71 protein-coding genes (1 of these 71 running past the window's edge) are annotated in these 57,671 nt (G+C 34.6%); 63 read left to right on the top strand and 8 right to left on the bottom strand.

Translation table 11 applies throughout. The features are described from left to right. The 47 genes from KQI38_RS06215 to KQI38_RS05985 all read left to right on the top strand — a co-directional run. Window positions 1-562 carry the 3' portion of an ABC transporter ATP-binding protein gene (locus KQI38_RS06215; RefSeq protein ID WP_216557024.1) on the top strand. 293 nt of this gene lie to the left of the window's left edge, so only the last 562 of its 855 coding nucleotides appear in the window; its start codon lies off the left edge, out of view; its stop codon occupies window positions 560-562. Then, window positions 559-1,248 carry a fluoroquinolone export ABC transporter permease subunit gene (locus tag KQI38_RS06210; protein WP_216557021.1) on the top strand — a complete coding sequence of 230 codons (690 nt, stop codon included), beginning with the start codon at window positions 559-561 and terminating at the stop codon, window positions 1,246-1,248. Before KQI38_RS06215 ends, KQI38_RS06210 begins: the two co-directional genes overlap by 4 nt. Window positions 1,249-1,256: 8 nt before the next feature. Further along, window positions 1,257-1,964, top strand: a complete 708-nt coding sequence (locus KQI38_RS06205) for an ABC transporter permease (RefSeq protein ID WP_216557018.1) — start codon at window positions 1,257-1,259, stop codon at window positions 1,962-1,964. A gap of 158 nt (window positions 1,965-2,122) precedes the next feature. After that, window positions 2,123-3,778, top strand: coding sequence for a phosphoenolpyruvate carboxykinase (ATP) (locus KQI38_RS06200; protein ID WP_216557015.1), 1,656 nt, complete (start codon window positions 2,123-2,125; stop codon window positions 3,776-3,778). A gap of 114 nt (window positions 3,779-3,892) precedes the next feature. Beyond that, window positions 3,893-4,726 (top strand): CvfB family protein, encoded by an 834-nt coding sequence (locus tag KQI38_RS06195; protein ID WP_094900990.1) that lies wholly within the window; start codon window positions 3,893-3,895, stop codon window positions 4,724-4,726. A gap of 23 nt (window positions 4,727-4,749) precedes the next feature. Continuing rightward, entirely contained in the window at window positions 4,750-5,280 is a 531-nt protein-coding gene (locus tag KQI38_RS06190) for a TDE2712 family protein (protein ID WP_235601295.1), read from the top strand. A 21-nt stretch (window positions 5,281-5,301) separates the two neighbouring features. Then, window positions 5,302-5,622, top strand: coding sequence for a putative heavy metal-binding protein (locus KQI38_RS06185; protein ID WP_216557012.1), 321 nt, complete (start codon window positions 5,302-5,304; stop codon window positions 5,620-5,622). 83 nt (window positions 5,623-5,705) lie between these two features. Next, entirely contained in the window at window positions 5,706-7,070 is a 1,365-nt protein-coding gene (gene rlmD / locus KQI38_RS06180) for a 23S rRNA (uracil(1939)-C(5))-methyltransferase RlmD (protein ID WP_216557009.1), read from the top strand. Between the two features lie 771 nt (window positions 7,071-7,841). Beyond that, on the top strand, window positions 7,842-8,861 hold the full coding sequence (locus tag KQI38_RS06175) for a hypothetical protein (protein ID WP_216557006.1): 1,020 nt from the start codon (window positions 7,842-7,844) through the stop codon (window positions 8,859-8,861). Window positions 8,862-8,907: 46 nt separating this feature from the next. Further along, window positions 8,908-9,888 (top strand): hypothetical protein, encoded by a 981-nt coding sequence (locus KQI38_RS06170; RefSeq protein ID WP_216557003.1) that lies wholly within the window; start codon window positions 8,908-8,910, stop codon window positions 9,886-9,888. A 39-nt stretch (window positions 9,889-9,927) separates the two neighbouring features. Further along, the gene (locus KQI38_RS06165) at window positions 9,928-10,173 is read left to right on the top strand and encodes a hypothetical protein (RefSeq protein ID WP_216557000.1); all 246 of its coding nucleotides are present in this window, start codon (window positions 9,928-9,930) and stop codon (window positions 10,171-10,173) included. Window positions 10,174-10,296: 123 nt separating this feature from the next. After that, window positions 10,297-11,349 carry a serine hydrolase domain-containing protein gene (locus tag KQI38_RS06160; protein WP_216556997.1) on the top strand — a complete coding sequence of 351 codons (1,053 nt, stop codon included), beginning with the start codon at window positions 10,297-10,299 and terminating at the stop codon, window positions 11,347-11,349. A 579-nt stretch (window positions 11,350-11,928) separates the two neighbouring features. Continuing rightward, window positions 11,929-12,291, top strand: a complete 363-nt coding sequence (locus KQI38_RS06155; RefSeq protein WP_216556994.1) for a hypothetical protein — start codon at window positions 11,929-11,931, stop codon at window positions 12,289-12,291. 423 nt (window positions 12,292-12,714) lie between these two features. Then, on the top strand, window positions 12,715-13,065 hold the full coding sequence (locus tag KQI38_RS06150; protein WP_216556990.1) for a DUF3796 domain-containing protein: 351 nt from the start codon (window positions 12,715-12,717) through the stop codon (window positions 13,063-13,065). A gap of 1 nt (window position 13,066) precedes the next feature. Further along, window positions 13,067-13,267, top strand: a complete 201-nt coding sequence (locus KQI38_RS06145) for a helix-turn-helix transcriptional regulator (protein ID WP_216556987.1) — start codon at window positions 13,067-13,069, stop codon at window positions 13,265-13,267. A gap of 101 nt (window positions 13,268-13,368) precedes the next feature. Next, window positions 13,369-13,725 carry a GNAT family N-acetyltransferase gene (locus tag KQI38_RS06140; RefSeq protein WP_338114450.1) on the top strand — a complete coding sequence of 119 codons (357 nt, stop codon included), beginning with the start codon at window positions 13,369-13,371 and terminating at the stop codon, window positions 13,723-13,725. A 170-nt stretch (window positions 13,726-13,895) separates the two neighbouring features. Continuing rightward, window positions 13,896-14,093: a hypothetical protein gene (locus tag KQI38_RS06135; protein WP_216556979.1), complete on the top strand. Its 198-nt coding sequence runs from the start codon at window positions 13,896-13,898 to the stop codon at window positions 14,091-14,093. Between the two features lie 59 nt (window positions 14,094-14,152). Continuing rightward, entirely contained in the window at window positions 14,153-14,416 is a 264-nt protein-coding gene (locus KQI38_RS22590; protein WP_216556975.1) for a DUF6429 family protein, read from the top strand. A 321-nt stretch (window positions 14,417-14,737) separates the two neighbouring features. Continuing rightward, window positions 14,738-15,067, top strand: a complete 330-nt coding sequence (locus KQI38_RS06125) for a hypothetical protein (protein ID WP_216556972.1) — start codon at window positions 14,738-14,740, stop codon at window positions 15,065-15,067. Between the two features lie 248 nt (window positions 15,068-15,315). After that, the gene (locus KQI38_RS06120) at window positions 15,316-16,302 is read left to right on the top strand and encodes a DUF4180 domain-containing protein (protein ID WP_216556969.1); all 987 of its coding nucleotides are present in this window, start codon (window positions 15,316-15,318) and stop codon (window positions 16,300-16,302) included. After that, window positions 16,303-17,142 carry an alpha/beta fold hydrolase gene (locus KQI38_RS06115; protein WP_216556966.1) on the top strand — a complete coding sequence of 280 codons (840 nt, stop codon included), beginning with the start codon at window positions 16,303-16,305 and terminating at the stop codon, window positions 17,140-17,142. 18 nt (window positions 17,143-17,160) lie between these two features. After that, a complete protein-coding gene (locus tag KQI38_RS06110; RefSeq protein WP_216556963.1) occupies window positions 17,161-17,298 on the top strand; it encodes a hypothetical protein in 138 nt (45 codons plus the stop codon). Beyond that, window positions 17,289-17,525: a DUF4180 domain-containing protein gene (locus tag KQI38_RS22790; RefSeq protein ID WP_216557241.1), complete on the top strand. Its 237-nt coding sequence runs from the start codon at window positions 17,289-17,291 to the stop codon at window positions 17,523-17,525. The genes KQI38_RS06110 and KQI38_RS22790 overlap by 10 nt, the downstream gene beginning before the upstream one ends. A gap of 471 nt (window positions 17,526-17,996) precedes the next feature. Beyond that, complete coding sequence (locus tag KQI38_RS06100; RefSeq protein WP_216556960.1) at window positions 17,997-18,230, top strand: hypothetical protein; 234 nt, start codon at window positions 17,997-17,999, stop codon at window positions 18,228-18,230. 203 nt (window positions 18,231-18,433) lie between these two features. Then, entirely contained in the window at window positions 18,434-19,123 is a 690-nt protein-coding gene (locus tag KQI38_RS06095) for a hypothetical protein (protein ID WP_216556957.1), read from the top strand. Window positions 19,124-19,135: 12 nt separating this feature from the next. After that, on the top strand, window positions 19,136-20,803 hold the full coding sequence (locus tag KQI38_RS06090; protein WP_216556954.1) for an antirestriction protein ArdA: 1,668 nt from the start codon (window positions 19,136-19,138) through the stop codon (window positions 20,801-20,803). Further along, complete coding sequence (locus tag KQI38_RS06085) at window positions 20,796-21,089, top strand: DUF4314 domain-containing protein (RefSeq protein WP_246565638.1); 294 nt, start codon at window positions 20,796-20,798, stop codon at window positions 21,087-21,089. Before KQI38_RS06090 ends, KQI38_RS06085 begins: the two co-directional genes overlap by 8 nt. Next, entirely contained in the window at window positions 21,086-22,105 is a 1,020-nt protein-coding gene (locus KQI38_RS06080; protein WP_216556951.1) for a hypothetical protein, read from the top strand. Before KQI38_RS06085 ends, KQI38_RS06080 begins: the two co-directional genes overlap by 4 nt. A gap of 66 nt (window positions 22,106-22,171) precedes the next feature. Continuing rightward, complete coding sequence (locus KQI38_RS06075; protein ID WP_216556948.1) at window positions 22,172-22,459, top strand: hypothetical protein; 288 nt, start codon at window positions 22,172-22,174, stop codon at window positions 22,457-22,459. A 124-nt stretch (window positions 22,460-22,583) separates the two neighbouring features. Then, window positions 22,584-22,916: an HTH domain-containing protein gene (locus KQI38_RS06070; protein ID WP_216556944.1), complete on the top strand. Its 333-nt coding sequence runs from the start codon at window positions 22,584-22,586 to the stop codon at window positions 22,914-22,916. A gap of 24 nt (window positions 22,917-22,940) precedes the next feature. After that, entirely contained in the window at window positions 22,941-23,768 is an 828-nt protein-coding gene (locus tag KQI38_RS06065; protein WP_216556941.1) for a DNA adenine methylase, read from the top strand. Window positions 23,769-23,787: 19 nt separating this feature from the next. After that, a complete protein-coding gene (locus tag KQI38_RS06060; RefSeq protein ID WP_216556938.1) occupies window positions 23,788-24,285 on the top strand; it encodes a hypothetical protein in 498 nt (165 codons plus the stop codon). Window positions 24,286-24,386: 101 nt separating this feature from the next. Beyond that, on the top strand, window positions 24,387-24,944 hold the full coding sequence (locus KQI38_RS06055) for a YodL domain-containing protein (RefSeq protein ID WP_216556935.1): 558 nt from the start codon (window positions 24,387-24,389) through the stop codon (window positions 24,942-24,944). A gap of 25 nt (window positions 24,945-24,969) precedes the next feature. Then, the gene (locus KQI38_RS06050) at window positions 24,970-25,191 is read left to right on the top strand and encodes a DUF6133 family protein (RefSeq protein WP_216556932.1); all 222 of its coding nucleotides are present in this window, start codon (window positions 24,970-24,972) and stop codon (window positions 25,189-25,191) included. 17 nt (window positions 25,192-25,208) lie between these two features. Then, entirely contained in the window at window positions 25,209-28,976 is a 3,768-nt protein-coding gene (locus tag KQI38_RS06045) for an S-layer homology domain-containing protein (protein WP_216556929.1), read from the top strand. A 17-nt stretch (window positions 28,977-28,993) separates the two neighbouring features. Then, a complete protein-coding gene (locus tag KQI38_RS06040; protein ID WP_216556926.1) occupies window positions 28,994-29,224 on the top strand; it encodes a DUF6133 family protein in 231 nt (76 codons plus the stop codon). Continuing rightward, window positions 29,214-29,642, top strand: coding sequence for a prepilin peptidase (locus KQI38_RS06035; protein ID WP_276515553.1), 429 nt, complete (start codon window positions 29,214-29,216; stop codon window positions 29,640-29,642). The genes KQI38_RS06040 and KQI38_RS06035 overlap by 11 nt, the downstream gene beginning before the upstream one ends. Before the next feature lie 12 nt (window positions 29,643-29,654). Continuing rightward, the gene (cpaB, locus tag KQI38_RS06030) at window positions 29,655-30,482 is read left to right on the top strand and encodes a Flp pilus assembly protein CpaB (RefSeq protein ID WP_216556921.1); all 828 of its coding nucleotides are present in this window, start codon (window positions 29,655-29,657) and stop codon (window positions 30,480-30,482) included. A 1-nt stretch (window position 30,483) separates the two neighbouring features. Then, the gene (locus KQI38_RS06025; protein ID WP_216556919.1) at window positions 30,484-31,293 is read left to right on the top strand and encodes an AAA family ATPase; all 810 of its coding nucleotides are present in this window, start codon (window positions 30,484-30,486) and stop codon (window positions 31,291-31,293) included. Continuing rightward, window positions 31,287-32,807: an ATPase, T2SS/T4P/T4SS family gene (locus KQI38_RS06020; protein ID WP_216556917.1), complete on the top strand. Its 1,521-nt coding sequence runs from the start codon at window positions 31,287-31,289 to the stop codon at window positions 32,805-32,807. The genes KQI38_RS06025 and KQI38_RS06020 overlap by 7 nt, the downstream gene beginning before the upstream one ends. A 5-nt stretch (window positions 32,808-32,812) precedes the next feature. Next, entirely contained in the window at window positions 32,813-33,742 is a 930-nt protein-coding gene (locus KQI38_RS06015) for a type II secretion system F family protein (protein WP_216556915.1), read from the top strand. 5 nt (window positions 33,743-33,747) lie between these two features. Continuing rightward, window positions 33,748-34,620, top strand: coding sequence for a hypothetical protein (locus KQI38_RS06010; protein ID WP_216556913.1), 873 nt, complete (start codon window positions 33,748-33,750; stop codon window positions 34,618-34,620). 11 nt (window positions 34,621-34,631) lie between these two features. Further along, window positions 34,632-35,027, top strand: a complete 396-nt coding sequence (locus tag KQI38_RS06005; protein ID WP_216556911.1) for a DUF4320 family protein — start codon at window positions 34,632-34,634, stop codon at window positions 35,025-35,027. Between the two features lie 85 nt (window positions 35,028-35,112). Next, window positions 35,113-35,658: a hypothetical protein gene (locus tag KQI38_RS06000; protein WP_216556910.1), complete on the top strand. Its 546-nt coding sequence runs from the start codon at window positions 35,113-35,115 to the stop codon at window positions 35,656-35,658. Window positions 35,659-35,742: 84 nt separating this feature from the next. Continuing rightward, the gene (locus KQI38_RS05995; protein WP_216556908.1) at window positions 35,743-36,357 is read left to right on the top strand and encodes a DUF6550 family protein; all 615 of its coding nucleotides are present in this window, start codon (window positions 35,743-35,745) and stop codon (window positions 36,355-36,357) included. Window positions 36,358-36,421: 64 nt separating this feature from the next. Continuing rightward, the gene (locus KQI38_RS05990) at window positions 36,422-38,113 is read left to right on the top strand and encodes a DUF8193 domain-containing protein (RefSeq protein WP_216556906.1); all 1,692 of its coding nucleotides are present in this window, start codon (window positions 36,422-36,424) and stop codon (window positions 38,111-38,113) included. A gap of 25 nt (window positions 38,114-38,138) precedes the next feature. Next, complete coding sequence (locus KQI38_RS05985) at window positions 38,139-38,480, top strand: DUF3852 domain-containing protein (RefSeq protein WP_216556904.1); 342 nt, start codon at window positions 38,139-38,141, stop codon at window positions 38,478-38,480. 80 nt (window positions 38,481-38,560) lie between these two features. Here the strand turns inward: KQI38_RS05985 and KQI38_RS05980 are convergent, their stop codons facing one another. Next, window positions 38,561-39,898: an MATE family efflux transporter gene (locus KQI38_RS05980; RefSeq protein WP_072974341.1), complete on the bottom strand. Its 1,338-nt coding sequence runs from the start codon at window positions 39,896-39,898 to the stop codon at window positions 38,561-38,563. A 79-nt stretch (window positions 39,899-39,977) separates the two neighbouring features. Continuing rightward, window positions 39,978-40,811 (bottom strand): AraC family transcriptional regulator, encoded by an 834-nt coding sequence (locus KQI38_RS05975; protein WP_072974338.1) that lies wholly within the window; start codon window positions 40,809-40,811, stop codon window positions 39,978-39,980. 285 nt (window positions 40,812-41,096) lie between these two features. Here KQI38_RS05975 and KQI38_RS05970 point away from each other — a divergent pair, with 285 nt between their 5' ends. The 6 genes from KQI38_RS05970 to KQI38_RS05945 are packed head-to-tail and all read left to right on the top strand — an operon-like array spanning window position 41,097 to window position 44,952. Beyond that, complete coding sequence (locus tag KQI38_RS05970) at window positions 41,097-42,005, top strand: conjugal transfer protein TrbL family protein (protein WP_338114449.1); 909 nt, start codon at window positions 41,097-41,099, stop codon at window positions 42,003-42,005. 20 nt (window positions 42,006-42,025) lie between these two features. Then, window positions 42,026-42,376, top strand: a complete 351-nt coding sequence (locus tag KQI38_RS05965; protein WP_216556900.1) for a DUF7768 domain-containing protein — start codon at window positions 42,026-42,028, stop codon at window positions 42,374-42,376. 2 nt (window positions 42,377-42,378) lie between these two features. Then, the gene (locus tag KQI38_RS05960; protein ID WP_216556898.1) at window positions 42,379-43,041 is read left to right on the top strand and encodes a DNA cytosine methyltransferase; all 663 of its coding nucleotides are present in this window, start codon (window positions 42,379-42,381) and stop codon (window positions 43,039-43,041) included. After that, a complete protein-coding gene (locus tag KQI38_RS05955; RefSeq protein WP_216556896.1) occupies window positions 43,010-44,050 on the top strand; it encodes a DNA cytosine methyltransferase in 1,041 nt (346 codons plus the stop codon). The genes KQI38_RS05960 and KQI38_RS05955 overlap by 32 nt, the downstream gene beginning before the upstream one ends. Window positions 44,051-44,053: 3 nt before the next feature. After that, window positions 44,054-44,311, top strand: a complete 258-nt coding sequence (locus KQI38_RS05950; RefSeq protein ID WP_216556894.1) for a hypothetical protein — start codon at window positions 44,054-44,056, stop codon at window positions 44,309-44,311. Window positions 44,312-44,313: 2 nt separating this feature from the next. After that, window positions 44,314-44,952: a hypothetical protein gene (locus tag KQI38_RS05945; RefSeq protein WP_216556892.1), complete on the top strand. Its 639-nt coding sequence runs from the start codon at window positions 44,314-44,316 to the stop codon at window positions 44,950-44,952. A 101-nt stretch (window positions 44,953-45,053) separates the two neighbouring features. Here the strand turns inward: KQI38_RS05945 and KQI38_RS05940 are convergent, their stop codons facing one another. The 6 genes from KQI38_RS05940 to KQI38_RS05915 form a co-directional block, all read right to left on the bottom strand. Then, window positions 45,054-45,401 (bottom strand): hypothetical protein, encoded by a 348-nt coding sequence (locus KQI38_RS05940; RefSeq protein WP_018213991.1) that lies wholly within the window; start codon window positions 45,399-45,401, stop codon window positions 45,054-45,056. 199 nt (window positions 45,402-45,600) lie between these two features. After that, the gene (locus tag KQI38_RS05935) at window positions 45,601-46,323 is read right to left on the bottom strand and encodes a DUF5131 family protein (RefSeq protein WP_216556890.1); all 723 of its coding nucleotides are present in this window, start codon (window positions 46,321-46,323) and stop codon (window positions 45,601-45,603) included. Window positions 46,324-46,378: 55 nt separating this feature from the next. Then, window positions 46,379-46,585, bottom strand: a complete 207-nt coding sequence (locus tag KQI38_RS05930; protein WP_216556888.1) for a hypothetical protein — start codon at window positions 46,583-46,585, stop codon at window positions 46,379-46,381. Between the two features lie 65 nt (window positions 46,586-46,650). Next, window positions 46,651-47,121, bottom strand: coding sequence for a VOC family protein (locus KQI38_RS05925; protein ID WP_216556886.1), 471 nt, complete (start codon window positions 47,119-47,121; stop codon window positions 46,651-46,653). 3 nt (window positions 47,122-47,124) lie between these two features. Beyond that, the gene (locus KQI38_RS05920; RefSeq protein ID WP_216556884.1) at window positions 47,125-47,946 is read right to left on the bottom strand and encodes a helix-turn-helix domain-containing protein; all 822 of its coding nucleotides are present in this window, start codon (window positions 47,944-47,946) and stop codon (window positions 47,125-47,127) included. Window positions 47,947-48,208: 262 nt separating this feature from the next. Continuing rightward, window positions 48,209-48,820 carry an L-2-amino-thiazoline-4-carboxylic acid hydrolase gene (locus KQI38_RS05915; RefSeq protein ID WP_216556882.1) on the bottom strand — a complete coding sequence of 204 codons (612 nt, stop codon included), beginning with the start codon at window positions 48,818-48,820 and terminating at the stop codon, window positions 48,209-48,211. Between the two features lie 212 nt (window positions 48,821-49,032). On the opposite strand from KQI38_RS05915, the gene KQI38_RS05910 reads away from it, so the two are divergent. The 10 genes from KQI38_RS05910 to KQI38_RS05865 all read left to right on the top strand — a co-directional run bounded on the left by KQI38_RS05910 (window position 49,033) and on the right by KQI38_RS05865 (window position 57,276). Further along, window positions 49,033-49,335 (top strand): DUF6809 family protein, encoded by a 303-nt coding sequence (locus tag KQI38_RS05910; protein ID WP_216556881.1) that lies wholly within the window; start codon window positions 49,033-49,035, stop codon window positions 49,333-49,335. Between the two features lie 111 nt (window positions 49,336-49,446). Further along, window positions 49,447-50,385 carry a tyrosine recombinase XerC gene (locus KQI38_RS05905; RefSeq protein WP_216556879.1) on the top strand — a complete coding sequence of 313 codons (939 nt, stop codon included), beginning with the start codon at window positions 49,447-49,449 and terminating at the stop codon, window positions 50,383-50,385. Window positions 50,386-50,462: 77 nt separating this feature from the next. Continuing rightward, window positions 50,463-51,425, top strand: a complete 963-nt coding sequence (locus tag KQI38_RS05900; RefSeq protein WP_246565634.1) for an AAA family ATPase — start codon at window positions 50,463-50,465, stop codon at window positions 51,423-51,425. A gap of 456 nt (window positions 51,426-51,881) precedes the next feature. Continuing rightward, window positions 51,882-52,217 carry a plasmid mobilization protein gene (locus KQI38_RS05895; RefSeq protein WP_216556875.1) on the top strand — a complete coding sequence of 112 codons (336 nt, stop codon included), beginning with the start codon at window positions 51,882-51,884 and terminating at the stop codon, window positions 52,215-52,217. Window positions 52,218-52,264: 47 nt separating this feature from the next. Beyond that, on the top strand, window positions 52,265-53,518 hold the full coding sequence (locus KQI38_RS05890) for a relaxase/mobilization nuclease domain-containing protein (protein WP_216556873.1): 1,254 nt from the start codon (window positions 52,265-52,267) through the stop codon (window positions 53,516-53,518). A 32-nt stretch (window positions 53,519-53,550) separates the two neighbouring features. After that, window positions 53,551-53,763 carry a hypothetical protein gene (locus KQI38_RS05885; RefSeq protein WP_216556871.1) on the top strand — a complete coding sequence of 71 codons (213 nt, stop codon included), beginning with the start codon at window positions 53,551-53,553 and terminating at the stop codon, window positions 53,761-53,763. Between the two features lie 119 nt (window positions 53,764-53,882). Beyond that, on the top strand, window positions 53,883-55,526 hold the full coding sequence (locus KQI38_RS05880; protein WP_216556869.1) for a recombinase family protein: 1,644 nt from the start codon (window positions 53,883-53,885) through the stop codon (window positions 55,524-55,526). A gap of 243 nt (window positions 55,527-55,769) precedes the next feature. Further along, window positions 55,770-56,546: a Fic family protein gene (locus KQI38_RS05875; protein ID WP_216556866.1), complete on the top strand. Its 777-nt coding sequence runs from the start codon at window positions 55,770-55,772 to the stop codon at window positions 56,544-56,546. Window positions 56,547-56,557: 11 nt separating this feature from the next. After that, complete coding sequence (locus KQI38_RS05870; protein WP_338114447.1) at window positions 56,558-56,848, top strand: hypothetical protein; 291 nt, start codon at window positions 56,558-56,560, stop codon at window positions 56,846-56,848. 251 nt (window positions 56,849-57,099) lie between these two features. Further along, window positions 57,100-57,276, top strand: a complete 177-nt coding sequence (locus KQI38_RS05865) for a hypothetical protein (RefSeq protein WP_216556864.1) — start codon at window positions 57,100-57,102, stop codon at window positions 57,274-57,276. Window positions 57,277-57,671 lie beyond the last annotated feature (395 nt).

The raw sequence follows: 57,671 nt of genomic DNA, 5'->3' as shown, positions 1-57,671 counted from the left end.
TTACTTTTCCTCTCTCTACAAAAAACAATCATTAGACCCTATCCCTCTATTGGAAAGAATGGGTTTGCTTTCAGATGCAAATAAAAAAGTTGGGGGTTACTCAAAGGGAATGAAAATGCGATTAGGATTCATAAGGTGCTTGCTGCATAATCCGAAACTATTGTTTCTGGATGAGCCGACCAGTGGACTTGATCCAGCTAATGCAAGAATTTTAAAAGACATTGTGCTGGAACAAAAACAACAGGGGAAAACCATTATCCTTACAACACATAATATGCATGATGCAGAAGAGCTTTGCGATCGAGTTGCTTTTATAGTCGATGGAGCTATAAAGGCATTAGATTCGCCCCAAACACTTCGCAAGTCAAAAGAAAATACCTCTGTTGAGTTTTCATACATTAAGAATGGTATTGATAAAAATAAAAATGTATTACTCTCAGAGCTTTATAATGATATGGACTTTATGTATGCTCTGAAATCCTCCAATATTACAAAAATCCATTCTAAAGAGCAGTCATTGGAGGATGTATTTATTGAATTAACAGGTAGGTGCTTACTGTGAGAGTTTTAAAAGCTTTGAAGAATGATATCTGTTACCAAGCTAAGTATGGATTTTACTTTTTATATGCATTTATCACATTTATATATATTATTTTACTTAAAGCAATTCCCACAACATATAAGCATACAGTATCGTCTATTATTATACTTTCAGATCCCGCTATGCTAGGATTCTTTTTTATCGGCGGTATTTGGCTTTTAGAAAAAGAAGAAGGATTGCATAGTTTCTGGAGCATTTCACCATTACAGCCTATAGAATATATTAGTTCAAAAATAATCTCATTAGGAGTAATATCTACTTTAGCAGCATTATCAATTATATTCTTTGGGGTTAATAGTGCAGCAAATATATTATTGATGACATTCAGTGTATTTATAGGTTCTTGTATTTTTACACTTGTAGGCTTATATTTTGCTTCTTTTGCAAAAACGGTGAATCATTATATGGTAATATGTGTTCCAGCACAAGTTATATTGATGCTGCCTGCTTTTATGACAGCATTTAGATTGGGGAATCCACTATTTAATCTTATTCCAAGTACATCTTTATGGAATCTGATATATTACTGTATTAGTGGAACAGGAAAAGTGTTTTATAATTTAACAGTGCTTATTATTTGGTTATGTTTTTTTCTGCTTATAACACTGTCAAGAATAAATTTAATCTTTAAAGGGTGCAGGAGGTGAGATAAGGCATGAGACAGCTTTATAGAGTTTTTAAAATGGGACTGATACAAGCTGGACGTGATGGAATACTTTTGGCATTATTGCCGTCTCCATTTTTAATAGGTTTAGTTTTTAAATTCGGATTGCCAATTTTAAATCAGATTTTAGAAAAACACTTATATTTTTCCATAGAAGAATGGTATTCCTTAGCAGATGCAATGCTTGCTGCTTTAACACCTATGATGTTAGCAATAGCGTGTGCGTTTATCATGTTAGATGAAAAAGACGAAGGAACGGGAACATATTATGGAATTACACCTGCACAACATAAAACCTACCTTTTGGCAAGAATCGTGTTACCAATGCTTTGGTCACTGTGCTGTACTATTATTGTAATGGTTATTTTTCGTTTAACGAATTTAACATGGACCCAGATACTTATTTCAAGTTTTATAGGAATGGGGATGGGGGCTGTTATTTCTATATTGATTGTTGCATTTTCAAATAACAAAGTAGAAGGTCTGGCCATAAGCAAGCTTTCAGCAATCACTCTTTTGGGACTGTTTGCAAAGCCATTTATTCCAGCACCTTATCGTTATGGTACTGTTATTTTGCCTAGTTTTTGGATTGGAGAAGCAATCTATAATCAAGCAAATATACTTTCCCTTATTATAGGTATATCTATTTGTTTACTATGGATTTTGTTATTTACAAAAAGGTTTTCAAGAAAAGTTTAGACTTTAACATAATAACACACTAATCAAACAAAAAGACCAAAGTAGAATAACATAATTAATTATAAAACATGTCATATTGTTCTTCCAAAATATAATTATATCTGTTATAATTAGGGTTGAAAAATACTAACAGTGAATATATTATGAGGGGGACAAAAATGGCGACAATAGCAAACTATAGAAGAGAAGATATAACTAAGAACAATCCTATCTTTTCTCCTATACGTACTACAATTGAATCTACTTTTTATGGCAACAATGTAGTTAAGGTTTCTTCATTATCAGAGGCGTATAAATTAGCTAAGAATTCACCAGGTACCATAGTTACAGATATGCCAGTACATAGGCCGACAGAATTAGGATTAGACGAAGAATCCAAAATACTTTTATTTAATGATGGTGAAATAACAGGACGATTTGCAGGTGCAAGGGTCATTATTGGAGAGAATAATGTAGACGAAGGACAATTTGCTGGCATTGCAAGAGAGGCAGCTTTTCATACAAGATATAAGAAATTATATCATGCCCAAGTAGTTATAGGACTGGACAAAGACTTTATGGTAAAAGCACATTTATTAATACCAGAAGGATATGAAAATACAATGTATAGCTGGATGTTAAACTTCCAATATATAACAGAGGAGTACATTAAAATGTACAAAGACTCAGTTAAATTACCAGAGGGAGATATCTATATATTATCCGATCCGGAATACTATCCGCCAACTCATCCAAATGGATTAGCATTATTTGATCCAATGCATAATTGTGCTTTATTGTGTGGAATGAGATATTTTGGAGAACATAAAAAAGGAACATTGACATTAGCTTGGGGTATAGCAAATAGAAATGGATTTGCATCATGCCATGGCGGTATGAAGAGATATAATTTCCCAGGGAATGAAAAATATACAATAGGTGTTTTTGGTTTATCAGGTTCAGGAAAATCCACCATTACTCATGAAAAACATGATGGAAAATACGATATAACAATTCTTCATGATGATGCTTATGTAATATCAACTGAAGACGGATCATCTGTTGCATTAGAACCTTCCTACTTTGATAAGACTCAAGATTATCCAACAGACCATCCATCAAATAAATATTTGATTACAGTACAGAACTGTGGTATAACTTTGGATGACGAAGGAAACAAGGTAATAGTAACGGAAGATTTAAGAAATGGTAATGGTAGAGCTGTTAAATCTAAATTATGGGCTGAAAATAGAGTAAATAAAATTGATGAGCCAGTAGATGCAATATCATGGTTGATGAAAGATGCTGTTATTCCTCCAGTAATTAAAATAAATAACCCTATACTTGCTTCAACAATGGGAGCTACACTTGCAACTAAAAGATCTACAGCCGAAAGACTTGCTAGCGGTGTAGATATGAATGCTTTAGTTATTGAGCCATATGCGAATCCATTTAGGACTTATCCTCTTGAAAACGACTATGAAAAATTTAAGGAATTATTTGCAAATAGAAATGTTGAATGTTATATATTTAATACAGGACATTTCTTAGATAAAAAGATTCCAAAGGAAGTTACCTTAAAAATTCTTGAAGATATTGCAACTAAAAAAGCTGAATTTAAACAATTAGGTAATTTTTCAGATATTGAATTTATGGAAATAGAAGGTTTTATACCAGATATGAATAGTGTTGAATATCAAAAAATGTGGCTTAGCAGTATTGATTATAGAAAAGAATTCTTATTAAATATGGAAACCTTTAAGGGCGGAAGAGATAAATTGCCTAAAGAAGCATTAGAACAATTAGAGAAATTAGAAAAAGAAATTTACGAGTAATAATTAAAGTAGGGGCGAACTTTGTTCGCCCTTTAAAATTTTCCAAAATTATTGAGATAAAATATTGTTATTGTGATAAAATAAGAGTAGAATGAATTACGAAGGAAGTGAATTATGATTAAGCTTGGGGAAGTACAAAAACTAATAATTAAAAGATTTACCTCTGTTGGAGCTTATTTAAACATAAGTGATGATGCAGATGATGATATACTACTCCCTAAATCTCAAATACCTAAGGGTTTAAATGTAGGAGATGAGATAGAGGTAATGGTGTACAATGATTCAAAGGATAGAATTATAGCTACAACTAATAGAGCAAAGTTGCAAGTTGGAGAACTGGGACATTTAATGGTAGTTAGCCAAACTAAAATAGGTTCATTCTTAGACTGGGGATTAGAAAAAGACCTATTTTTACCTTTTAGCGAGACTGTTGGCTCAATAGATAAAGGTAAGGAATATTTAGTTGGTGTCTATGTAGATAAATCTAATAGAATATGTGCTACTATGAAAATTAAGGATATGCTGAGTACAGATTCACCTTATAAAGAAAATGATAAAGCAGCTGGAACAATCTATAGTATCAATAGAGATATTGGAGCTTTTGTGGCGGTGGATGACAAATATGACGGATTAATTCCCAAAAAAGAATTATTTGGAGCCTATGAAGTAGGCGATATTATAGAAGTGAGAATCGCTAAGGTAAAAGAAGATGGGAAATTAGATCTAAGCCTAAGAGATAGAGTTCACGTTCAAATGGATCAAGATGCAAAAGTAATTCTATCAAAATTAAAGGAAAAGGATGGGTTTTTACCTCTAGGTGATAATAGCCCGCCAGAAGTTATAAAGAAAGAATTAAATATGAGCAAATCAGGATTTAAAAGAGCAGTAGGTAGATTATACAAAGAAGGTATTATTACGATACAAGATAATGGAATCAAACTAAAATAGCAAAAGAACAGGAGACGATCTAGGTGGTAAAGACAATAAAAATTAATTTTGATACAGTAGAAATGATGCTTTATTTTTGGCAATCAATTGCAGAAAGAGATAAGGTAGCAGAATCTTTTATGAGAGAAGTAGCAAGTAAGGAAGAAATGAAATATTTATATGGCCCTGATTTCAATGAAGAATCTGTAAGGAAAGTATTATCAGCAATATCAAATAGAGAGCTTCTAAACAATTCAACTAAACAAGAGAGAAAGTTTTGGAACAATAACATGTGGATGTTAGAAGACTTAGGTAATATGAATAATATGGTTAAGCCTGTGAAGACATTAAATTTAGATGATGTAAAAGAGAAATTAAGCGGAGAAACAAAATTTGAAGAATTAGAAGTAATCTTCATACCAGGTCATGAAGCAGAATATTATATAGATGATAATAAGTTAGTAATTAACTTCTTTAGATTAATGGTAGATTTCATGGATGAGACTAAGGTAAATATAGCTGGGAAACCATTTAAGGAATATGTAGAAGAAAAGCTATTTGAGATTGTAAAATAATATTTTGAGGAGGCATATAAGATGATAACCACTACAACGCCAACTATTGAAGGAAGAAGAATAGCAGAGTATAAGGGTATAGTTTTTGGGGAAGTAATAGCGGGAGTAGACTTTATCAAGGATTTTGCAGCCAGTCTGACTAATTTCTTTGGTGGAAGATCTGGAAGCTATGAAGGAGAACTTATACAAGCTCGTGAGGAAGCTCTTAGAGAAATGGAATCCAGAGCAAGGCAAATGGGTGCAAATGCAGTAGTGGGAGTAGATATTGACTATGAAGTATTAGGTCAAGGCGGAAATATGCTAATGGTCACTGCCTCAGGTACAGCAGTAATTGTAGAATAGTTTTCTAATAAATACCCTTTTTTGAAGGGTATTTAATTTTATAAGGGTATAACTAAGTAAGTAATTACAAGGTGGAGGAAAATATGGAAATCAACATAGGAGATAGATTTGAAGGAGAAATAATTGATTTTACTCATGAAGGTAATGGAGTACTAAAGATTGATAACTTTACTGTCTTTGTCGCTGGAGGTTTGATAGGTGATAAAGTAGTAGTAAAAATAGATGAAATTAAAAAGAATTTTGCCATAGGCTCAGTAGTTAATATTACTGAGCCTTCAAAGGATAGAGTAGTATTAGATTTTGATATAGCAGAGGCAAGGGGAGGCATACCTCTTGTTGAATATAAATATTCTAAGCAATTAGAGTGGAAAAGAAATAAGGTGAAGATGGATCTTGCCAAAATAGCTGGATTATTGGATGTAGAGGTAAAAGACACTATCGGTATGGATAACCCCTTTAGATATAGAAATCATGTACAAATACCAGTTGGAGAGAAGGATGGAAAAATTGTTATTGGATTCTATGAAACTAATAGCAATGACATAGTGGATATGGAAGGTAGTATTCTACAACCTGAAATAGGAGATAGGATACTAAAGATAATCAGAACCTGGATGAACCAATATAATATTAGGCCCTATGATAAAAAAACTAAAAAAGGAATACTTCGTCATATTGGTATAAGAATTAATAGAAACAACAAAGCCATGGTAATTTTAGTTACTGGTAGTGATAGATTACCTAATGAAAAAGAATTAATAGATATGTTAATTAAGGAAAATGTAATCAGTATCTATCAAAACATTAATAAACTAAATTCGTCCATTACATATGGAAAAGAGTATATAAAGCTCTATGGAGAAGATAGACTTTTAGATTATATTGGAGAGTATAGATTTTACTTATCGCCTAACTCCTTCTTTCAAATAAATAGAACTCAAGCAGAAGTCTTATATAATAAGACTATGGAATATTTGAATTCAGATAAAGATGATATTATATATGATTTGTACTGTGGAATAGGAACTATTTCATTATATATAGCCTCCAATGCTAGAAAAGTATATGGCATAGAAATAGTAAAAGAAGCTATAGAAGACGCTAAAGAAAATGCAATATTAAATAATATAGACAATGCAGAATTTATAGTAGGTAAATCAGAAGAAATATTTCCTAGATTGATGAAGAAGGGAATTAAGGGAAATAAAATAGTCTTAGATCCACCAAGAAAAGGCTGCGAAAAGGAAGTCTTAGAAGCAATAGTAAATATGTGTCCAGAAAGAATAGTTTATGTATCTTGCAATTCCACTACTATGGCAAGGGATGCTAAGTATTTAGTGGAAAATGGATATAAGGTAGATGAAGTGCAGCCTGTGGATATGTTTCCGTATACGAGTCACGTTGAGAGTATAATAATGATGACGTATTGTGGTTCAGAGAGAAAATAATACAGTTTGACCACAACATATAGTGGTTTTGAGATGAAAAGTGAGCAAAAAACTGGGTCAAAAAGTGCAATTTTGGCCTCTTTTTTTGGGCGATTTTATAGATGACATAGTAGATTTTCGAAGAAGACACCTTAAAAATGCAAATTGAATAGAGAAAAATTTAAAGGAATCAGGATAATGATGAAGAAATCTTTGTGCTTTTAATTTCACATGAACTAGGATGGTTACACATGAAAAAATTTAAAATTAGATAAGATTTTTAAAGTTAATTCACTATATCTTGAAAATATTGGTTTAACAGAATATAATTGTGGCATAGACAAAACAATTTGAAGTGACACAATATAATGAACTATATACTAACAAAATAAGCAGCAGAAAGGTTAAAGAATACTAGAGTGTAGTGTTCAGAAGCTTTAAAGAAAGCTGTATAAAGGCTGTAATCCATCTCGGTGGATTAAAAGACGTACTGAAAGCCAAAACTTCCTGTAGAGAGAGGCGTGAAGTAACTTGCTAACGTTATATTTATCAATGCTTGATAAAGAGCAGTATATTTGAAAGTATCGATGATATTAGTATTTTTGAAGCTCTTAATTTGCAATTTGGAATCAACAGTACAAAATTTCAGATTGAGTGGTTTATAAATCTAAAGCTTGAAATGGAGTCTAAGGAGATTTTGTATAGATTGAAATTTAATCATCTATTAGTATAACTAGCTAAGAGCAGTAACGATTATGAAGGGAAAAAGATTAAAAGTGAAAGGAGGAACATATGAATAAAGCAATAGAATTTTTATTAGATAATGCTTGTTCATCCATAAAGTATAGAATAAAAAAAGAAATTCTAAATGATATAGATTCATATGAAGAAGAAAAACTGCAAAGTCAAATTTTAGAGGATAAACTGATTCGGGAGTTTATAGCAAAACAAAATTCAGATGGTTGGATAGATGAGGATTTCCATAGTGAGAAGGGAATTGAAACTGCAATAAGAGTATTATCGGAAAAAGGCGTTTTATCAGAACAATTTCCAATTCAAAAAATGTTGAATGAATTAGAAAGAAGAGAGGATACCTTTGATAAAGGATGTTTATTTAATGTTGGTAAGATATTAGATGAAAAAGGGTTTGGAGGTTCACAGTTAATTAGATCCACTATCTTTGCTTATGCAGGTATAGAAAATAAAGATTTCATCAAAGAACAAATAGAAAATGCACTAGATAAATTTAAGTTCATACTTTCTGTAGACAAAATACAAGACATTACAGAAGAGTATAAAAGTAAATTGATTTTTAAGAATGAAGTGAAATGGCCAAGTATATATGACCTTAGACTTCTTGCCTTTACAAAGACATGGAGAAGTAAACAAAACGAAAAAATAATTACTTCGTCAATAGGTCAATTAATAAAGTTATCACCTATTTCAGATATACTTGTACTAAAAGGACACCAATTAATTGCACCAGCTTCCTTTTGCATGCATGATTTTTATCAAGACATGAATACATTTAAAGATAAAGATTGGATGATGTGGTTTCATAGAATGGAATTACTATCTAGACTTGGAGTAGTGAAGCATATAGAAGAGCTAAAGGATCAAGTGGATTTTCTTGTTCATATTTTAAGTGAAAATGATGGAATATTCAAAAAGAAATTAAATCATTATTATTTTACAAAGTGGGGTACTTATATTGGATTGGCATTGGAAAAAGACTGGAGGACAGAAGAAAGACGTATGTGTGATTTGACATTTAGAAGTTTACTAATATTGTATTATTCTGAAATATACTAAGTAACATTTCATAAATTAGAATAGCTTTTAATAAAGAAAAGGGTTGGTGATTCATATATTTTATCTAAAGGAAATATCAGAAATCCTATTATCTCATAATCCTTCTGATGTTGTAAAATATAAGATTTTAACTAATTTCAGCAGTTATGATTCAAACTCAGAAGTAATGATTGATCTTAGAAGAAAACTAAACTGTAGTAAATGGGTACAAAGTATAAAAAATGAGCAGCATTGTGATGGTAGCTGGGGAAGATTTCATAGTCAAGATTTTAGGGTAAAGCAAAAATACAAGACCACAGAATCAGTATTGCTCTATTTATATGCACTTGGTTTAAAACGTGGTGATAAGATTATTGATAAGGCATGCATTCATATGGAAAATATGCTCAGCGATTTATCACTATGGCCTGATGCCTGGGAAGGAAACAAATGGTTTAAGCCAGCAGTGCCTCTGTTTATTACATCAAGATTAGCATTGTTTAATTCTGAAAACCCTCACTATATAGAAAACTGTTTAAAATGGATATATATATTACAGAATAGTTTTCAAAGTGGTTTATATGATAGTTCTCAAATAGATAATATTTCAAAAAAGGTGCTTGGAGTAAATATCCATGGCAAGTATATAGGACTTAATAGTATCAATAATATTATTTTATTTGCTCATATTAAAGATAAAATACCAGTAGATATACAAAGACAATATCTGCATTGGCTACATTCCTATCCAGAGACTATTTTTTATACCAATACAAGGTTATATGAAAAACCTGAACTTATTAAAAATACTAAGGAGTTATCCAGTTGGATACATACTATGGGTGTTCTATCATCATTTGATGGCTTCTATGATGAATTTAATGATGAGATAGAATGGCTTATAAATAGACGAGGTGAGGATGGGCTTTGGGATTTTGGTGCAGCATTGAGTTCATATAAGCTATCTGATAATTGGAGAACTAACCTAAATAGGAAAATAGATCATACAACTTATGTACTAGAAATATTATATAATGCTTCAAAGTAGAGTAAATGTTTTAAAAATATTTTAAGGGGGCTCTACAAATTGAAGGGGATAGATAAAAGAAACAAACTTAAAGAAGAAGTTTTCTCATATAGAGTATCGAAAGATAATAGGGTATTTATTTCTTGGCATGGGAAACAAGTTATGATATTAAAAGGTAAAGAAAGTGAAAAATTTTTATCTAAAGTATCAAAGGCAGATAAAATAGAAGCACAATTGATAATGGCTAAGATTACTGGTAATTTCAAACGTGGGAATGAAAAAACAGGTAAAATAAGTAGGAAATAAGAGATTTTATTAGAGGAAAATTTTTTTAAAAGTGATTTGGAGGTCTGGTTTTAGATTATCTATATGGAGGAAGTACTGAAGAAATGCAAAGTCAATAAGGGTCAAATATAGGGGGAAGTGACTATGACAATTATTAAAACGGAGAGATTTGAAAGAGTTTTTAATAAATTTACAAGCTCAAAAAAAATCAATGAGGGAATTTTGTTGATAGAAAATACAAGTGGGGAGTTCTCACTTATGAAAAGATATGGAGAAAAAGAATTAAATTCTCCATTGCTTATGGCAAGTATTACTAAGTTATTTACTACCACTTGTATTTTGATATTGTTAGAGCAGAATAAATTATCCTTGGAAGATAAAATTGTAAATTATTTTGATATAAATATTTTAAAGGGAATTCATGTTTATAAGGGTAGAGAGTACTCTTTTGAATTAACAGTATCTGATCTATTGTTTCAAACAAGCGGGCTGCCTGATGTGTACCTAGAAGGGGAAAATAGCTTAATAAATAGAATTATACAAGAGGATTTTCATATTAATTTTTGCGACACCATAAGTAGTGTTAAGAAGTTAAAACCTCATTTTAAACCTAGAAAGAAAGGAAAAGCTTACTATGCAGATATAAACTTTGATATATTGGGTCAAATCGTGGAAAAAGAAAGTGGTTTAACATTATCCAAAGCATATGAAAAGTATATTTTTGAACCACTTCGGTTAGTGAATACGTATCTTCCTGAGGATAGACATAATGAGATACCTAAAATCTATTATATGAATCAAATTATCCACCGTCCTAAGTTTGTGAGTAGCAGCGGCGCAAGTGGAGGCTGTATAACTACTGCTCAAGAATTAATGATATTTATAAAGGCATTCTTTAGAGGAAAACTGTTTAATAAGAGTATTTTTAGTAGCCTATCAATTTATAATAAACTACAGGCTTCTATGGGACCGATTCATTATGGGGGAGGATATATGCAAATTCCCTTAAATGGACTCGTTAGTCTTTTTATGGGTAAAGGCGAATTAATTGGACATTCTGGATCAACAGGTTCATTTGCTTTTTATTATCCTGTAAAGGATTTATTTTTCGTAGGGGATCTTAATCAGATGTCTGATGCATCTCTTCCCATTAGATTATCAATTCAACTTGCTATGGCAGCAAATAGAATTTTTTAGTATGGACTCTCAAAAAGACCTTGTCATCAAGGAATGATTATCTATGGACTATATTACTTTTATCTATATTATTTTAATGTGCCTTTGTACTATTTTAAGCTAATCTCTATAGCTCTGTACTTCTAGCTTTTTACGAAGTTTGAAATCACTTTATATTTTATCTCAGGATTTAATTTTGCTTTCATAACTATATTAATATCAAAGTAGCGTTGTTGTAATGGAATTGTGAATTGTTTTTTCTGCTTTCATGTTAGAATAGACAAGCATACGTTACAAAGGGAGATAGAAAAATCAATTATGAAAAAAGGAGGTCATTGAAAAATGTCCTTCTTGATGTTATTAAAAAATATCTATAATCAGAGGGGAAAAATATTAAGAGAAGGGTTTAAACCCCTTCCCTGTGAAATTATAAAAGAAGTCATATAATACTACCAATTATAAATACCTTATCTATTTTTACGAACGTGATTATATGTTTTGTCATTTTAGAATCTCTTTATTATTTTCGACAATCGTCTATATTGCCAATTAAAAATTAATTAACTGTCAGATTACTAAAAAAGAAAGTGGGGTTGGTATATGAAGACTGTTAGCAAAGAAATCCAAGATTTGTCCATTAAATCCTTGGAGTCAACTTTTAATAAACTTTCAAATGCTTTTAAAAGTATGACAAAAAAAGGTTCAAACACAACTATTGTCAAAAAGAGGCAAAACGCAGTAAGAATTGGTATAGAAAGCCTCAAAGGTACTTGGAATGGGGAAGATTTTTGCTATGACAAAGAAATCATATTAACTTCTAAAGAAGTTCTACAAGGTATCATTCCATCTATCGAAAAACAAATAGCAAAAGCTAAAGAAGACAGTTCTCAAAAAACATTAAATGAGCGTCGTATAACTGCACTTAAACTGGCAATCAAATCCTTGGAGAATCGTCTTTTATAAAACTGTTATAATTGAGCCAAAATCGGATGCGTTTACTTGAAAAAGATTGATGGAAACCATATTTACTAAGGATTCCTTTTATTGTTTCTGAATACCACCCCTAATGGTCTAACCTCAAAAAGTTGGACATATTAAATTAAGCAATAAAGAGTTATTTGAGTGATGATAGGAGAAGATGGGAAATATAAAGTTAGAAATATGGAGTAATACATTGATAGATAGAGAGATTATATAGTGTATATAAGTAAAATCATGTGTAATAAAGATGATTTAAATTTATATAAGAGGTAGCCAAACGACTACTTATTTTATGAATATAAAAGTGATAAATATTTCTCTTTATACTATTGACAAAGCAAAACTAAAGCGATATATTTATATCATAAAGGGATAAATATATCACTAAGAAGGAGTTGCTTTATTATGATAAGAAAACAATTTTATATGGGATTCGCTGGTTTCTTGGGTTTTATGAGTTTTCGCTATTTTTATTCTAGTAATTTATTAGATTTATCATTCATTGGATTTTTCGCTTTCTTTGCAAACTTTATTATTGCAAAAATTAGTGGAAGCAAGGAGGATGAACGATATATTGAAGATAAGAAAATAGCATTAGCGTTTATTGGTCAATTCGCTATTATTGAACTATTTATTATATGGTGTGTTGCAGTAGTTATAAGGAATATTAACTTTATTTGCGTATTGCTCTCATTGTCATATGCAATTACACTAAATGCATATGCTGTAAAATTATATATACTAGAGGAAAAATAATATGGCTGAATTTATTTGTAATCTTAAAAAATATAGACAATTAAAAGAACTTACGCAAGAACAGCTTGCAGAAATTGTTGGTGTACGAAGAGAAACAATAATGAGGCTTGAAGCTGGAAAATATAATCCTTCATTAAAACTTGCTGTAGATATTTCAAGAGCGGTAAATGCTCCTATTGAAGAAATATTTATATTCGATTAGCTTCACTGTCTTTGGCAGTTCATATGTAAAATATCACGAATTAACCAAACAACTATTAACAGGATATTTAATGTTGGAGGAATAATGATAAGTTTCAAAATATTACTTCTGATAATTGGAAGGAATGTATAAACTTAAAAATTTCTGAGGATGAAAGAGACTTTATATGGCCAAATGTATACTCCATAGCGGAAGCACAATTTTACCCTAAAGCAGTATCAAAATCGATTTATGATGGCGAACAAATGGTAGGATACATTATGTTTGGGGAGGATAAAGATGATTCTAATTTGTTTCATATTGATAGGTTAATGATATCTAAAGACTTTAGAAATAAAGGTTATGCATTTGAAGCTACCCAATTAATAATAAAAGAAGTCATAAAAAATGGATTTAATGTTATAGCGACAAGTATAGATCCTAAAAATAATAAGATGCAGAGTTTACTCAAAAAATAAATTTGATAATGGAGAAGTTATTTTTTATTATAAAGTGAAATAGATAAATATCTTATTAGTAAGTTAGAGACAATTGGATAGTTAGAACAACTAAGTACAAAGATTGTCAAGATTTACTAAAGCAAAACATTATTGGCGAATATGAGTTTGAAGAAGCAGAAGATATTGTATTGAGTAAGCACAAGCCAGTCTGTATTAATAAAGCTGGCATATCTGTACTTGATGATGTTGGTGGATTAATTGGATCTGATGATTTCTTAGGGATTATTTATGAAGGGGAATATAAAGAAGAAATAGCTAGTACTCGTGCATGGACCCAGAGTCTTGGATGGAGTGCTAGAAAAATTTCTTATAAAATGATATTGTAGTTATGAATTGAGTTATAAAAAATTTTATATGAATTGCATAGAAAAGAGATGAAGTTAAAGTGGAAAAAACAACCTCAGAGAAGGTAATGAAAGAATTGACAATGATTCTAATGTATTTATCAAGATTTAATGAAGGGAGCCGTTTTGGTTCAGGAATGGATATGGCTTGGAAAGGATATGATTTCGATATTATTAATGAGTTGGATGAGGAAGATTATATAAGGCAGGGGAGTCATCGTTCCAAGTCTGTTGTAATAACTGAGGAAGGTATAAGATTAGCACAAAATCTTCTGAACAAATATAATATAAAAGACTGGGAGTAAAAAGAATGTGAGATATTTAGGGTAAGAAACATTATTAAAGGAATATTAAGAGGAAATACAAGATTAAAAATCTTTGAAGATAACTCTCCAAGGGGGTATAAACCTACGACATCATTATTGTATTCTTAAGGTACATTTTGGGAATTAAGAATTAATGAGATAATATAAGTACAAATATTTAAGGTAATATAGAAAATGTTGATTTATTATATCTATGACTTAAGTAAAATTTAAGAAATATATAAGTGTATTGTATAATTAATAAATCTAATTTATATTTCATACAGAAAAATTAAAATATTAGAAATCAGGAGAAATAAAATGAAGAAAACAAAAGGTATGATTTTAGTAGATGCATATTATATACCCATAGATAAAGCCCAGAAATATATAGAACAGAGAGAATTATGTGCACAACGAGCAACTGAAGTATTTTCAGAATTCTGCCATGCTGTTTCACGTGAATGGGCTGGTTCAGAAGACGGCGAAGCGATAACTGGATACAACATTAATAATGAATTGATTTGCTTGATTCATCTTGATCCACCTTCTATAGAAGAGATGACAAAGGCCATAGACAAAGGTAAACTCAAGGAATATATACTTCAATGTAATGGTATAAGCGATCATGATTCTTTTATAGAGAGATAAAATATTACTTTTGGGAAGTTATTATACAATTAGGTAAAATGGGTAAAGTTGGTATATAGAATACAAACGCACTGAGATGTGAAAATCTTGGTGCTTTTGTTTTTTTATAAATCAAAACTAGATATTTAATTCAAAGAAGCGAAGTCTTTATTCAGTTTCTGATACTAGGTTTTGATTTTATTCATTGATTTTGTTAATAACATATGTTAATATTAACATATGTTATTAACAAAAAGGAGGAGTAATATATGTCAATAAATTATGCTATTTTAGGGATACTAAGCTACAAGGCAATGACAGGATATGATTTGAAAAAGATTATTCAAGATTCTACTTTTATGCCTTGGTCAGGAAATAATAATCAGATATATAAGTCGCTATCGGAGTTACTAGATAAAGGTATGGTAACCAATGTAGTCAAGCATCAAGAAGGTTCTCCAACAAAAAAGGTTTACAAAATAACTAGTGAAGGACTTGCTGCTTTAAAAGAATGGGTTCTTTCTCCAGCAGAGCTCATTGAAATAAAAAATCCATTTCTTGTTCATCTTGCATGGTCTAAAGAGCTCAACACTTGTGAATTAAATATGATAATTGATCAATATGAGAATCAAGTTAAGATGCAGTTATTAATGGAGCAAAGCAATAAACATGATACAAATTTTTCACCTGATAGAAGTGTTTTGGAAACAACAATATGGAGTTTTATCAAAGATAATATTCGAAGAACATATGAAAATGAGTTGGTATGGACTCAAGAACTGCGAAGAGCTATATCAAATATTCCTAATGAAAATGATGTAACTGAAAATACAAATGTGAAGGATATAGCAAAGGAAGAAAAAAGTGGTGAAATAATGAAGTATACTGTAAGAAGAAATAATGAAATAACTTATATTTATTTTAATGATTCAGAAAATAAGCTTGAAACAGAAAAAAATATTTTAGACATAATTACTACATTAGCAGAAAATAATACCCAGTTTGTGATATTAGATGGTGAAACACTTTCTAAGAATTTCTTTGATCTTAAAAAAGGACTGCTGGTGACTTTGCTTCAAAAATTTACCATGTATAATATTAAAGCTGCAATTGTTGTCGAAGATATGAATATCTTGAAAAAAACATTTAAAGATACAGTTGCTGAAAGTGAAAAAAATGATGTTTTTAGATTATTTACAGGGGTTGTAAATGCAGAAAAATGGTTCTTAAGTTTAAAGCAAAAGGAGGGATTTTAAATGAAAAATAAAAAAGCCTTTAAAACGAAGCAAGGCAGAGATGAATTAATAAAATATTCTGATATGCTTCTTGAAGAGCTTACAATACCATATGAAAGATTAAATATAAACACTCGCCATGGCAACACATTTTGTATAACTGCTGGAGATATTTCTGCACCACCAATGATTTTGCTTCATGGGAGCAGTATGAATTCATGTATGTGGGTAAGTGATATTTTAAAATATCATCCAAAATATCGAGTTTATGCACTTGATATACCTGGTGAACCAGGTAGAAGTGATGAGAGACAACTACCCTTTACCACTTCAGATTTGGATGACTGGCTATATGATGTATTTAATGAGCTGTCATTAAACAAAGCAGTTGTGATTGGAGCTTCTTTAGGAGCTTGGTTGGCGACTAAATTTGCCATACGGTATCCAGAAAAAATAGATAAATTAGTTTTACTATGTCCTGCTGGCATAGGAACTCAAAATAAAAGTTTTATATTTACAGCATTGTTTCATATGGCTTTTGGTGAAAAGGGTATAAGAAAGTTATTCAAAATTATTAACGGTAATGTTGATATGCCCGAAATAATGTTAAAATTTCAAATATTAATAGGAAAAAACTTTAATACTAGGAAAGAACCTATACCAATTTTTAGAGATGATGAAATAAGACGTTTGACTATGCCAGTATTCTTGTTTGTTGGAGAAAAAGATATAATTCTGCACTCTATGGAAACTGCTGATCGATTGAAAAAACTTGTTCCAAATGTTAGAATCAATATTTTGCCTGAAGGCGGACATAGTTTAATAAATCTTACTGATACAATACTTGAACAAATAAAGTGAGAAGGGAATGATTAAATTATGAAATATACTTTTTTAGGAAAAAGTCATTCTATTGCATATATTGAGAGCGAAGATATTTTAATAGATGATGTACAATCTGCTCTTAACCTTATGATGACAGTAAAATATGAAAAAACTGCAACAAAATTATTCTAGACAAAAAGGTCATATGTGAAGAGTTCTTCACACTTAGTAACGGCTTCGCTGGTGAAGTTCTGCAAAAGTTTATAAATTATCATACTAAGTTGGCTATTATTAGTGATTTTTCCAAGTATACAAGCAAGTCTTTGCAAAATTTCATTTATGAGTGCAACAAAGGAAAGGATATTTTCTTTGTGGACAATTTGGAGCAAGCTGTAGAAAAGTTGACTTTGGATAACTAATTATGCCTTACACTCAAATTCTATGGGGAAGGTTTGCTAAATAATTGTATTTATAAATTTTTATTGCGAAGAGTTATAACTCACTACTCCCTTGATTAAAGTGGTACATTTTTAGGCAAAACCCCTCCTTTGCACATTTATATCATCTCTCTGACCCAACCCACGTGAGAGTATAATGATGATTACGTATTGTGGTGATAAGGAGAAAAAAAGGATTTAACCACAACATATAGTGGTTTGAGGATGAGTTTTGGGCCAGAAATCAGTGAAAAAACACCGTTTTTTGACCCCTAAAATAGGCGAAAATATAGATGACATAGGGTAATCTGGATGATGACAGAAGAAAATTGAAAAAAATAGAATTTAAATAATGGGGCTATTAGTTGGGAGATTAACAGATGAACTATATAATAAATGTAAATAAGTAAAATTATATGTAGTAGAAAGATAATGGTAGAAAGAGGAAAAAATATGCTTGAAAGATTAAATATTATTTTAAATTCTGTAATTGGCTCATCTATTGGCGTATTTATAGCTCATTCCATATATAAATATTTTGATTATGCAAAACATCCTGATTTATATGAAATTCAATCAGTACCTTGGTATACAAGCATTCAAATATATGGATTAGTCGCTGCATTGATTGTATTTATTGCTATTATTATCAAACTCTTAATAAAAAAGAAAATGCGAGATGTTTAGTCATGAGTTCGTAAGCTTATGTGATGTATTCTTTATATTTTATTCATCTAATACATTGTAAATAGTTTAATATATTATATGTAAAAACTAAATAAAACTTAATATAGAAAATAAAAGAGGCTAAGTTTTTAGGTCAGTTTGAATGACCAAATAGACTTAACCTCTTTTTTATACCCAAAAACAGAAAGAAAGGAATGAGAACAATGTCAAAATTATTTATGTATGGTACATCACTAGAAGGAATAGAACAACTAATGGTGCTAGTACCTAATTTTCAGCCAAGGAGAAGTGGTATAGTCATTAATAACTATTTTAATTGTAAGGGAGGTGTTATAGATTGTAATTGCAATGTGATTAATGTTAGTAATAGATGTAATGATTGTGGATACATTCATTCTGGTATTCTATTTGATATGGATAAGGTGGGATACAAAGATTTGGTTAGAGAATGCTTTGGAAAAATAAAAAGTTATTCTCTAAGGGGAAGACTAAAACTTCTTACAAATAATTTCAAAGGAGAATTATTTTTAAATAATGCTCATAAAGAAAGATTTTATAATGAACTTCATAAACAGAACATTGATATAAATGATATACCTCCAAAATATATTGCTACCTTATTCCTCCTTACTACTGATGATATGTTATGGAAGGCCTTAGAGAATTCGGTAAAGCCAAATGGATTTGATTTCAGTCATGTACATCTTAAACAAATTAGTACTGATGGCTATGCCATATACCAAACTGCCAAAACAATATCTACAGGAAAAGAATGTATTAGAATTAATGAAATAGCTGATGAGGATTTAATTAATGATATAACTTTTAAAGCAATTATAAATTCAGCTTTAATAACTAGATATGGTGCTGATGTATTTTTAATTACAAAATAGGAGGGATGGAGCTTGAACATTACAATTAGAAAAAATAATAATGATAATGAAAAGGCTAAAAGATTATGGTTTCCAAGTGATGAAGAAAACTTATATGAGCTAAATAATGAACTTGTAATAGAAATGACTACAGAACAAAACTGCTATATTCTTGATAGTAGTAACATAGATTTGCTAAGAATATTACCTGATAGGAACTGTAATATAGATGAATTAAATTACTTAATGAAAAGATTGGATGGCTTTGGTCCGAAAGAATTAAAACAATTTTATGCAGCTGCCTTTGCAGATGAGCCTAAAACAATGGCAGATTTAATAAACTTAAGTTTTAATATTCACTGCTATAGTATTGTAACTGACTTTAGTGATTTTAACAAAGTAGGTAAAGATTTATATCTAACTGAAAGACAAGCAGTAGCATCAAAAGAATTAGATGAACTTGACGGTGAGTCCTTTGCAATGGAAGTAATAAGAAACAATCCTAATCCCACAATCACACCTTATGGTGTTCTATATAAAAATAGCAATGAACCAGAGCAAGTATATAATGGCAAGCAGTTTCCACCATATCAATGGAAAGAAACAGTAGCAACAGTGCAGCTAACTGCAAAAGGAGAAAAGGAATATATTTATCTTCCATGTTCTGATATTGAAATTACTAAGGCACTGATGAGATTAGAAACACCTTACCTACATGATTGTGAAGTTGCTATTGATAGCTATGACTTTACTGATAGGATATTAAATATTATCCCTGCTGACACAACACCATTAAATAAGATAGATACTTTAAATAGTTTGGCAAGCAAATTAAAGGAAATAGGAAAAGACATACAATACTTTGAAAGGCTTATGGCATATGTAAACCCTCAAACTATTAATGAAGTATTTTCTCTAGCAGACTCCATGTATGAGTTTGAATTATTTGATGGGATAAAAGATGCTGAAAGCTATGGAAGATATATGATTTGTGAATCAGGACATTTTGAATATGATGATAATTTGGAGGAATACATTGATTTTAAAAGATATGGCCAAGTGAAAATGGCTAATGAAGTAGGTGCATTTTCAAGTAATGGATATATTGTCTACCACGGATATAATCAAAAGCTTTCTAATATATTATCAAAAAATCTTGGAATGGAGATTCCAAAGGTGAAGGAACAGAAGATATTAAAATTATATATGCCCCTTAATATTGCTACCTACGATATTGAAAATGAATATGGTTACCGTGAAACATCAAATGAACCTATTGAACTATCAAATTATGAAGTAATTGATTATCTAGATGAGATACTAGAGGCAATTGAAAGAAACAATCTCCCAGAAGAAAAAGAAAGAGGTCTTATGAGATACTATGATGCTCATGATAGTGTTAATGCAAAGATATCAAAGTATGTATTCTCAGCGGAAATAGTTGATGGGGAACTAATGGGTGTAGCTATACTTACATTAAATGATGACCTAACTGCTTCTGAACTTCAAAAGATTAAGGATGATATAACTGGACAAGCTTTAGATGCCTGGGGGGAAGGATTCGAGCAAAGGGAAATACAAACAGATATGGGTGATATTTATATTAGTTTTTGGAACAGTAGTAACAATTGGTTTATTAAGACAGCAGAAGAAATGAGAATAACTGAAAATCAAATAATGGGAGGGATGAAATTTGAATAATAGAAATCAAGTAGAAAGAATTAAAAATATGTATCCCATAGGGACAAGAATAGAATTACTATCAGCAATGGATGATATGCAAGGGGTAGAGAGAGGTACTAAAGGGACAGTAATAGGTGTAGATGATATTTGTACAATCCATATGAAATGGGATAATGGAAGAGGCCTTGGTCTTATTCCTGGAGAAGATAAGTTTAAGGTATTATCTCGCCCACAAGAAGAACTTGAAAAGTCAGAAAATCACGCTAAGGAGCAATCTCAAGGTATGGGAGGCATGAGCCTATGAAAAAATTAGATTATCTATGGAGAAGGCTTGAAGGAACAGAAGCGGAGAAACAATTTCTTCAAAATCGATTTAATGAAATGTCAGTTAAAGAACAATATATTATTGAAGGTGCTATTCAGATTATTGGAATAAATAATGCAATGGATTTAATCAACCTTACAGAACAACTAATTAGATTTGATTTTTATTATAAAGCTGCAGATGAAAAGTCCCTTGGAGAATATGTGGCAAAATATAAGGAGGATGCATCTGATGAAATACTTCCATATATTAAAACAGAAAAGCTTGGAAGAGAATATCATGAAGACTTTCAAGGAGCATTTACAAATGAAGGTTATATAATTCAAAGAAATGCAATAAAGCAAATCTATGATGGCACAAATTTAGATAAGATGACAGGGGGCGACTGGGCTATTAAACTTAAGGTGTCAAGCAAATCTAATCCTGAAGGGGTATGGATAAATCTATCTGATTACGAGTTTTCTACTTTAGAACCTTATGAGATAGCTATTGCCTTAGATGTATTAGGTATAGATGATTGGAAAGAAGCCAATTTATTAGATGCAAAGTGTATATTTCCTAATATTATAGAGCTGAAAGATCAATACGATAACCTAGAAAAATTGATTATTGATGGCAATAATTTAGGCTATGTTTGTGATGAAGGAGATCAAGGAAGAGATTTCTTTATGGAACACTTAGAATCAGCAATGGAACTTGAAGGTTGTACAAAACTTGACTTTGCTATAGATATTTCTCAGAATCTAAACTGCTATGATTTTATTCCAAGGAGTGTTAATTTTGAAAAGTACGGAAGGCTTATGGCAGAAAGAGATAGAATTGTAAAATTGGACTCCATATTGGGTGATAATTTTGATTATATAAAATATGCTAAAGCAGATATTAAAAAGAAAGAACTAAAACCTTGCAAATATGGGTTTATTAAAAGAAATGAAGAGAAGTTCTATTATGAATTCAGCAAAGAGCCAGATAGTATAAAATTATCAATGGAATAGTAAATATTCTAATAGATATATTGAATTTCTTGTGGTATGCTTTGGTGCTTGAGGGAGGTGGCACCCATGGAAGATATCATGGAGATATTAGAAGATGCAATAGGTGAAAGGCTAGAACTGGCATATTTTATGTTAATTGAGGAAAATGAAGAAGTTAAAGAAAGTGTAGAAGCAGTGAGGGAATTAAGTTCAAGTATATTTGAGAACAAAGAAACTCCTAAAGAAATAAAAAGACAGATTGAAGATTATAAGGATATATCAGATTTTGTCGAAGGTGAGCTGCAAAAGTTTATATACAAGGAAGGAATAAAAGATTGTATCAAGTTATTAAAACTGCTTGGTATTTTAACATAGCACGGTAAGAACCGTGTTTTTTAATACCTAAAAATAATTAAGGACGATTGTTTGCTGTAATTTACAGTATATCAGTCGGCCTTTTTTTATTGCATAAAACTAATAGCTAAAGGAGGGTTTGGAGGTGGAACATGATTTTTTAATATATATAAAGGAATATCATCGGGGAAAAGAAAAGGTAGTATTCAGTGCATATCTGCAAAGCAGATTTTCCATCAGCAGCAGAACTGTAAGAAAAATTGTCAATCAATTAAGAAATGACGGCAATCCCATATGCAGTGATGAAAATGGCTATTATTATGCCACAAATAAAGATGAAGTCCTGAATAGTGTTTATCAGATGACCAGCAGAATCAAAGAAATTGCAAAAGCAAAGAATGGTCTAGTTAAATCCCTGCAGAACTTTCCCGATGAAAGCGGACAACTGAAACTAGAGATTGATGAAGGAAGAGAATAGAGGTGATGAAGTATTAATAGTTTTATGAGTTGGATAGGTGGGAAAAAAGCTCTAAGGGAGTTAATTGTGTCTGTATTTCCCCTTTATTATGAAAGATATATAGAAGTGTTTGGAGGCGGTGGCTGGGTACTATTTCATAAACCGCCTGGCAATGATTTTGAAGTATATAACGATTTTAATGGACTTTTGACCAATCTCTATCGATGTGTAAGGGAAAAGCCAGATGAGTTAATTGAGGCACTGCATTTTATACTAAATTCTAGGGAGGATTTTGATATAGTAAAGGATGCACTCGCAAGGGATAGTATAGAAAGTGATGTAATAAAAGCAGCATACTTTTATCAGCTTATTCGGTATAGCTATGCATCAGGACTTACCAGCTTCGGCAACCAGCCTCATGATATGTGGAGCAACTTCCCCTTAATCGAGCAGGCACATAGAAGACTTAGTAAAGTTGTAATTGAAAATAAGGATTTTGAAAAGCTGATAAGGCAATATGATCGCCCTGTCAGCTTTTTCTATTTAGACCCGCCATACTTTGAAACAGAAAAATATTATAAAAATGTTGGTGAAGATGGTTTCCAAGAGAAGGATCATATAAGACTAAGAGATACCTTAATGAATATAGAGGGAAAGTTTTTACTTTCCTACAACGATTGTGATTTTATCAGGGAATTATATAATGCTCCGAATATTCAGATTGAAAGCTTTTCCCGTATCAATAACATTAAGCAGCGTTATGATAACGGGGCTCAGTTTCAAGAAATACTTATAGCAAATTATGACATGCAGGAAAGGAAGGAAAATAATCCTTCACAAATAAACTTGTTTGAAATAGAAAATGGACTTTAAAAACAAGGAGGAAATCTATATGAAGATTATAAAGGAAAATTCTAATAGTAATATCATTATACCAATTGAGGTATTAAAAGCCTCAAATTTTTTAGATAGTAAAGATATTGAATTAAAATCATTGGAAAATGCATTTGTAGTGATGAAAGGAACTATGAATGCAATGGAACTTATAAAGTTAGCTGAAGGACTTAAGAACCTATCTGAAGAGTTAATTGTCCATCTTGCAGGTGTTTGCGGAAGATGTCATGACTGCTCTTATTGTGAAAGATTTGAAGAATATGATGAGATTATGGTACCAGATTATCTTCTAGAAGAAGCAGGTATCCCAAAGGATGCAAAACTTTGTGCTTATACAGAAGAAGACAGTGGTGAAGTTATAGTTATGCAGGCTGATTATGGCTATGATATAGCTGATGTACCACAGTTTGTAACTGATATTTTTGAAATATCAGGAATTTGTATCAGAGAACTAGAAGAAAGATTGATGATGGATGATATTGTCTATGGAGATTAATAATATCTAGATAAATAATCTTAAAAAAAGCGGGATTATGAGAGGAGGTGATAATAAAAACTTAAAAGGAAGGGGGAAACATATAAGACTGGAGGTGTAGTATGAGCAGTATTCAGCTAAAAAATGGCTGTATTTTTTATTATGGAAATCCTGCAGGGTATGTGAAAAGTGAAATTGCAACTGTGGATTCCATATTTGAAAGCGAGGAATTAGAAGATTGGATTAGGCAAAGGAAACTTATACCTAAATGGACAGAGGGAGTATTTGAAAGGCTGTCAATGAGAGAGGGGGTACATTTTAATGATGAAGTGTTAATATCCCTAAAGAGTTGTCGTATATGGCAGTTAAGAACTGATGTAAGTCCTGACCGTAAGTTCATAGGCTATGAAGAGCTTAAAGAAAACTTTGGAGAACTAGATAAGGATAATTACAAGATTGTATATGATGGAGAAATTGAAACCAATGAGTTAGAAGAAATATATACGAAATTTAATCTAGATCATCCCAATGGGTTTATAGGTCATTCTCTTTCTATATCTGATGTAATTGAGCTTTATGATAGTACAAGCAGTGAATTTTACTATGTAGATCGATTTGGCTTTAAAGAAATTGATTTCAAACAAAAAGAACAAAATCAAGGAATGAATATGAGTATTTAAAAATTTAAAAATGGAGGAAAACAATATGATTAAAAAGGCAAATGAATTTATTACAAGAAAGGCTATATCTATGAAATTGGCAGTGAGCAATAATCGTGGTGAAGGATATATTGATACAGCAGTAAAAATCCTTATTGCTGTAGTTTTAGGAGCATTACTTCTAGCAGGGTTATATCTATTATTCGGTGATGTAGTTATGCCAACTTTAAATGAGAGAATTAGAGAAATGTTTAACTATGCAGGTTAAAAGGAGGAAGTGTAATAATGAAATATAGATCAAAGAGAATAATTAATATTCTTTTAGTAGTTTGTATACTAATGACTAATTTTATAGGTTCTGCCTATGCTGCAAAGCATATATTTTTAGATAGTATAGGACATTGGGCCGAGGAAGCAATTAATCTTCTTACAGAGAGAGGGATCATTCAAGGATATCCTGATGGACTATCTCATCCGGATAATATTATTACAAGGGGAGAACTTTCAGCCCTTCTGGCAAGAACTATGGAACTTGAAGCCAAAGATATAGAGGATGTTGAACCAGTATTTGAAGATATTAAAGGACATTTTGCCCAAAATGAAATAGAAGCACTTGTTTCTGAAGGGATCATTGTAGTGGAGGACTATGGTAAGTTATATATTCCCAATAAGCCTATTAGTCGAATGGAAATAATTAAAATGTTAGTTAGAGCAACAGGAAAAGAAAATCATAATCTAGATTGTTCTTGTAATACTGGATTTATTGATGAAGAGAATCTAACTAAAGAAGAAATTGAATATATTTGTCTTGGAAAACATTATAACATCATTTCTGGTTATCCAGATAGAACCATTCGTCCTAATGGTGAGGCAACTCGTGCTGAAGCCTTTACAATGCTTATTAAGCAGGAGAAAGCTAAAGAAAAGATAGAGGAAGATAAAGCTAAGGATAAAGATAAAAATGAACAAGAAAAGCCTGCTATACCATCACAACCAACTGATAAGCCTATAGACAACGAGCCAGATAGAGATAGGGATACAGATACAGAAAATAGCTCATCTTCAGGTGGCAGTTCAAATTATGTTCCTGCACCAAAATATAGTTTTGAACTTCCTCTTACAGCTTATGTTGATGAGGAAATAGAAATTGTTCCTATAGGCTCCAATGTAAAGGCAGTTACATGGGAGATTAGTAAAGATGGTATCCCTGTAGATTTACTTTCAGTTATTGATGGAGAACTAAAGGCAGATGGTGGCACTATTAAAATTAAATCTGTTGGTAGTTATACTTTTACAGCTATAGCCGTAAATAGCCGTGGTAAAGAGGTTAAGCATGAGCGAACTATAGATCTTTATCCCATAGTCTCTGCTGAACTTACATTACCTGAAACAGCCCATACAGATATAACAATAGATGTAGACCTAGAGATTGAAAACTTAGGAGAGAATCTTGTAGTATGGTCAGTTCAAAGGGATGGTAAGGAAATAGACTTTGATACTAATATTACAGGGGAACTTACAAACACAGGTGGTTTAATAATATTTAACAGCACAGGGACATATGAACTAACAGCTGTTATAACTGATAAATTAGGGAAAGAAACCAAAGTAAGTGATGTAATTAAAATATATCCTGTGGGAGGAATAAAGATAGAGCTTGATAAGATAACCCATACAGATAAAAGCATTACCTTAAAAACAGAAACAAAGAATACTGATGATATGGAGTTAATATGGTCTCTTACTAGGAATGGAGAAGAAGTCAGTATTTCAGAATTTATTGAAGGGAATATATCATTAGGAGATAGTATCATAGGTTTTAAGGAAAATGGTGTATACAATTTAGTTCTTTCAGCTATAGACAAAACTGGCAGAACATTTACAGATAAGGTATCCATTACGGTATATCCTGTAGGCTCTGCTGGCTTTTATTTACCTGAAATATTCCATACAGATGATGAGATAAAGCTCGAAGCAGCCTTTGAGGAAATTGGAAATCGTGATGCAGAGTGGTCACTTATCAAGGATGGCAAAGAAGTAGAACTTTCAGATTTTGTTAGTGGAGATCTATCCAATAATGGAGGAATAGTTACTTTTCCTTATAAAGGTGAATATACTCTAAAAGCTTTCTTCACTGATGATGGAGGGAGAATATATGACTATGAGCAAAAATTTAAGGTTTATCCTATACCAAATGTTAGCTATACATTACCTAAATATGCACACACAGATAGTGATATTAATCTAGAGATAAGCAGCACAGAGATTGATGGATTGGAGATTGAATGGCTTGTTGACAATACCTTTGGTTTTCAAGATTGGCCAACCTATATAGAGGGAAATCTAGATAATTTAGGAGGCAGTATCAGGTTCAAAAGAGCAGGTATTTATGAACTAGTGGCTAGAATCATCGATGAAACTGGCAGAGTATTTCTCTTTGAAACAGAAGATAAAATCGAGGTACTTCCTGTATTAGATATAGGATTTGAACTTTCGAAAGTAGCCTATACAGACAGCATTATTAATATTAGAACCTATGGTAATAACAATGTTCTTCCAGTGGAATGGAGTATTACCAAAGATGGTGAAGTTATATCTGAAGAACAAGCAATCTCAGGCAGTTTAAATGTACAGGGTGGTAAAATTACTTTCCTTACAGATGGAGATTATATATTAACTGCAACGATGAGAGATTTCCTAGAAAGAAGTTTTTCATATAGTCAGGAAATAACCATAAATCCTATTATTCAATATAGTTTTGCCATGCCTGATTCCATTCACTATGGCAGGGAATTCGAAGTAAAAGCAGTTTCTGAAAATCTTGGAACAAATAAAGTTAGATGGACATTAGAAAAAATAGGTGAAGCAGTAGATTTCAATGTCGAGCTTACAAATGACGGAGGGAAAATCTCCATATCAGATACAGGTGAGTTTACTCTTATAGCCACAATTATAGATGGTGAAGGCAGAGTATTTACTCATAGAGAAAAGATTACTATTACCAATACTGCACCAACAGTAACCTTAACAGTTACACCAACTAGAACTGTAAAAGATGGTAAATTCTTTGTTGATATAAAGGCAACAGCTAGTGATCCAGATAGAGATGCAACAACTTTGGAATATGAAGGTACAACTAGTGATAACTACTATTCGGTAGGTACACATACTATCCGTGTTCGTGCCAAGGATAGTGCAGGAGCGTACTCACCTTGGATGGAAAAAAGCTTTACAATTGTAAATTCAGCACCAACAGTATCCTTAACAGCTACACCAACTAGAACTGTTAAAAGTGGAAAATTCTTCGTTGATATCAAGGCAACAGCCAATGATCCAGATGGAGATGCAACAACCTTAGAATATGAAGGGACAACCAGTGATAACTATTATGCAGTAGGAACACATAAGGTCAGAGTACGTGCCAAGGATAGTGTTGGGGCTTATTCACCTTGGGTAGAGAAGAGTTTTACAATTAAAAATTCACCACCAACTACCCCTGTAATTACTAGGACACCAAGTGGAAATAGTGTTGCCCCTGGTACTAAGGTAACTATTACAGCTAAGAGTACTGATGCAGATAATGATCCAATTACCTATGTTTGGGAAGGGCGTAATGCTGAAACACAAGTCTACCCGTTAGGAAAAAATACGGTTCGTGTAAAGGCTGTGGATTCCACAGGTGCAGAGTCTCCATGGGCAGCTATTGTATTCTTTGTTGCTGATCCCAATGGTAGTGGAGGTATGATGTTAACCGGTCCTGATTCAGTAATTCTAGAAAATGGTTTAGAAGGTGCAACTATTACTGAATATACATTTACTGTTCCTCCTGTTGCAGGACATAGTGGAAGTGATTATGGTCGTGTCCGTGGATACAATGTAAAAACAAAACAATGGGATGAACTTGATTATGGAACTACAAGTAATGGTATTACATTCGTTAAAAGTTTAAGTGCTGGTATGTACTCTAAGCTTGAGTTTTATTATTATACTAATCACAATTGTATGTACGATAAATCCAATATTACCTATTCTGTAAGTTACCATTTTGAATAAGTAAGGAGGAAATGAATATGGAAAGAACAATTGAAAAAACAAATAATTTTATAACAAATAAAGCTATAGCTGTAAAAACAGCAATAAACAATAATAGGGGAGAAGGATATATTGATACAGCGGTAAAAATTCTTATTGCTGTAGTTTTAGGAGCATTACTTCTAGCAGGACTATATCTATTATTCGGTGATGTGGTTATGCCAACATTAACAGAGCGTATTAAAGAAATGTTTAACTATGCAGGTTAAGAGCATCTTGCAAGGGGGGGTTTTTTCTTTTCTGCTTATGGCGGCATCTTATACAGATATTAAGAAAAGGGAAATACCAGATACGATCTGTATATTTATTGCCTTAATAGGCCTGCTAAGATTTAGCTTTTTAAATCTGTTTGGGATAATTATTGCTATCCCATTTCTATTAGGAGCAGTATTAAAAGAAAACAGTATTGGTGGGGGTGATATTAAATTAACTGCTTCGGCAGGCATTGTCCTTGGATTTTGGAAAGGAATCTATGGGTTAATAATAGGACTTAGTCTATTAGTATTATTTTATTTGTGCTTTATATTAATTTCTAAGATAAAGAAAAAGCAAGTGGCTAGGAGTCTACCTATGCCACTTGCTCCCTTTTTAGGGTTAGGTTTTATGATTATATATTTTATAAATTAGGAGGAAAATCATATGGGATTTTTAAAAAATAGAGCTGTAATAGGTGTGATATGTATCTTATTATCACTTCTTATATGCTTTGGACTTACACCATTATTTAATAAAGGGATGAGCCAAAAGACTGAGATTGTAAGGGTGGTAAAGGAAATTAAAGCAGGTGATCAAATTAAAAAGGATATGGTTAAAGTAGTGGAAGTAGGAGGATTTAATTTACCTGAAAATATAATTCGGACAACAGACAATGCTATTGGAAAATATGCTACATCAGATTTAGGAATAGGAGATTATATCTTAAATACAAAACTATTAGAAATACCAGCAGCTGAGAATGCTTATTTATATAATCTTGATGGAAGTAAACAAGCAATGTCTATCACCATAAAAAGCTTTGCTAATGGTCTTTCTGGAAAGCTTCAAAGCGGGGATATTGTGTCTGTGATTGCACCTGATTATAAAAAGCAAGGTGAAACAGTTATTCCATTAGAACTTAAATATGTTGAGGTAATATCTGTAACAGCTTCATCAGGATATGATGCTAACACTGGTGAACAAGGAATAGGAGATGAAAGGGAACTTCCATCAACTGTAACCCTTCTTGTAACTCCAGAACAAGGAAATATCCTTGCTGAACTAGAGTCAGACTCTAAGCCACATTTATCACTGGTCTATAGGGGAACACCAGAAAACACAAGGCAGTTTATTGATATGCAGGAAGAGATAATCAAGGAACTTTATTCAGAAGAACAAGAAGAACAGGAAAAAACAGATGAGGAAGTACCTGAAGAAAATAAAGTTGAGGAAAGTAAGATAGAGGAAACAACAGATGGTGGGGTGGAATAAATTGCTGAACTTTAAGAAGAAAGGTATATTTACACGAAAGACACAAGAAAAAGAACAAGAAGAAGTTCTTCATGGAGGCGTTTTAGCTGTTTGGGGAAGTCCTGGTAGTGGAAAAACAATCGTAGCCACAAAGATTGCCAAGTATCTAGCAGATAAGAAAAAGAATGTAGTATTGGTTTTATGTGATATGACAGCACCTATGCTCCCTTGTATTTGTCCTCCATCAGATCTTGAATATGAAAAGTCTTTGGGAAGTGTTCTTGCTGCAGCTCATGTAAGTGAGGCACTTATAAAACACAATATGATTACCCATAAGAGATTGTCATACCTAACAATCCTTGGAATGCTTAAAGGAGAAAATGAATATACCTATCCTCCATATACAGAAGTACAAGCAAGGGAGTTAATTGAAAATCTTAGGAAAATAGCACCATTTGTTATTATCGATTGTGGCAGTTATATTGCAAATGATATCTTATCTGCAGTTGCCTTAATGGAATCAGATTCAGTATTAAGACTGGCTAATTGTGATTTAAAAAGCATCAGTTATTTATCCAGCCAATTACCCCTTCTTCGAGATAGTAAATGGGATGCAGATAAACAGTATAAGATAGCTTCAAATCTAAAGCCACAGGAAGGTGTTGAACATATAAATCAGGCTCTTGGAAGTGTGGCTTTTAAGCTTCCAAATTCACAAGAACTCGAGGAACAGTATCTATCAGGAAATCTATTTGAGGATTTATCTATGAAGAACAGCAGAACATTTCGTAAGGGGATTGAAGAAATAGCAAGGGAGGTGTTTGGGTGTTAGATAAAAAAAGAGATAAATCTGTGTTTCTAAAGGAAGAAAATCGACAAAGTGGAACATTTGTAAATGAAAATATGACAAAAGATGAACTAGTGATTGATATATATACTACTGAAGATTTAGTAGTAGAAGTAGAGGAAGTAAAGGTAATTCAAAGAGAGTTGGGAACTGATAATAGAACCCACTCTCTATTTTTTACCCCAGAATCAGCTGGTAAAGACTTTTCTACAGTTTTAAAAGATGTTCAAGAATATATTTCAAATAACTACTCTATCCTTATTACTGATGAAACAATAGAAGGATCTAAGGAACATCTAAAAAGATATATATCCAAATATGTACAAGACAGCCGAATCTCAGTAAAGGGAATGAGTGGGAATGAACTTATAGATGCCTTATACAGTGAAATGGCTGAGTTTGGATTTTTAACAAAGTATATACATGGAGAAGGTATTGAAGAAATTGATATCAACTCATGGAAGGATATAGAGGTTCAGTATTCTGATGGAAGATGTGAAAAGCTAGAAGAACATTTTGACTCTCCTGAACACGCAATCAATGTAATAAGGAGAATGCTCCATATATCTGGAATGGTTCTTGATAATGCAAGTCCTGCTGTACTTGGACATTTATCAAAAAATATTCGTATAGCAGTCCTAAAGACCCCATTAGTAGATGAAGATGTAGGCATTGCAGCATCCATCCGTATAGTGAATCCTCAGAACATGAAAAAAGAGGATTTTATAAATGGCGGTACAGCAACAAATCCTATGCTGGACTTTTTATCAGAATGCATCCGTTATGGTATTTCTGTTTGTGTAGCAGGGGCAACCAGCTCCGGCAAAACAACAGTTGCAGGCTGGCTTCTTACTACAATACCTAATAATAAGAGAATATTTACCATTGAAAATGGCTCAAGGGAGCTATCTTTAGTCCGGGAAAAGAATGGAAGAGTGGCTAACTCCGTCATCCATACCATAACTCGTGACAGTGAAAATGAAAGGCAAAGGATAGATCAGATAACACTCCTTGATATGTCTCTTAGATTTAATCCAGATATCATAGTTGTAGGGGAGATGCGTGGAGCAGAAGCCAATGCAGCACAGGAAGCAGCAAGGACAGGGGTAGCTGTTCTTACAACGATACACTCAAACTCCTGTGAGGCAACTTACAGAAGAATGGTCTCCCTTTGTAAAAGAGCAGTAGATATGTCCGATGAAACACTGATGGGCTATGTAACAGAGGCCTACCCTATAGTTGTATTTTGCAAGCAGCTTGAAAATAAGGAAAGAAAATTGATGGAGATTATGGAATGCGAAATCTTACCTGATGGTACAAGAAATTATAGGCCGTTGTTCCAGTACATCATTACTGAAAATAAAATGGAAGATGGAGAGTTTATAATTAAAGGATACCATGAACAAGTAAATAGTATATCAGAAAGTCTATCAAAAAGATTTTTAGAAAATGGAATGCCAATTAATACTATAGAAAAACTTAAAAAGAGGGAGGGATAAAGTCTATGAGTACCATCTTATTAATGGCCTGTATTGGAATGATTACAGGCTTTTTTATTTTGTTTAATATCTCACCAATGGAGTTTACAGATAATATCTTTAAAGGATTAATGAACAAACCTAAGAGCATTAAAGAACAGATTAATGAAACGACTAAACGGAAGAAGTTATCCTTTTTCAGACGTGAAATTATTGAGGTTCAGGAGATTTTAAGAATAACAGGAAGAGAGAAGAAGTTCCCCATGCTTTGTGCCTTATCTCTTTTACTTTTTGCTATAGGAGGATCAATTGCAGTCATCCTTTGTAATTACTTTTTAGTCCCAGTAATGGCAATAGGCTTAATGTTTATACCATTTTGGTATGTTCGTATTACACAGACTCATTTTAAAAAGGCTATTTCGGCTGAACTTGAAACAGCACTCAGTATTATTACAACAGCGTATTTAAGAAATGAAGATATTCTAACTGCTGTAGAAGAAAATATGAATTATTTAAATCCGCCTGTATTATCTGTATTCAAGGAATTTATATCAAGGATAAAGCTTATAAATCCAGATATTACAGCATCTTTGCAAGAGATAAAAGGAAGAATTGACAATGCAGTATTTCATGAGTGGTGTGATGCTTTAATTGCTTGTCAGTTTGACAGAAGTTTGAAGACCACATTAACTCCCATAGTAAGTAAATTATCAGATATGAGAGTGGTAAATGGAGAACTTGAAAATATGGTGTTTGAACCAAGGAAAGAATTTATTACCATGCAGATATTAGTTCTTGGGAATATTCCCCTTTTATATTTCCTCAATAAGGATTGGTATCATACATTGATGCATACTGTAATGGGCCAGATTGTACTTGCAATATGTATTACTGCCATATTTATATCTACAGCTTTTGTAATTAAATTAACCCAACCAATAGAGTATAGGAGGTAGATAAGATGACATTTTTAATTATTATCTTTGGAATACTTCTGGCTCTTGGACTATTTTTTATATTAGCTGATATCTTAAGACTTCCAAGCCTTGCCACGCAAAAAGCCATGCAATCAGCAGGTAAACAAGGAAAAGAAAAGACAAAAAGTTTGGATATATTACTTTTAGGATGGGCAGTAAAACTGGCAAAATATATTCCCATTGATGAGTATAAAAGAAATAGAATGAAAAACACACTGAATGCCTCTGGAATTAATATGACTCCAGAAGAATATATGGCATCTGCTATAGTTAAATCAGGTTTAATTGCATTGGTTGTAATTCCTTGCCTTATGATATTACCTCTCTTAGCACCAATTATTGCATTTCTAAGTATCCTTGTATATTTTAAAGAGATACGAAAAGCAGATGAAGAGTTAAAAGAAAAGCGAGAAAAGATAGAAAAGGAACTGCCAAGGTTTGTAGCAACCATAACCCAAGAGCTAAAGGCTAGTAGAGACGTATTATCTATTTTAGAAAATTTTAAGAAAAATGCAGGAATAGATTTTGCAAATGAATTAGATATTTTAACTGCGGATATGCGATCTTCATCTTATGAAGCAGCCCTTACAAGGTTTGAGGCAAGGATAAACTCACCTATGTTATCAGATATTACTAGAGGGTTAATTGGTGTTCTTCGTGGAGATGATGGATCAATGTATTTTCAAATGCTTTCCCATGATATGAAACAATTGGAACTTCAAAGGTTAAAGGCTGAAGCTATGAAGATACCACCTAAGATTAGAGTGTTCTCCTTTATAATGCTTATGTGTTTTATGATGACCTATATGGCTATTATCATCTATGAAATCATCCGCTCTTTCAGCGGATTGTTTTAGGAGGTGTTTATATGCTTAAGGTACTAAAGTCTAATAAAGGAGAAGGGTATATTGATGTAGCTGTTCTTGTACTTTGTGTTATGCTTATGATTGCTCTGGCCGTAAAGGTATTTCCAGTTTATATTGCAAAGCAGCAAATCGACACCTTTGCCACGGAACTTGTTAGAGAAGCAGAAATTGCAGGAAGAGTAGGGACAGAAACTACAAATAGGGAAATCCTATTAAGAGATAAAATGGGAATTACACCAACGGTTAAGTGGTCAAAATCAGCACGGATTCAGTTAAATGAAGAGATAACTGTAACTATTACCTATGAAACTAATATTGGTCTATTTGGAGGATTTGGTTCTTTCCCTATAACTTTACGGGCTGATGCTGCAGGGAAGTCAGAAGTATATTGGAAATAGGTGAATGATATATCTATTTAAATATGCAGTAAAAGTAAGAGAAGGTAGGAGTGGGTAAGAGAAAGTGAGAAGAGTAGGTGAAAGGATGCAGAAGATCAGACAAATATTAAAAGATAAAAAAGGAAGTTCCTTTCCTTTAATTGTCGCTGTAACTTTGTGCCTTGTAATAATCATTACAGGTATATCCGAATATTTTAGACTGATGATTATAGCACAAGGTGTTCGTGATGCAGTGCAAGATGCCGTAATCTCTACAGTAAATGATAACTATGATGATGTCTATCATGGGGTCCGAGAAGGATATTCAGGAGGATATCAGCCAGTGGCAGATGATTTTGAAGAATCCCTTGATTATGGAGATATTTATAATAGATTAGATACAATTTTAGGTTTAGAGCGAAGTGGCGGATACCATGTAAAAACTATATCAGATAATAAAATGGAGTTTAGAATATGGAACTTAGATGTGGATATAAGGAATGCACCTATTAGAGCAGGAGATATTGCAAGTTTAAGGTTTAAGATTGATTGCACTATCATGCTTGAAGTACCAGTATCCTTTGGAGGTAAACTTCTTCCTAGTATGAAGATAAAAATAAAGACAAGTGGAGGCTATACTCCTAAATTTTAAAAGTTTAAAAATATTAATAGACATTTAAAGATCATTGTGGTAGGGTGTGACTTATAAGAAGCGGAAAAAAGGAGGCAGAAATCTATGAAGAATATAAGTGATAAAACTAAAAAATGGCTTGTAGTTACTGGGGGTTTGGTGATTTGTGCAATGCTTATACTTATAATAAGCTCACAGTTTAGAAAAGAACCAATAGAGGATACACTGCCAAATCAAAATACAGAAGTTAGTAATGTAACAATAGAAGAACCAAAGGATACAGAAAAGGCAGAGAAAGAAGAAGTAACGAATGATGAAGATAAAACGGATAATGAAAAAGAAGATGAAATTATAGTACCACCAATTAAAACTCCAGATACACAGTCTACAAATAAAAATGGTGTAGATAAGGGAACAGAGCAGACTATTCAAAAGAATGTTGAAAAGCCTAAAGAACCTACAAAAGAACAGCTAACAGATCCAACACAAAAACCTAATGGTGAAAAGGTAACAGAGTCACCTGTAAATGTGGATCACGAGAAGGTAGAGAAACCTGAAGAGTTACCAAAACAAAAGGATGAACCAAAGGGTGGAGATGTTAATAACAAGGGGCAAACGTATCTACCTGGATTTGGATGGATAGAAAACAGTGGTGAGAATCAAGGTACAGAGGTAGATGGAGATGGTGATATCAATAAACAAATAGGTGATATGAATTAAATATAAATAGTAATAAGATACACTGCAGAAATGCAGTGTTTTTTATTTGCAGAAAGGAGATTCCATGAAGAGAATATTAACATTTTTTATAGCCATTTTAATGATACTTAGTTTAACAATACCTATTTCTGTGTTTGCAGTCGGAGATGGAAACATAGATTCAGGCGGTGGAGGAATGGGAAGTGGTGCAAGTGACAATAAATGGTCATCTGGTTATGATGGAGTGCGTATAACTGTAGTTCGTGCCAGTGATCATTCAGTAGTGACTATTCCAATAGATTTTACTAATAAACAACCTCCATCAACTATGTTTCACTTTGGTAAGGTATCCAAGATTCATTATAACAGTGGGAGGAATTTATCACCTATCCAAGGTTCATATTCCTATTATAATTCAGCACAAGCAATGCCAAGAATAGTGAGTACGGATGGAAAAAATAATATAGATGCAATAAAAAAGTATTTTTGTTCTGAATATACAATAAAAAGGATTTCTGAAATCACAGGAATGGATTATGACATATTAATTGGCGGAGATTATAAATTACTCCTAGAACCTATGGCATATTATACATTTCAAGGGGTTATGGTTGCTACAACTGCAACAGAAGCAGCCATGTATGATGAGCAGGTAAATGGATTATTAAGAAGTAAAATGGTCTCCTTATCTCATAAAAACTTGCCCCTTGCTATGTTTTTAGAGGTAGGGGATTTAGGATATCCTGCATGGAGAGGCAGTACATCAACTCCAGCATCCAATGCAGATATAAAGTCTTCTTTAGGTCTTGGAATTGTTCGCTTTACAGAGAAACCAGAACCACCAGTTGTAAGCACGTATGATTATGAATACAGAGTAAATACTGAAGTAATTACATCAGTAATGGTAAGTGGAGGGCAGTCTGATCCTGATAATCCAACATATGTGAGCTTTGAAATTGAAGGTAGAACCTATAATGTTGGAAATGTGTATTATCCCAGAGGTGATTCACAACTTGCTTGGGTAAAATGGACTACTCCTGATACAGAGCAGGATATGATTATTAATGTAAGTGTACATGGTTCAGGAAGTACAACAAAATCGATTATCAATGTAAGGATTGTTGATTTAGATAAGAATCCGCCTCCAAATCCTGTAGCTGATGATAGAAATGATAAATTTTCACATGCTCCTGTTCCAAATAGGGAGCAGAAAACAATCGCCAATTGGAGTATATGGAGTCCGTGGTGGCAGGAATATTGGGTATGGCATAGTATGGGTGAGGATTCAGGATATTGGTGTGATCATGGATGGTGGGAGTTTGACCTTGACCAATATAGTGCAAGGCTTTCTGCTGATATGAGAATTACAAACGATAGTAAGAATCCTACTGGAAGTGGAAGTACTTTTAAAAGTGGATATGGCATTAATCAATTAGTAACATGCAATGTGAGTAGTAATCAAAGTTCTGCAATTACCTATCCTCAAAATGCTGTTTCTTATTTCCCAGAATTTCGATATGAAACCTATTGGAGATTATTAGAGCGTGTTTCCAATGGTTCAAATGCTAGGTTTGAACTTAAGAAAAACAATTACTCCACTTATAAGAATCGTACACATTTTACTCCAATATGGATGCCAGATGGAGCATATACAGTAAATACTTGGGTCATAGATGCATGGACTCCTGATGGAATGCTCTCTATAAACCTTACAGACTCACTTACAATAAGGGGGAACCTATGGCAGGATTGGCATATTGCACCCCTAAAACCTTAAATACAGAAAAAGAAAGGTGGATTTTATGAGGATATATAAGAAAAGTACATTAGCTATATGCATAGTATTAATATTTACTTTAATGTTTAACACTACAGCTTTTGCTGCAGGTTCGGGAGATGTAGCAGGAGCAATCGAGGGTACTTGGAAAGATGCATCTGGGCAAATAAAGACTGTAGTAAATAAAGTTGTGTTTCCTGCAATAGATCTTATTTTAGCAGTGTTTTTCTTTGCTAAACTCGGCATGGCTTATTTTGATTATCGAAAACATGGACAATTTGAGTGGAGTGGGCCAGCAATTTTGTTTGCGTGTTTGGTATTTACCTTAACAGCACCAAAATATATTTGGACGATACTTGGAATATAACAAACGAGAGCCGCTACACCATGTAAAGATGTAGCGGCTCAACTTGGATGTTAGTAAGATTGGTGTGCACGGATTAAATATCAATCTTGTTCTAATCTGTGTAATCTGTTTTTGCTTTCTTTTCCTATAAAAAACAAGCTCAAAAGTAAGGTCAGCACTTCTGTAATCGGTGCGACAAGCCATACTCCTGTCATACCAAACAGCGGTGGAAAGGTGAAAATACAAATCAGCAGAATGACTAAACCTCGTGCAGAAGATATGATGGCTGACTCTTTTGCTCTGCCAATCGAAGTAAAGTAAAAAGAGGAAATTGTATTAATTCCTGAAAACAGAAACGAAACGGCATAGATTATTCCCCCCGAATGCACCATCTGCTCCACGACTTCGCTTTTAACGAACAGACTGCTGTACCACTCGGAACAAACTAACACGAAGGAAAGCACCACTACTCCCGCAATCAGCACCATGAAGTTGGTTATCTTACGCAGGCTTGTTGCAAGCAAATGTTCCTTTGCACCATAAGCAAAGCTGATGAGTGGGCTTGCACCCTGTCCAAAACCGATAATTACCATGCTAAAGATATAGGCAATATAGCCCACGATGGTAAATGCAGTCACACCGTCTATGCCGATATTTTTTAGTATCACATAGTTATAGGCAAACATAGAAATACTCAGCGACATTTCACCGACAAATTCTGAACTGCCATTGAGGAGTGTACTGGTCAGCACCTCGCCCGAAAAATCAAATCTACGAAATTTATATACGCTTGACTTCTTGATGAAAAAGTAAAGAATGCACAATAGTGTAACAATAGCTGCAAGCAATGAGGCAACAGCAATACCCTTTACACCCCAGCTAAACCAGCGGATAAACAAATAATCAAGCAGAATATTGAGCAACACATTTAAAATGTTGACTTGCATAAAATACTGTGGCTTACCCTCTCCTCTGATAAACATACCAAAGGATGCGTTTATCACCATAATTGGAAGCTCCAGCAACATAATGCCATAATAGTCCTTGAAAAATCCCGCCACTTGCGCATCGGCATTTAAGAGTTGAAGTATCGGGTCAAGGCAGAGCCACATGATGACGCTGAGCAGGACGGTTGCAACCATTGCCGTACACATGGTCTGATTAAAAACACTGTTGCACTTTTTGATATCTCCACCGCCAAGGGACATTCCAGCGATTGCCACGCCGCCTACCGAGACCATGAGTCCCACTGCAAGGTATAAATAGACAATCGGTATCCCTAAGTTAACCGCAGCAAGACCTTCTTTTCCCACATAGTTTCCAATAAAAAAACCATCGGCAACCGTAATCAGTGAGGTCAGCACCATTGCAATAATCGATGGAATCGAAAATTGTAAAATTGTTTTGATTTTGTTGTTTTGAATGCTCTCTAAATTCATTTTCATTTCCTCCCTATATCCATTGTTCACACTATAAAGGATAAAGGAATGAAAAGAAAAATACTTCTGTTTTTGTGCTTTATTTGATTGGAATACAAAGATCAATTTCCATATACATGGAATCACAGTCTATCTTTCTGTAAATCTCAAATCCATAGCGATTATCAATTTCACAGTTACTCTGTGGCAACCACACATTGAAAATGCTTTGGTAAGAAGTGTATATCTGCTTTACCAAACCTTTGAAGTGATAAATAGCAAATTTTCCACCTTTTAGCACATAGGTGTTTTCAAGCTTACAGCCTTCCGGGGCAGTCATGCAGATGTCATATAGGCATTCGTTTATATCGGTAATGGACGGGTCATCATAGGTGCGCTCAAGAAGCAGCGTTAACTCGGTGATATATTCCTTATATTTTTCTTGAAAAGCTCCCCAATGCACCGATAAGTCTCCATAATTTCCTTTATGCCGTTCGTATATAATAGGACAATCCTCAAGAACTTCTATGGAAATTTTTTTGTCGCACTCCTCAAATGACTCTAACCCTATAGCAGCATTACTAAAAATTGGGTTTGCTAAAGATTTTTGCGTAATACTACGCCGAAATTCGCTTGGAGATAGATTGTGATGCTGCTTAAAAGCAGAGCTGTAGTTCGATGAACTGTAACCGTAATCACAGCTGATATCGGTGATACTTCTGGCTTTCTCAACCTTTAAGCGAAACGCACTTTGCTCCATTTTCACTCGTTTGATAAATTCATAGATGCTTTCTCCAGTTTCCATTTTAAACATTCTGGAAAAGTAATATCTTGAAAAATTGCAATGAGAGGCGATCTCATCAACAGATATATTTTCATTGATATGATTTAAGATATAGTCTATTGCACGATTTATATATTCATTGGTTATCATTTTTCCTCCCTTTATTTTTGAAACACAGTTATTTGTAAATGGGTATATCAATGAACTCATAGAGCTTAATTACCCCTGAATAGTATTTAGTAATTTTACCATAGTAAAGACTTTACTTCAACTTTTAAATATGAACAAACAGCAGGTTTAATCAATTGGGAAGCGAAAATTCGCTCACCATCCTTTTGCAAGGATACTCTGGACAATACTTGAAATGTAAATTATATAAATATGGCACATTGTGTAAAGATGCTTTGTCTTTTTAAATTTTAAGGAAAGGAGGCGATAAAAATATTTATATGGGATTTTATATTAGGCGATGTTATGGATCAAATAATTGATTGGATCTATGGTCAACTTGTAGGTTTTCTTGCTGATTTCTTTGCTAATATGGGGAATATGGGAGTAGAACTTTTTGAGATGAGCTGGGTACAGTCAATCGTTCTGTTTTTCTCTTATCTTGCCTGGTCATTATATGGAACAGGTCTTGTGGTATCATGCTTTGAAACAGGTATTGAATATCAAAATGGAAGGGGGAGTATTAAAGATGCAGGCTTAAATGCAATTAAAGGATTTATGGCAGTAAGTCTATTTACAATTGTACCAATAGAACTATATAAATTATCTGTTAACTTACAAGCAAGTTTAACTGCAGGAATTACAGGATATGGTACTGGAATTAGTGAACTAGCTTCAAATATTATTACAACATTAAATAATGCAGGAGATGTTACCAGAGTCGGTAGTTCAGGAATATTTGGTGGACTTTATATAATAACAAGTCCATTTATGGCTCTGTTTATTATTATTTTAATGGGTTATGCAGTGATTAAAGTATTTTTTGCTAATCTTAAAAGAGGTGGAATTTTACTGATACAGGTAGCAGTTGGAAGCCTTTATATGTTTTCTGTTCCTCGTGGCTACATTGATGGCTTTATTCAATGGTGTAAGCAAATAATTGGTCTTTGTCTTACGACATTTTTACAGGCAACCATATTGACAGCTGGACTAATGGTAGTAAAAGATCATGCATTATTAGGGCTGGGCTTAATGCTATCAGCAGGAGAAGTACCGAGGATTGCTGGGGCGTTTGGACTTGATACATCTACAAAGGCTAATATAATGAGTGCAGTTTATACAGCACAAGCAGCAGTTAACACTACAAAAACTATCGTACAGGCAGTACCAAAATAATAATAGAAATGGAGGATTTTATGAAACTAATATTTGTAGCATCTCCATATAAAGGAGATATAGAAAAGAATATAGAGCATGCGAAACAGGCTTGCCGATATGTGTTAAATGAAGGTAATGCCTTTTTTTGTCCTCATCTTCTCTATCCTCAGGTTTTAGATGATAATAATCCAGAAGAAAGAGAATTAGGAATCAGTTTAGGAAAGGAAGTTTTGACTAAATGCGATGAGCTTTGGGCATTCGGTGATAATATTTCAAGTGGGATGTTCGAAGAAATTGAATTTGCAAGAGAAAGAGGCATTCCTATAAAAAGAATTACACATCTTCATATGGAAACAAAAGAACAGACTCTCTCAAGGTTAGGAATGTAAAAATGATTACCTTGGGGAGTCTTTTTGATGGGATAGGAGGATTTCCCCTTGCCGCTGTTTGTAACGGAATCATTCCTATATGGGCAAGTGAGATAGAGTCCTTTCCCATTGAAGTGACAAAGATAAGATTTCCTGATATGGTCCATGTTGGTGATATCACAAAATTAAAAGGAGAAGGATTACCCCCTGTTGATATCATTACTGGGGGATCACCATGTCAAGATCTATCCGTGGCAGGCACGAGGGCAGGACTTGCTGGTGAACGCTCAGGACTATTTATGGAGCAAATTAGAATTACAAAAGAAATGAGGTATAAAGATGGAAGAGAAGGAAAGGCAAATCACCTTATACGACCTCGATACTTCGTTTGGGAAAATGTCCCCGGAGCATTCTCAAGCACAGGAGGAGAAGATTTCCAAGCGGTACTTGAAGAAACCACAAGAATTGCAGACAGCACCATATCTATACCTAGACCTCCGAGAGGGATATGGAAATCTGCTGGGTGCATATTGGGATATGAATTCTCCGTTGCTTGGAGAGTTCTCGATGCTCAATACTGGGGTGTCGGCCAAAGACGTAAAAGAATCTTTCTTGTGGCAGATTTTGGAGGACACACCGCACCCAAAATATTATTTGAGCAAGAAAGCTTGTTTAGGAATACTTAGGAGGTCAAAGTTAAGGGGCAAGGAACTGCCAAAACAATTAAAAACAGCTTTGGAGATTCAAGCAGGGATTAAGGGAATAGAACAAGACTTTAACAAGGATATATCCACTAAATACAAGGCATATCGCATTAATCAGCGTAATGAAGGAATTGACTTAAATGGAATATCAGGAGCATTGATGGCAACACAAAATATGCAGATGCAGACATTTATTGCAGATATTGCAGAACCCATGCTATGCCTTAATGATCAGGGTGGTAATCGAATGGATATAACAGAAAATATTACTTCTACTTTACGAGCTAGTATGGGTGGAAATTTGCCTATAGTAATAGAAAATCAACCTTCTTTATTTGATAATCATGGTAGAGATTGTAGATATAATGGACCACTTAGGGTTGCACCAACAATAGCAGCAACCTATGGAACAGGTGGGAATAATGTACCTTTATTATCAAAGCCAATTATTCCAGAAAGCTATTGTATTGCAGGAAATATCATAGATAGACAAGAACATAATGGTGGAAATGGGTGTGGATTTCAAGAAGATATCAGTTATACCCTTACTACAAGTGACATCCATGCTGTTTGTTTTCCACCTAAAACATATCAAGATATAGTAGGTACATTATGCGTAGGGGATGAAAAAGGCATTGGTAGTCAATACGTGAGCCAGGATAAGTGTATTGTAGATTATGAAAAGACCATATTCGGACAATCAGAGTTCGCCAATTATAAAGAAGGTTGTGCAACTCTTAGAGCAGGAGGGGGAGATAATGGTGGAGGAAGTGAGAATCTAGTAACTACAAGAAATCTAGTTCGCAGACTTACTCCTTTGGAATGTGAAAGGCTTCAAGGATTTCCAGATGGATGGACTAATATTGAAAAATCATCGGATAGTGGAAGGTATAAGGCTCTTGGTAACAGTGTAGCAATCCCCTGTGTAGATTTTATTATGCGAGGGATTGCTTATTTTTTAAGAAAGTTTAAAGAAGAAGGAGATGAGTAAAGAATGTATATGTATCCCGATAATCTAAAAGCCAAGGCAACATTGTGGCTATGGGAATTAAAAGACATTGGAGTCATAGGAGTAGGACTTCTTATTTCTGTATTTGCTCTAGCGCAACTAGGATTTATGCCACCAATTGTAATAACAGCAGTCTATGCATTTTTAACTATACAATTTGAAGGCACAAGTATATTGAATTTTATTCGATATGCCTGTGCCTTTTTTCTTTTAAAACAGCAAATTTTTGAATGGAGGTTATAAGATTGAGCAGAAAACAGAAACAAAAAGAAAGACAAAAACAGTCTACAAGAGAGTTGATTGGCATTGATGGAATTACAGATTACAGCATAAAAACTCAATATGGTGAATTAGTATATTTTATTATTCATCCAACCAATATTTCAGTGTTATCTGATGAAAATGTAAGTGCTAGGATATATGCACTTATGACAGTACTAAAAGGAATAGCTGAAATCGAAATGCTGTGTCTTAATTCAAAGGAAAACTTTGATGACAATAAGCAATATTTAAAAAGAAGAATGGATATGGAACAAAATCCTGTTATAAGAAAACTATTGCAACAAGATAGTATAAATCTTGATAGAATGCAAGTACAGATGGCAACTGCCCGAGAGTTTCTAATTATTATTCGTCTTAAAGATGAAAAGGAATCAAATGTGTTTCCTTATCTTTCAAGGATAGAAAAAAGTTTAAAGGATCAAGGATTTGCAGCTAGAAGAGCAGATAATGCAGATATTAAAAGATTCCTTGGAGTATATTATGAGCAGTACACCCACTTTAGGGAGAATAATTTATACAGCACATCAAAAGGTTTTGCAAACACAGTTATCAATAAAGAGGACAGCCAAACGGTTAGATTTGGCTGTCCTCTTTGCGGATAAACGAAAGGCAACCCACTCAATGGAGTTGCCCTTGTTGAAGTGTAATCAAGATTAGCTTTAGCAGTGCTAATTTAGTTTCAGTAAGGTGTGTGCTCATACCCTTACACAATGTTTTCACCCAAAATAATTTTTGGCATAGTGGTTAAGCATCTGTTCCACCGCTTGTAAAAATGCTCTAACCCTAACTTTGACACCCTTGCGTGAGTTTCTTCATCTCTAACAGTCCAATGTAAAACATAAGTGACTTTGCCTACATTGCGTGTGAGGCGAACAGGCAATGCCCCTTCTTTAACGGCATTAAAATCTGTTTGGCGGTGGGTGCGTTTGATATATCTAACTTCAATAACACCATCTTGCTCCATATAAAAGGCGGCAACCTCTTTCATAAGTTGCTCAATTTCCTCTTGCTTTTCAATCTTTGCCTCATAGATACAAATTTCATTAAACATTTATTGCACCACCTCGCACATTATATAAATAATCTTTATTTAATTATATCAGAATTTTGAGCAGTCTGGTAATTGTAGATGTAAAGCTGTTTTTATAGGGGATTTAAACTCACACGTAGACACACTTTATGCTCATTTGGTTCGTTCAGAACATTCATGAAGTAAAATAGGAAATAATGTTTTACACTATGTCGTTTTATCAAAATAACCTTTTTCCATCTAAAATATCGATACCAAGCTCTTTCGCTATACCTGTTTGCTTAAATGGATTTATTTTTTTCACTACGCCGTCACATTTAAAAAACGAGCCTGTATTTTTGAACCAAAATGTTACATCTGCTTTTACGCATTGCTCCCGAATATTAAGTACCCAATCATAGTCACATATACGGGATTCTCGCCCTGTTTCGCCACCAACAGTCACATGGTCTACTCCACGAAGATACGGTGTCAAATCTATCTTTTCTAAGAGTGGGGCACAAGCGATGAACCGCCGCTTTATCGGATAGGATAAAAAGAGAGGAAGTCTGTAATCGGCTAATTCTTGATTTTCGACAGTACAACCAATATTCACATTGTCATAGCCTGCACCCCAATCGGGTGGAAGTGATACGAGAAAACGGTCAATTCGCTTTGTTAAAATCAAGAAATCAATATCAGTTCTTTCCTTGATGATAGCCCAAATGTCTTTACGCCACTCGTCTGCTTCTGGCAGGAAAAAGTCAGTCGCAAAACAGGTTGGAAGAATTTTGTTGCCTTTGATATTGTATTCGCCCTTTGCATTTTTCCTTGCGGGCCAATCAAATTTATCTGTTTTTTGTATTGTGTTTTGGCCATAGCGTTTCGCATGTGGCCCATAAAAATAGCAATTTGTACAGCCATCACTTATTTTGTAACAGCCTGTCCATGGCTCCCAGTTCATAGTGTACCTCCTCTTGGATGGGTGAAGCCGATGATAGCAGAAACGCAGCCGCTTGTCAAACGCAGCGTTTGAACGCCACCGTCCGTGCCTTCATGGAGATCTTACCCACCTCGTAGCCGTAGGCGGGCAGCTCCTTCTTGAAGGTTAAAAAGGCGTGATCGATGGGAAAGCCCAGAATCTGTTCAATCTCGGCATAGGTCAACGCGAAGCTGTTCTCCGTGCGTTGACTTATCGCCTTCCAAAGCGGCTCATATTTACTCATTGTCCGTCTCCTCCGATCTTGTTTGGAATAAAATAGCGGCTTTGATTTACCAAAGCCGCCATGTATCACATACCAAAGCCTAACGCATACTGTTTTACAACCTCAAGAGGGAACATTGTGCGTGTAGCAACTTCTTCTGCCGACATGCCTTGATTAAAAAAGCGTTTGATAACCGTGGTCATATCCTCTGCAATTTCTACAATGTGCTTGTCGGGGTCATATACCCGAATGTCACGCTGCCCCCACGGGTATTCTTTGATTTCATGTACCCATTGCAAACTGGATATGCTTTTCATTTCGGCGTACACCTTGTCTAAATCTTCCACCTCAAAATAGACTTGAAAGTTATGTGATTGCTCTATCACGCTATCTATTGATATACCAACGAGTTCGGCATATCCTTGTTGCAGAGAAAAGCCCTCAAATGTCACATGCACGCCAATATCCATGACTGCATTTTGATGAAGCACCTTTTCATAAAAGTGTTTCGATGCGGCTATATCCTTAACCGCTAAAAGACAACCTTGATATTTCATTTTTCAATCCTCCTTTGAGGATATTGTATTGTATATCTCTGTTCCATCATAGTAAAAATCCGACATTGTTTTCAGATACTTTTGAGGGGTAACACCACTGATAGCCTTGAAATCTTTATCAAAATGGGCTTGGTCGAAATATCCGGCTTGTTGCGACAATGCCGCAAAAAAGCAAGGCGATTTTTGAATGTGCTTTAATACATAATTAAAGCGTGTTAAGCGTACAAGGTCCTTAACATTCATTCCAATTTGCGCAAGAAACAAGCGGTTTAGCTGTCGCTCACTATAATGGCATTGTCCAGCAACTTCTTTCACTTGTATTTGCCCATAATTATCAGAAATCACTTTGGTTGCCAACAACAAAGAGTCCGAAACAACATGCTTATCCATGCGTTTGTATAAAATTTTCTCACAAGTATTTACCATTTCGCATACAGTTTTTGATGCTACAAAAGCCTGATACAGCGAATCAAACAGCTCATTGTCAATATCCGCAAGCGAAAGTCGCTTATCTGCAAACTCTATTTGGCTTTGTCGGGTAATTTGATACAAACCATAGGGTGAAAGCTGGATAAGTAGCAGGACATGATAACTATTTGGTTCTATTCCTAACAAAACAGGGGTTAAAGATGCTCCCCACAGTTCAGCAATTACTGCGTTTCCGTCAAAAGCAAGCGACAATGTTCCACATGCGTTAGGCATAAGCGTATAGTGTGCCATAAACGTATCATTCGACGGAAACACGATGTTGTAATATTGAATATATTTTCTCAGCCCCACATGTGAGGGAAACATATTGAATTGCTTGCCATTTTTGATAATCAAATTATTCCCCCTCTCTTATTTTTCAAAGTCCATTTTTATGATAATTTTCGACTAACGCGAATCAAGCAAATATAAATAATCTTACCTTATTATATCACCATTTTAGATATAGAAAAAGACCTACCTTTCCCTTAGTGGAAAAGTAGGTCTTTTGAGTGAGCTGGTAGTTATAGATGCGAGTGCATTTTTAGCGAGGGATTTGAACTTATCCTACCTAAAATGCTCATAATCAATTGAAATAACATTGTTATATAAATAACAACTAACGTTTTTCATAGTGACAATCACAAACATCATCTCCATTTGCAAGTCGAAACTCTCTTGTAAAAATTGAATTTGTCTGTTCAGCCATATCATAATCATAGGAGCATAGAGCAGGAACAATTTCAAAAATGCCTAATTGTTTATACAACACACAAATCCCACATTTATCAAATATTGCATCATAACTATCCAAGGTTTTGCCCTTAACAAATTTAAAACGCCATGTATAAGGATTTGTTGCTTTTTGGCTCCTTATGGAAATTTTTTCAAGGTTGCGCTGATATCCTTTTTTAAAGTTTTTATTCTTTCTAAGCATTAGTTTCATAACATGATTATTCATAGAATTTCTATAATATTCTTCAACAAGTTTAACGCCAAACCTCTGTGGTAAAGAGAGGTAAACAGATGCCAATATTGTAGCGTTAAGCAGGGTTGTCAATAATATGTCATTTTTCCGAAACGATGGAATATCCTTGATAATTGTAAAATACTTTGCTTTCGCTTTTTTCATAACTTCTTTTGGATTAGCAATATCGAATAGAGATAAATTTTTTTCAAAACTGCCACTAAATAAATTCCATTCTATAGCAGGTATAAAGAATGTATTCATTTTTTCACTCCTTTATGTTATAAACAAAATATAAATTTTACCCATTGGGTATTTTTTTCACCACTACCGTTTCAAAAAAGTTTTGTTCGGTAGCTATATAGAATAAGTTTACCATATTAAAGTAATCAATTCAACTGTCGAATTGTAAACATTGCTGAATAGCTTTCTGCTGGGATAGATGGTATTGTGTTGTGCTTGAGGAGGTGAGAAAAATGCAGAAAGAAAAAATACTGAGTGAACTGTACCACGGCAACCTAAACCCTGTGGCAAAAAGTGTTGTGCCCGGCAGCGAATTTCAAAAAGGGCAGCGTGAAGTTTCAGCGCTTGAAGAAAAACTGATGGCACAGCTGAATGAACAACAGCAAAAGCTTCTACAGGATCTTATAACGGCACAAGGTAACTTGCTCTACATCAGCGGAGAGGAACGCTTCACAGACGGCTTCCGCATGGGAGCGAAAATGATACTCGAAATATTTGAAAAAGATGGCGAACAGTTTAAACCGATTACCGGTTAGCTGTTCGCCATTTTTTATTCTCTGAACTTAATCTGATGTCTCAAAGCACTGACCTGTTTTATGACGGGTCGGTGCTTTTTGCATAAAACCAAATGTTGAAAGGAGAACCCTATGGCACTAAAAAATTACACCAGCTTTTCTCTTTTGGAGGAATACCTCAACTACCTCACAGTCATTAAAGGTAGGAGCCAGAACACAGTAATTGAGTACCGCACCGATGTTTTAATGTTTTTTTCATTTCTAAAAAAGCAGCGAAACATATTCGGTGATAGGTATGACTTAGCTTTTGTGGATGCTGAGTTTATCCGTAGCATTACGCTCAATGATATGTACGCTTTTATTTCGCATTGCCAAAATGAAAAAAAGGCTTCCGCTGGCACCAGGGCAAGAAAAATCGTTTCCATCCGCCAGTTTTGGAAGTACCTCAAGACAAAAGCCAAAGTCATCGACAATAATGTTTCCGAGGAACTGGAAACACCAAAAATCCCTAAGCGAATGCCAAAGCACCTCACGTTGGAGGAATCAATTCGCTTGCTGATTGAGTGTGAAAACAACCCTCGTGACCACTGCATTATTACCATGTTCTTAAACTGTGCATTGCGACTGTCGGAGCTTACCAGCATTAATGTGGAGCAGGTAACTGCTGACAGTCTTCGAATTATTGGTAAGGGCAATAAAGAGCGAGCCATCTTTTTAACTCCGGCAACCAAGAAAGCCATAGCAGACTGGCTTTCAGTGAGAGGAACAGTAAGCACCTCTGCTCTGTTTATATCAAAAAATGGTGAGAGAATGACAGGTCGAGCGGTGCAGGATGTGGTGAAAAAGTATCTTGCCAAAGCAGGACTGGACATCAAAACATTATCTACCCACAAGCTTCGTCACACAGCAGCCACGCTGATGTACCAGTATGGAAAAGTAGATATCCGTGCCTTGCAGCAAATACTTGGTCACGATAGCATCGCTACCACTCAGATTTACACCCATGTATCTGGAGAACAATTGGAAAGAGCTGTGAATTCCAATCCTCTTGCAGGAATGTTCGGTGTTTAACCCTAACACAGCCGACAGGAGACACCCCGTAGGCAACCACACAAATGGCTACAAAGCCGAGAAAAGGAGATGATTTTTTGAGCAACCAATTAAAGCTAATCAAAATGAGCAATGTGGATGTAGAGGATGTTCATTGGATTTGGTATCCCTACATTCCATACGGCAAGGTGACCATCATCCAAGGTGACCCAGGCGAGGGCAAGACAACCTTTATCCTCGCCCTCATTGCACTGCTCACCAACGGAGAACCACTGCCCGAAGAAGAAGTTGGAGCAGATCCAATCAATGTGATTTACCAAACAGCAGAGGATGGTCTTGGTGACACCATCAAGCCTCGCCTTCTCTCTGCCGGTGCTGACTGCGAAAGAGTGTTGGTCATTGATGAAAATGAAACCGAGCTGACACTCTCTGACGAGCGACTGGAGCAAGCTATCACCGCCACAGGTGCAAAGCTGATTGTGCTTGACCCTATGCAAGCCTACCTCGGTGAGGATGTGGATATGCACCGAGCAAATGAAATCAGACCTATCATGAAACGACTGTCACTGCTTGCGGAGAGAACAGGCTGTGCCTTTGTTTTAGTTGGACACATGAATAAAATGCAGGGCGGTAAATCCTCATACCGTGGTCTTGGCTCAATAGATTTCCGTGCAGCAGCACGAAGTGTGCTTGTAGTTGGCAGAGTGAGAGATGAGCCGACACTCCGTATTGTTGCTCATGATAAAAGCAGTCTTGCACCCGAGGGAAAATCCATTGCCTTTGAGCTCAACCCCGAAACAGGCTTTGCATGGAAAGGTTACTGTGACACCTCGGTGGATGAAGTGCTTGCCGGCAACGGCTCACTGCTCAGTAAAACAGCACAAGCGGAAAACCTGTTGAGGGATTTGCTTTCTGATGGTGAAATGGCTTCGGAGGAAATTACCGCACAGGCAAAAGAGATGGGGATTTCCAACCGAACCTTGAAAATAGCCAAACAAAACATCGGCGTTAAATCAATTAGAAAAGATAACAAATGGTACTCCTCACTGCCAAGGGGGTAACAGTGCAAGGTTCTAAGGACACTGCCTTGTTGCCCTCTTGTTTCTCTGATAATAACAGCCGTTATCATCCCCACTGACAAGGGGAATTTGTAACGGCAGATCGCTGTAGGCATAGTACCCACACATTTGCTATGAACTGCTCTAATGCCGATGCACATGGGGCATTTTGACCGCACTGTCGCCCCAGTGTGCCGATTATAACGGCGATGGGAGTAACTACCCCACCCACCGCCAACAAAGCCGTTGTAGGCGATTTGTGAGCCAAAACAGACACCCACAGCCGACCCATTCCAAGCACCCCACAGAGTGCAATTTTTCTTCTCTGTCAGTTATCTATTTAACCGCAGGAATTACCGCTACCACTTTCTCTCCGAGGAGAGAGCCAGCATCGCATTCGGCTACACGCCGATGCTGCTGGGCGGGTGTACCCGCACCCCTTTAGAACGAACCCATCTCATGAAGAAAGCGAGGTATCACATGAAAAACGCAAGATTAAACCTAAGAATTACACCCGAGGATTTAGAGAAAATCCATCACAAGGCACAGAGGGCAAACAAGACCCTCACCGACTATGTCACTGCCACCTGTCTCGGCAAGGAGATAGTCATTATTACAGACCTTGCTGAGGTGCTCAAGGAGCTAAAAGCCGTAGGCAGAAACCTCAATCAGATTGCAGTGCTTGCCCACAGCGGAAGAATTAATGCTGTTAATCTCAGCGGTGTGCAGGAGGAAATGGTCGCAATCAACAGCCATCTCAAAGAGATTTTAGAGCGTAGGAGGTGGTCAGCATAGCCATTGTAAGCTTCGCAAAGATTAAGAAAAAGCAGTCACGAGCCAGTATGTCTGCGGTGATGAACTATGCCATGAAAACCGAAAAGACCCTGTTTGAGGGCGAGAGATTGGTGTCGGGGCTGAACTGTTCTCCCCAAACGGTCTACCACGAATTTATCAACACCAAGCTGTACCACGGCAAAGACAGCGGTCGTATGTACTACCACATGGTGCAGTCTTTCCCAAAGGGTGAGGATGTCCCGCCTAAGATTGCCCACGAAATGGCGGTCAAGCTGGCGGAGTATTTCAAGGATTACGAGGTGTTAATCTGCACCCATACCGACCGTGACCATATACATTCTCACTTTATTATCAACTCGGTTGCCTTTGACTCCGGCAGAAAGTTTCACATCAGCACCCCGGAGATAGAACCCATACGGCAGTTGAATGACAGGCTGTGCATGGAATATGGCTTTGAGGTTTACAAGCCGAAACCAAAGCATGAGCATAGCAAGTCCATGAGCGTTGCTGAATACCACGCAGCAGCCAAGGGTGAAAGTTGGAAAATGCGGTTGATGAATACCATCGACGAGTGTATGAAATACGCTGTCAGCAAGGAGCAATTTATCGAGCTGATGGAATTTGAGGGCTACGGTGTCAAGTGGACAGACACCCGAAAAAATATTACCTACACCACCCCCAAGGGTATGAAATGCCGTGATGACCGCTTGCACGAATCAAAATATTTAAAGGAGAGGATGGAGCTTGAGCTACGAATCAGACAGGAAATTATCGCTGGAGGAACTCAAACAGCGGAACAAACCACAGTCACCCCAAAAGCCGATGCCCACTCCTTCTCCTCTGACACAGGAGAAGTTGGACAATCTGTTTTACAACCAAAGCCTCATTTGGGATGGGATAGAGGATTTGCAGAGCCAGATGAAAGCCTTGCAGCAACAAACCAGCAGCATCAAAACGCAGATGAACAACCTGCCCACGAGGATGGAACTGGAGCAATTGAGCAAGAGTTTGTCCAAGATACAGCAGACCTTATCACAGGCTGGGAGCAAGAAAGAGTGTTCCTTTTCTCTGCCCAAGCTGAGATTGCCGAGGTTGGAATGGACATTGGAAACGACCTTGGTGGTGTGGGTATTGCTAACCTTGGCAGTGATTTTGTTAAGCTTGGGAAATCATTGGAGCAAGCTAATCAGCATGTTCCTGTAAGGGATAGCACCACTCAAAAGGTTGTTCACGAACGCAAAAAGGGTGTTGGTCAAAAGCAAGATGACCACAGCGGATACGATTTTGAAATGAAAATGTGATGCACCGAGCAGAGATGTTCGGTGCTATTTTTTTGCCCTACCACAGGGAGAAAGGACAGCCTATGAAAAATTATGAAAATACACAATCGGATTCTACTGTTCATGCACCAGCAAATGACACTGGAACTGTAATTCGATTTGGGAAAATCAATTGCCTTATCAAGGAACGATTTGCCGAACAAGGTAAGGAGCTTGACGAAATTTTAGAAAAACTGATTGTAGATAAATGCCGCCAATCCGCTTGATATTTCTTGATATTTCTTGATTTTGAGAGTAGCTATTCACAGCACATTAAGGTATATTGGTGTTGCAAAACCAAAACCTTGATGTGCTGTTTCATTTACAAAAGGAGGATTTGATTCGAATGGAACAGCAAAATTACAGAGTAGGCATATACTGTAGAATTTCTCGTGAGGACGATGACAACGTTGGTGAGTCCGGCAGTATCACCATTCAAAGAGATATTATACAGCGGTACTGTGAGGAAAACGGTTTGGCTATCGGATGTATCTATCAAGACGATGGGTATTCAGGGTTGAACTTTGAAAGACCTGATTTTCAACGAATGATCGATGATATTGGCAAGGGAAAAATCAATTGTGTGATTACCAAAGACCTCTCCCGTCTGGGCAGAGATTACATCATGACAGGTTATTACACCGAGGTATTCTTCCCCGAAAACAAGGTAAGATATATTGCCATCGGGGATGGATATGACACCGCCGACAAGAATAGCTCAAGCGTGGACTTCGCTCCGTTTAAGTTTATCATGAACGACATGTATGTGAAAGACCTTAGCAAAAAGCAAAGAGCCTCACGAAATGCAAAATATCTCAAGGGTCAATTTCTGGCAGCCTATGCACCCTACGGCTACAAAAAAGATGCAAACGATCACAACAAGCTGGTCGTCGATGAAGAAACTGCCCCCATTGTTCAGATGATTTTTGAAAAATATGCAGATGGAATGGGGCGAGGGATTCTCCGAGATTATCTACGGGAAAGCAAAATTCCTACACCCCTTGCAGTCAAGCATATGCGTGGCGAGAAGTACAGCGAGTACATGGAAATACCCGAGCATCGATATGAGTGGAGTATTGCAACCATCTCTACCATTGTCAAAAATGCTTTTTATCTTGGTAGCACTGTGCATTTACGATATCGAAAAGCCACCCACAAAAGCAAGATGAAAAGGATGCCCAAGAAAGACCAGATCGTTATTGAGGATACTCACGAGCCGATTATTTCGCAGGAACTGTGGAATGCGGTGCAAAAAAGATTTCGTGCTCCGTCTCCGACCGAAGCCAATGGGAAAAATATTTTTAGAGGCATAGCCAAATGTACCGACTGCGGAAAAGCGTTGAACTATGGACAGGCACCACGAAAACCAAAAATCGGTAAGAATGGGAAACCAAAAGCAGTCACCAAATATTTAACCTGTGCCACCTATACTTCCCACGGCAAAGCACGGTGTACCAGCCATTATACCTCTCTGGATATGCTTACAGAGGTGGTACGACAGAGATTAAACCGCATTATAGGTATGGTGCAAATTAATGAAAGCAAGGTACGCAAGGCAATACAGAGTGCCCAATCAGACAGCCAAAGTGTTACCACCGTATCCTTGGAAAAGCAACTCACTAAGAACCAAAAAAGGCTTACTGATATTGAGCGTATTTTTGCAAAGCTGTATGAGGACAGAGCTTTAGATGTTATTGCAGACCGTAACTTCACTATGCTTAGTTCCAAGTTGCAGGTAGAGCAGACCGATTTGATTGAGGAAAGTGAATCAATCAAGGAACGCTTGGCAGCCAGTGAAAAGAGCGCAGAGGACATTGGCAACTTTATTGATGTCATAAAATCCATGGAGCACATTGAACAGTTGGATGCAAAAATCGTGAATGCCCTCATTGACCGCATCGACATCGGCGAAAAAAGCACTGATGAAAACGGCGAGATTTATCAATCCATCGACATCACCTACAAGTTCATTGGTAAACTGGAGTTTTAAGAGTCCCCCAGAGATGGGGGATAAAAAATCTCCCAGAGGTATGTTTACTGTGAGCAGAATGTAACAACAGAGAGATATGAAGATTATGATGGGGAGAGGTGGGTAATTTTCAATGATTAAATAAAGTAGAGATAGAAAATATGAGTTTATTTGATAAATGGTATATGGTACAATTGGTATAATTAAAGGATTATGAAAACTATACTATATCTATATAAAAATATATAAAAAAGGAGTGAAATGATGGAAGGCATTGAAAAATTGGATTTATATCAAAATACCATTAATGAATTAAGACCATTTGAAGGTGAAATGCTAAAGCAGATAAAAGACTTTTATCGTGTTGGATTAACATGGACATCAAATGCACTAGAGGGGAATTCTTTGACTGAAAGTGAAACTAAGGTTTTAATAGAAGATGGTTTAACTGTCGGGGGAAGACCTCTAAGAGATATGTTTGAAGCCGTAGATCATGCAAAAGCATATGACTATATGTTTACTTTGCTTGGGAATAAAGAAATCATAGAGAAAGACATCCTTTATCTGCATAAATTGTTTTATCAAAATATTGAGGAAGAGTTTGCAGGGAGATATCGTGATATTCCTGTATTTATTTCCGGCTCTAATTATCCGGTTACTAAGGAAGAAAATATTCAAAGTGAAATTGATGACTTATGTAAATGGATAAATATAGAAAGAAAAAAGTATCATCCAGTTGTATTTGCAGCACTACTTCATAAAAAATTCGTATTCATTCATCCATTTAAAGATGGCAACGGTAGGGTCGCTAGACTATTAATGAATACAGCATTGATACAAGATGGATATCTGCCAGCACTTATTCCGCCAATTTTACGAACTGAATATATTTCGTTACTTGAAAAGGCACATGAAGATGATAGTCCATTTATTAACTTTATTATAGAAAGAGAACTGGAATCACAAAAGGATTTTTTAAGGCTCCTTCATATTCCACTGCCTAAACTAGAGCAGGATAATGGTGGAATAAAGATGGAATAATAAGATATTTAGTGAATATAAGTAAAATTATATGTAGTAGAAAGATAATGGTAGAAAGAGGAAAAAATATGCTTGAAAGATTAAATATTATTTTAAATTCTGTAATTGGTTCATCTATTGGCGTATTTATAGCTCATTCCATATATAAATATTTTGATTATACAAAACATCCTGATTTATATGAAATTCAATCAGTACCTTGGTATACAAGCATTCAAATATATGGATTAGTCGTTGCATTGATTGTATTTATTGCTATTATTATCAAACTCTTAATAAAAAAGAAAATGCGAGATGTTTAGTCATGAGTTCGTAAGCTTATGTGATGTATTCTTTATATTAAGCGTCATATCATTGAATTTATGTAATGCAACAGTTAAAAAAGGTGTAAATATTCAAGGGGTGATTAGGGATGGATAAACAGATTGTAATATATTTTATATTATCATTGGTATTTATTGGTGGTATTATATATAATCTTAAAATATGAAAACAATCTATCTTTTCCGTAAAACTTACACAGGTTAGGGCTATTATTTCTATAATATTACCTTTGTTATTTATAGGTATTCCGTATTTTACAGGTGAAAACTCTTTAAAAAACTATGCACTTGCAGTATTGGCAAGTCTATTTATAATATCTGCAATGGTAGGGGAAGGAATTCATGAAAGGGGAATTCATTATCATCCTTCTGGTATAAATTTTTTATTCGCAAAATTGGTTAAGTAGGAAGAGATAAAAGATATTGAGTTAGATATAAACAAAAGTAGACTCAAAAGCTTTAAAGTTAAAGCTGAAACAATATTTCCAGATCAGTATTATCATTCAAAAGATGTTGATGAAATTAGTGAGTATTTACAACTGAGGATAAAAGAACATTAAGAAAGAAATTAAATTTAAAAGAATCTTAGTCACTTTTTATTTTCTTAAACTTGAAAAGAGAGAGATTTTTATGAACAACCAAACAGAATTACAAAGAGTAAAATCAAAAATAGTTATTTAATTGGCTCTGTAAACTAAATATGAAAAAATAGTACAATATCTTCATAGAATTGCTCTAAGTTTCTTTGGATTGCTCTAAATTTCGCTTTGCATATGATAAAGCTTCGTCTATGAAATCATCA

Source organism: Tissierella carlieri, assembly GCF_018917285.1.
Taxonomy (GTDB): Bacteria; Bacillota; Clostridia; order Tissierellales; family Tissierellaceae; genus Tissierella; species Tissierella carlieri.
The sequence above is the reverse complement of the archived record's forward strand: the minus strand, read 5'-3'. Positions and strand labels throughout refer to the sequence as shown.

Bases quoted from the DNA above. Each gene is read 5' to 3' on its own strand.
- KQI38_RS06110 (WP_216556963.1), top strand. From the start codon at position 17,161: ATGAAATATACTTTTTTAGGAAAAAGTCATTCTATTGCATATATTGAG.
- KQI38_RS06115 (WP_216556966.1), top strand. From the start codon at position 16,303: ATGAAAAATAAAAAAGCCTTTAAAACGAAGCAAGGCAGAGATGAATTA.
- KQI38_RS06145 (WP_216556987.1), top strand. From the start codon at position 13,067: ATGGCTGAATTTATTTGTAATCTTAAAAAATATAGACAATTAAAAGAA.
- KQI38_RS06125 (WP_216556972.1), top strand. From the start codon at position 14,738: ATGAAGAAAACAAAAGGTATGATTTTAGTAGATGCATATTATATACCC.
- KQI38_RS05965 (WP_216556900.1), top strand. From the start codon at position 42,026: ATGAAACTAATATTTGTAGCATCTCCATATAAAGGAGATATAGAAAAG.
- KQI38_RS06040 (WP_216556926.1), top strand. From the start codon at position 28,994: ATGGAAAGAACAATTGAAAAAACAAATAATTTTATAACAAATAAAGCT.
- KQI38_RS05935 (WP_216556890.1), bottom strand. From the start codon at position 46,323: ATGAACTGGGAGCCATGGACAGGCTGTTACAAAATAAGTGATGGCTGT.
- KQI38_RS05930 (WP_216556888.1), bottom strand. From the start codon at position 46,585: ATGAGTAAATATGAGCCGCTTTGGAAGGCGATAAGTCAACGCACGGAG.
- KQI38_RS05895 (WP_216556875.1), top strand. From the start codon at position 51,882: ATGAAGAAAGCGAGGTATCACATGAAAAACGCAAGATTAAACCTAAGA.
- KQI38_RS06035 (WP_276515553.1), top strand. From the start codon at position 29,214: ATGCAGGTTAAGAGCATCTTGCAAGGGGGGGTTTTTTCTTTTCTGCTT.
- KQI38_RS06045 (WP_216556929.1), top strand. From the start codon at position 25,209: ATGAAATATAGATCAAAGAGAATAATTAATATTCTTTTAGTAGTTTGT.
- KQI38_RS05990 (WP_216556906.1), top strand. From the start codon at position 36,422: ATGAAGAGAATATTAACATTTTTTATAGCCATTTTAATGATACTTAGT.
- KQI38_RS05975 (WP_072974338.1), bottom strand. From the start codon at position 40,811: ATGATAACCAATGAATATATAAATCGTGCAATAGACTATATCTTAAAT.
- KQI38_RS05995 (WP_216556908.1), top strand. From the start codon at position 35,743: ATGAAGAATATAAGTGATAAAACTAAAAAATGGCTTGTAGTTACTGGG.
- KQI38_RS06060 (WP_216556938.1), top strand. From the start codon at position 23,788: ATGAAGATTATAAAGGAAAATTCTAATAGTAATATCATTATACCAATT.
- KQI38_RS05915 (WP_216556882.1), bottom strand. From the start codon at position 48,820: ATGAATACATTCTTTATACCTGCTATAGAATGGAATTTATTTAGTGGC.
- KQI38_RS06100 (WP_216556960.1), top strand. From the start codon at position 17,997: ATGCTTGAAAGATTAAATATTATTTTAAATTCTGTAATTGGCTCATCT.
- cpaB (WP_216556921.1), top strand. From the start codon at position 29,655: ATGGGATTTTTAAAAAATAGAGCTGTAATAGGTGTGATATGTATCTTA.
- KQI38_RS05980 (WP_072974341.1), bottom strand. From the start codon at position 39,898: ATGAATTTAGAGAGCATTCAAAACAACAAAATCAAAACAATTTTACAA.
- KQI38_RS06120 (WP_216556969.1), top strand. From the start codon at position 15,316: ATGTCAATAAATTATGCTATTTTAGGGATACTAAGCTACAAGGCAATG.
- KQI38_RS06075 (WP_216556948.1), top strand. From the start codon at position 22,172: ATGGAAGATATCATGGAGATATTAGAAGATGCAATAGGTGAAAGGCTA.
- KQI38_RS06195 (WP_094900990.1), top strand. From the start codon at position 3,893: ATGATTAAGCTTGGGGAAGTACAAAAACTAATAATTAAAAGATTTACC.
- KQI38_RS06050 (WP_216556932.1), top strand. From the start codon at position 24,970: ATGATTAAAAAGGCAAATGAATTTATTACAAGAAAGGCTATATCTATG.
- KQI38_RS06000 (WP_216556910.1), top strand. From the start codon at position 35,113: ATGCAGAAGATCAGACAAATATTAAAAGATAAAAAAGGAAGTTCCTTT.
- KQI38_RS05875 (WP_216556866.1), top strand. From the start codon at position 55,770: ATGGAAGGCATTGAAAAATTGGATTTATATCAAAATACCATTAATGAA.
- KQI38_RS05925 (WP_216556886.1), bottom strand. From the start codon at position 47,121: ATGAAATATCAAGGTTGTCTTTTAGCGGTTAAGGATATAGCCGCATCG.
- KQI38_RS05940 (WP_018213991.1), bottom strand. From the start codon at position 45,401: ATGTTTAATGAAATTTGTATCTATGAGGCAAAGATTGAAAAGCAAGAG.
- KQI38_RS06065 (WP_216556941.1), top strand. From the start codon at position 22,941: ATGAGTTGGATAGGTGGGAAAAAAGCTCTAAGGGAGTTAATTGTGTCT.
- rlmD (WP_216557009.1), top strand. From the start codon at position 5,706: ATGGAAATCAACATAGGAGATAGATTTGAAGGAGAAATAATTGATTTT.
- KQI38_RS05905 (WP_216556879.1), top strand. From the start codon at position 49,447: ATGGCACTAAAAAATTACACCAGCTTTTCTCTTTTGGAGGAATACCTC.
- KQI38_RS06005 (WP_216556911.1), top strand. From the start codon at position 34,632: ATGCTTAAGGTACTAAAGTCTAATAAAGGAGAAGGGTATATTGATGTA.
- KQI38_RS06080 (WP_216556951.1), top strand. From the start codon at position 21,086: ATGAAAAAATTAGATTATCTATGGAGAAGGCTTGAAGGAACAGAAGCG.
- KQI38_RS06015 (WP_216556915.1), top strand. From the start codon at position 32,813: ATGAGTACCATCTTATTAATGGCCTGTATTGGAATGATTACAGGCTTT.
- KQI38_RS06160 (WP_216556997.1), top strand. From the start codon at position 10,297: ATGACAATTATTAAAACGGAGAGATTTGAAAGAGTTTTTAATAAATTT.
- KQI38_RS05985 (WP_216556904.1), top strand. From the start codon at position 38,139: ATGAGGATATATAAGAAAAGTACATTAGCTATATGCATAGTATTAATA.
- KQI38_RS06150 (WP_216556990.1), top strand. From the start codon at position 12,715: ATGATAAGAAAACAATTTTATATGGGATTCGCTGGTTTCTTGGGTTTT.
- KQI38_RS06155 (WP_216556994.1), top strand. From the start codon at position 11,929: ATGAAGACTGTTAGCAAAGAAATCCAAGATTTGTCCATTAAATCCTTG.
- KQI38_RS06095 (WP_216556957.1), top strand. From the start codon at position 18,434: ATGTCAAAATTATTTATGTATGGTACATCACTAGAAGGAATAGAACAA.
- KQI38_RS05950 (WP_216556894.1), top strand. From the start codon at position 44,054: ATGTATATGTATCCCGATAATCTAAAAGCCAAGGCAACATTGTGGCTA.
- KQI38_RS05960 (WP_216556898.1), top strand. From the start codon at position 42,379: ATGATTACCTTGGGGAGTCTTTTTGATGGGATAGGAGGATTTCCCCTT.
- KQI38_RS06185 (WP_216557012.1), top strand. From the start codon at position 5,302: ATGATAACCACTACAACGCCAACTATTGAAGGAAGAAGAATAGCAGAG.
- KQI38_RS06055 (WP_216556935.1), top strand. From the start codon at position 24,387: ATGAGCAGTATTCAGCTAAAAAATGGCTGTATTTTTTATTATGGAAAT.
- KQI38_RS06010 (WP_216556913.1), top strand. From the start codon at position 33,748: ATGACATTTTTAATTATTATCTTTGGAATACTTCTGGCTCTTGGACTA.
- KQI38_RS05890 (WP_216556873.1), top strand. From the start codon at position 52,265: ATGTCTGCGGTGATGAACTATGCCATGAAAACCGAAAAGACCCTGTTT.
- KQI38_RS05910 (WP_216556881.1), top strand. From the start codon at position 49,033: ATGCAGAAAGAAAAAATACTGAGTGAACTGTACCACGGCAACCTAAAC.
- KQI38_RS06205 (WP_216557018.1), top strand. From the start codon at position 1,257: ATGAGACAGCTTTATAGAGTTTTTAAAATGGGACTGATACAAGCTGGA.
- KQI38_RS05880 (WP_216556869.1), top strand. From the start codon at position 53,883: ATGGAACAGCAAAATTACAGAGTAGGCATATACTGTAGAATTTCTCGT.
- KQI38_RS06200 (WP_216557015.1), top strand. From the start codon at position 2,123: ATGGCGACAATAGCAAACTATAGAAGAGAAGATATAACTAAGAACAAT.
- KQI38_RS06175 (WP_216557006.1), top strand. From the start codon at position 7,842: ATGAATAAAGCAATAGAATTTTTATTAGATAATGCTTGTTCATCCATA.